This is a genomic window from Nocardioides carbamazepini (assembly GCF_024614185.1).
In the GTDB taxonomy this organism is placed as follows: domain Bacteria; phylum Actinomycetota; class Actinomycetes; order Propionibacteriales; family Nocardioidaceae; genus Nocardioides; species Nocardioides carbamazepini.
The window spans coordinates 566,811-622,037 of sequence record NZ_JAHTLF010000025.1; the positions used below are offsets into that span (position 1 = coordinate 566,811).

Annotated in this window: 63 protein-coding genes (2 of these 63 running past the window's edge); 54 read left to right on the forward strand and 9 right to left on the reverse strand. The window is 71.4% G+C overall.

Annotated elements, in window-relative coordinates; all coding sequences use genetic code 11:
• The 4 genes in view from KVF89_RS28800 to KVF89_RS28815 are tightly spaced (at most 22 nt apart) and all read right to left on the reverse strand, a layout consistent with a single transcriptional unit that may run on beyond the window.
• Positions 1–281 carry the beginning of an AAA family ATPase gene (locus KVF89_RS28800; protein WP_372497970.1) on the reverse strand. Its footprint begins 724 nt before the window's first position, so only the first 281 of its 1,005 coding nucleotides appear in the window; its start codon is at positions 279–281; its stop codon lies beyond the left edge, outside the window.
• Complete coding sequence (locus KVF89_RS28805; protein ID WP_257430571.1) at positions 278–1,435, reverse strand: DUF4350 domain-containing protein; 1,158 nt, start codon at positions 1,433–1,435, stop codon at positions 278–280. Before KVF89_RS28805 ends, KVF89_RS28800 begins: the two co-directional genes overlap by 4 nt.
• Positions 1,432–2,061, reverse strand: coding sequence for a DUF4129 domain-containing protein (locus KVF89_RS28810; protein WP_257430572.1), 630 nt, complete (start codon positions 2,059–2,061; stop codon positions 1,432–1,434). Before KVF89_RS28810 ends, KVF89_RS28805 begins: the two co-directional genes overlap by 4 nt.
• A 22-nt stretch (positions 2,062–2,083) precedes the next feature.
• Positions 2,084–3,250 carry a hypothetical protein gene (locus KVF89_RS28815; RefSeq protein ID WP_257430573.1) on the reverse strand — a complete coding sequence of 389 codons (1,167 nt, stop codon included), beginning with the start codon at positions 3,248–3,250 and terminating at the stop codon, positions 2,084–2,086.
• A gap of 393 nt (positions 3,251–3,643) precedes the next feature.
• Between KVF89_RS28815 and rpsJ the strand changes: the two genes are divergently transcribed.
• From rpsJ to KVF89_RS29015, 39 genes are all read left to right on the forward strand, one after another.
• Entirely contained in the window at positions 3,644–3,952 is a 309-nt protein-coding gene (gene rpsJ, locus KVF89_RS28820) for a 30S ribosomal protein S10 (protein ID WP_007078637.1), read from the forward strand.
• Between the two features lie 21 nt (positions 3,953–3,973).
• Complete coding sequence (rplC, locus tag KVF89_RS28825) at positions 3,974–4,624, forward strand: 50S ribosomal protein L3 (RefSeq protein WP_257430574.1); 651 nt, start codon at positions 3,974–3,976, stop codon at positions 4,622–4,624.
• 8 nt (positions 4,625–4,632) lie between these two features.
• Positions 4,633–5,259, forward strand: a complete 627-nt coding sequence (gene rplD, locus KVF89_RS28830; RefSeq protein ID WP_257430575.1) for a 50S ribosomal protein L4 — start codon at positions 4,633–4,635, stop codon at positions 5,257–5,259.
• Positions 5,259–5,564, forward strand: a complete 306-nt coding sequence (rplW, locus tag KVF89_RS28835) for a 50S ribosomal protein L23 (protein WP_257430576.1) — start codon at positions 5,259–5,261, stop codon at positions 5,562–5,564. Before rplD ends, rplW begins: the two co-directional genes overlap by 1 nt.
• A gap of 24 nt (positions 5,565–5,588) precedes the next feature.
• Entirely contained in the window at positions 5,589–6,425 is an 837-nt protein-coding gene (gene rplB, locus KVF89_RS28840; protein ID WP_257430577.1) for a 50S ribosomal protein L2, read from the forward strand.
• 12 nt (positions 6,426–6,437) lie between these two features.
• Positions 6,438–6,719, forward strand: a complete 282-nt coding sequence (gene rpsS, locus KVF89_RS28845; RefSeq protein WP_056750322.1) for a 30S ribosomal protein S19 — start codon at positions 6,438–6,440, stop codon at positions 6,717–6,719.
• On the forward strand, positions 6,716–7,135 hold the full coding sequence (gene rplV / locus KVF89_RS28850) for a 50S ribosomal protein L22 (protein WP_257430578.1): 420 nt from the start codon (positions 6,716–6,718) through the stop codon (positions 7,133–7,135). Before rpsS ends, rplV begins: the two co-directional genes overlap by 4 nt.
• Positions 7,135–7,980, forward strand: coding sequence for a 30S ribosomal protein S3 (gene rpsC / locus KVF89_RS28855; RefSeq protein ID WP_257430579.1), 846 nt, complete (start codon positions 7,135–7,137; stop codon positions 7,978–7,980). The genes rplV and rpsC overlap by 1 nt, the downstream gene beginning before the upstream one ends.
• Before the next feature lie 3 nt (positions 7,981–7,983).
• Complete coding sequence (gene rplP / locus KVF89_RS28860; RefSeq protein ID WP_257430580.1) at positions 7,984–8,403, forward strand: 50S ribosomal protein L16; 420 nt, start codon at positions 7,984–7,986, stop codon at positions 8,401–8,403.
• Entirely contained in the window at positions 8,403–8,639 is a 237-nt protein-coding gene (rpmC, locus tag KVF89_RS28865) for a 50S ribosomal protein L29 (protein ID WP_257430581.1), read from the forward strand. Before rplP ends, rpmC begins: the two co-directional genes overlap by 1 nt.
• Entirely contained in the window at positions 8,639–8,929 is a 291-nt protein-coding gene (gene rpsQ, locus KVF89_RS28870; protein WP_257430582.1) for a 30S ribosomal protein S17, read from the forward strand. The genes rpmC and rpsQ overlap by 1 nt, the downstream gene beginning before the upstream one ends.
• An 82-nt stretch (positions 8,930–9,011) precedes the next feature.
• Complete coding sequence (rplN, locus tag KVF89_RS28875; RefSeq protein ID WP_141797584.1) at positions 9,012–9,380, forward strand: 50S ribosomal protein L14; 369 nt, start codon at positions 9,012–9,014, stop codon at positions 9,378–9,380.
• Positions 9,380–9,793, forward strand: a complete 414-nt coding sequence (gene rplX, locus KVF89_RS28880) for a 50S ribosomal protein L24 (protein WP_257430586.1) — start codon at positions 9,380–9,382, stop codon at positions 9,791–9,793. The genes rplN and rplX overlap by 1 nt, the downstream gene beginning before the upstream one ends.
• Position 9,794: 1 nt before the next feature.
• Positions 9,795–10,364, forward strand: coding sequence for a 50S ribosomal protein L5 (rplE, locus tag KVF89_RS28885; protein ID WP_257430589.1), 570 nt, complete (start codon positions 9,795–9,797; stop codon positions 10,362–10,364).
• Position 10,365: 1 nt separating this feature from the next.
• Entirely contained in the window at positions 10,366–10,551 is a 186-nt protein-coding gene (locus KVF89_RS28890) for a type Z 30S ribosomal protein S14 (RefSeq protein ID WP_011757321.1), read from the forward strand.
• A 95-nt stretch (positions 10,552–10,646) separates the two neighbouring features.
• Positions 10,647–11,051, forward strand: coding sequence for a 30S ribosomal protein S8 (gene rpsH / locus KVF89_RS28895; RefSeq protein ID WP_257430601.1), 405 nt, complete (start codon positions 10,647–10,649; stop codon positions 11,049–11,051).
• Positions 11,052–11,073: 22 nt separating this feature from the next.
• The gene (gene rplF, locus KVF89_RS28900; protein WP_257430603.1) at positions 11,074–11,613 is read left to right on the forward strand and encodes a 50S ribosomal protein L6; all 540 of its coding nucleotides are present in this window, start codon (positions 11,074–11,076) and stop codon (positions 11,611–11,613) included.
• A 1-nt stretch (position 11,614) separates the two neighbouring features.
• Positions 11,615–11,998, forward strand: coding sequence for a 50S ribosomal protein L18 (rplR, locus tag KVF89_RS28905; protein WP_257430604.1), 384 nt, complete (start codon positions 11,615–11,617; stop codon positions 11,996–11,998).
• A gap of 25 nt (positions 11,999–12,023) precedes the next feature.
• Entirely contained in the window at positions 12,024–12,665 is a 642-nt protein-coding gene (gene rpsE / locus KVF89_RS28910) for a 30S ribosomal protein S5 (protein ID WP_257430605.1), read from the forward strand.
• Positions 12,665–12,853 carry a 50S ribosomal protein L30 gene (gene rpmD, locus KVF89_RS28915; RefSeq protein ID WP_136436430.1) on the forward strand — a complete coding sequence of 63 codons (189 nt, stop codon included), beginning with the start codon at positions 12,665–12,667 and terminating at the stop codon, positions 12,851–12,853. The genes rpsE and rpmD overlap by 1 nt, the downstream gene beginning before the upstream one ends.
• 2 nt (positions 12,854–12,855) lie before the next feature.
• The gene (gene rplO / locus KVF89_RS28920) at positions 12,856–13,296 is read left to right on the forward strand and encodes a 50S ribosomal protein L15 (protein WP_257430608.1); all 441 of its coding nucleotides are present in this window, start codon (positions 12,856–12,858) and stop codon (positions 13,294–13,296) included.
• A 196-nt stretch (positions 13,297–13,492) separates the two neighbouring features.
• Positions 13,493–14,806: a preprotein translocase subunit SecY gene (gene secY / locus KVF89_RS28925; protein WP_257430609.1), complete on the forward strand. Its 1,314-nt coding sequence runs from the start codon at positions 13,493–13,495 to the stop codon at positions 14,804–14,806.
• Complete coding sequence (locus KVF89_RS28930; RefSeq protein WP_257430611.1) at positions 14,803–15,378, forward strand: adenylate kinase; 576 nt, start codon at positions 14,803–14,805, stop codon at positions 15,376–15,378. The genes secY and KVF89_RS28930 overlap by 4 nt, the downstream gene beginning before the upstream one ends.
• A 148-nt stretch (positions 15,379–15,526) precedes the next feature.
• Positions 15,527–16,366, forward strand: a complete 840-nt coding sequence (gene map, locus KVF89_RS28935; RefSeq protein ID WP_257430876.1) for a type I methionyl aminopeptidase — start codon at positions 15,527–15,529, stop codon at positions 16,364–16,366.
• A gap of 220 nt (positions 16,367–16,586) precedes the next feature.
• Positions 16,587–23,471, forward strand: a complete 6,885-nt coding sequence (locus KVF89_RS28940; RefSeq protein ID WP_257430613.1) for a DUF5979 domain-containing protein — start codon at positions 16,587–16,589, stop codon at positions 23,469–23,471.
• A gap of 5 nt (positions 23,472–23,476) precedes the next feature.
• Positions 23,477–24,619, forward strand: a complete 1,143-nt coding sequence (locus KVF89_RS28945) for an isochorismate synthase (RefSeq protein WP_257430615.1) — start codon at positions 23,477–23,479, stop codon at positions 24,617–24,619.
• 202 nt (positions 24,620–24,821) lie between these two features.
• Positions 24,822–25,877 carry a TerC family protein gene (locus KVF89_RS28950; protein ID WP_257430617.1) on the forward strand — a complete coding sequence of 352 codons (1,056 nt, stop codon included), beginning with the start codon at positions 24,822–24,824 and terminating at the stop codon, positions 25,875–25,877.
• A gap of 37 nt (positions 25,878–25,914) precedes the next feature.
• Positions 25,915–28,296 (forward strand): FHA domain-containing protein, encoded by a 2,382-nt coding sequence (locus tag KVF89_RS28960; protein ID WP_273475542.1) that lies wholly within the window; start codon positions 25,915–25,917, stop codon positions 28,294–28,296.
• Positions 28,297–28,344: 48 nt separating this feature from the next.
• A complete protein-coding gene (locus KVF89_RS28965) occupies positions 28,345–29,391 on the forward strand; it encodes an LLM class flavin-dependent oxidoreductase (protein WP_257430619.1) in 1,047 nt (348 codons plus the stop codon).
• A gap of 176 nt (positions 29,392–29,567) precedes the next feature.
• Positions 29,568–29,789: a translation initiation factor IF-1 gene (gene infA / locus KVF89_RS28970; RefSeq protein WP_028656368.1), complete on the forward strand. Its 222-nt coding sequence runs from the start codon at positions 29,568–29,570 to the stop codon at positions 29,787–29,789.
• 42 nt (positions 29,790–29,831) lie between these two features.
• On the forward strand, positions 29,832–29,945 hold the full coding sequence (gene rpmJ, locus KVF89_RS28975) for a 50S ribosomal protein L36 (RefSeq protein ID WP_008361054.1): 114 nt from the start codon (positions 29,832–29,834) through the stop codon (positions 29,943–29,945).
• 285 nt (positions 29,946–30,230) lie between these two features.
• A complete protein-coding gene (gene rpsM, locus KVF89_RS28980) occupies positions 30,231–30,605 on the forward strand; it encodes a 30S ribosomal protein S13 (RefSeq protein WP_036547929.1) in 375 nt (124 codons plus the stop codon).
• Positions 30,606–30,660: 55 nt separating this feature from the next.
• On the forward strand, positions 30,661–31,062 hold the full coding sequence (gene rpsK / locus KVF89_RS28985) for a 30S ribosomal protein S11 (protein WP_038681087.1): 402 nt from the start codon (positions 30,661–30,663) through the stop codon (positions 31,060–31,062).
• 31 nt (positions 31,063–31,093) lie between these two features.
• On the forward strand, positions 31,094–31,702 hold the full coding sequence (rpsD, locus tag KVF89_RS28990) for a 30S ribosomal protein S4 (protein ID WP_257430626.1): 609 nt from the start codon (positions 31,094–31,096) through the stop codon (positions 31,700–31,702).
• A 133-nt stretch (positions 31,703–31,835) separates the two neighbouring features.
• Positions 31,836–32,858 (forward strand): DNA-directed RNA polymerase subunit alpha, encoded by a 1,023-nt coding sequence (locus KVF89_RS28995; protein WP_257430627.1) that lies wholly within the window; start codon positions 31,836–31,838, stop codon positions 32,856–32,858.
• A 310-nt stretch (positions 32,859–33,168) separates the two neighbouring features.
• Complete coding sequence (gene rplQ / locus KVF89_RS29000; protein ID WP_257430628.1) at positions 33,169–33,768, forward strand: 50S ribosomal protein L17; 600 nt, start codon at positions 33,169–33,171, stop codon at positions 33,766–33,768.
• 92 nt (positions 33,769–33,860) lie between these two features.
• Positions 33,861–34,877 carry a 4-hydroxy-3-methylbut-2-enyl diphosphate reductase gene (locus tag KVF89_RS29005; RefSeq protein ID WP_257430629.1) on the forward strand — a complete coding sequence of 339 codons (1,017 nt, stop codon included), beginning with the start codon at positions 33,861–33,863 and terminating at the stop codon, positions 34,875–34,877.
• Positions 34,877–35,494, forward strand: a complete 618-nt coding sequence (locus KVF89_RS29010; protein WP_257430630.1) for an L-threonylcarbamoyladenylate synthase — start codon at positions 34,877–34,879, stop codon at positions 35,492–35,494. The genes KVF89_RS29005 and KVF89_RS29010 overlap by 1 nt, the downstream gene beginning before the upstream one ends.
• Before the next feature lie 4 nt (positions 35,495–35,498).
• Positions 35,499–36,239, forward strand: coding sequence for a hypothetical protein (locus KVF89_RS29015; RefSeq protein WP_257430631.1), 741 nt, complete (start codon positions 35,499–35,501; stop codon positions 36,237–36,239).
• 114 nt (positions 36,240–36,353) lie between these two features.
• Here KVF89_RS29015 and KVF89_RS29020 read toward each other — a convergent pair whose 3' ends face one another.
• Both KVF89_RS29020 and KVF89_RS29025 read right to left on the reverse strand, forming a co-directional pair.
• Positions 36,354–36,785, reverse strand: a complete 432-nt coding sequence (locus tag KVF89_RS29020) for a DUF6542 domain-containing protein (protein ID WP_257430632.1) — start codon at positions 36,783–36,785, stop codon at positions 36,354–36,356.
• Between the two features lie 31 nt (positions 36,786–36,816).
• Positions 36,817–37,896, reverse strand: a complete 1,080-nt coding sequence (locus KVF89_RS29025) for an ABC transporter ATP-binding protein (RefSeq protein ID WP_257430633.1) — start codon at positions 37,894–37,896, stop codon at positions 36,817–36,819.
• A gap of 82 nt (positions 37,897–37,978) precedes the next feature.
• On the opposite strand from KVF89_RS29025, the gene KVF89_RS29030 reads away from it, so the two are divergent.
• From KVF89_RS29030 to KVF89_RS29065, 8 genes are all read left to right on the forward strand, one after another.
• Positions 37,979–39,112: an ROK family transcriptional regulator gene (locus KVF89_RS29030; protein ID WP_257430634.1), complete on the forward strand. Its 1,134-nt coding sequence runs from the start codon at positions 37,979–37,981 to the stop codon at positions 39,110–39,112.
• A gap of 29 nt (positions 39,113–39,141) precedes the next feature.
• Entirely contained in the window at positions 39,142–40,437 is a 1,296-nt protein-coding gene (locus KVF89_RS29035) for an extracellular solute-binding protein (protein WP_257430635.1), read from the forward strand.
• Positions 40,438–40,584: 147 nt separating this feature from the next.
• The gene (locus KVF89_RS29040; RefSeq protein ID WP_257430636.1) at positions 40,585–41,466 is read left to right on the forward strand and encodes a carbohydrate ABC transporter permease; all 882 of its coding nucleotides are present in this window, start codon (positions 40,585–40,587) and stop codon (positions 41,464–41,466) included.
• 5 nt (positions 41,467–41,471) lie between these two features.
• The gene (locus KVF89_RS29045) at positions 41,472–42,314 is read left to right on the forward strand and encodes a carbohydrate ABC transporter permease (RefSeq protein ID WP_257430638.1); all 843 of its coding nucleotides are present in this window, start codon (positions 41,472–41,474) and stop codon (positions 42,312–42,314) included.
• Positions 42,311–43,744 (forward strand): glycoside hydrolase family 3 N-terminal domain-containing protein, encoded by a 1,434-nt coding sequence (locus KVF89_RS29050; RefSeq protein ID WP_257430639.1) that lies wholly within the window; start codon positions 42,311–42,313, stop codon positions 43,742–43,744. Before KVF89_RS29045 ends, KVF89_RS29050 begins: the two co-directional genes overlap by 4 nt.
• Before the next feature lie 5 nt (positions 43,745–43,749).
• A complete protein-coding gene (locus KVF89_RS29055; RefSeq protein ID WP_257430640.1) occupies positions 43,750–44,640 on the forward strand; it encodes an ROK family protein in 891 nt (296 codons plus the stop codon).
• Positions 44,637–45,749, forward strand: coding sequence for an N-acetylglucosamine-6-phosphate deacetylase (gene nagA, locus KVF89_RS29060; protein WP_257430641.1), 1,113 nt, complete (start codon positions 44,637–44,639; stop codon positions 45,747–45,749). The genes KVF89_RS29055 and nagA overlap by 4 nt, the downstream gene beginning before the upstream one ends.
• Positions 45,749–46,537: a glucosamine-6-phosphate deaminase gene (locus tag KVF89_RS29065; RefSeq protein ID WP_257430642.1), complete on the forward strand. Its 789-nt coding sequence runs from the start codon at positions 45,749–45,751 to the stop codon at positions 46,535–46,537. The genes nagA and KVF89_RS29065 overlap by 1 nt, the downstream gene beginning before the upstream one ends.
• A gap of 6 nt (positions 46,538–46,543) precedes the next feature.
• Here the strand turns inward: KVF89_RS29065 and KVF89_RS29070 are convergent, their stop codons facing one another.
• On the reverse strand, positions 46,544–47,326 hold the full coding sequence (locus tag KVF89_RS29070; RefSeq protein WP_257430643.1) for an exodeoxyribonuclease III: 783 nt from the start codon (positions 47,324–47,326) through the stop codon (positions 46,544–46,546).
• A 101-nt stretch (positions 47,327–47,427) separates the two neighbouring features.
• Between KVF89_RS29070 and KVF89_RS29075 the strand changes: the two genes are divergently transcribed.
• Both KVF89_RS29075 and KVF89_RS29080 read left to right on the forward strand, forming a co-directional pair.
• Positions 47,428–47,940, forward strand: a complete 513-nt coding sequence (locus KVF89_RS29075) for a sigma-70 family RNA polymerase sigma factor (protein ID WP_257430644.1) — start codon at positions 47,428–47,430, stop codon at positions 47,938–47,940.
• A complete protein-coding gene (locus KVF89_RS29080; protein ID WP_257430645.1) occupies positions 47,937–48,629 on the forward strand; it encodes an anti-sigma factor family protein in 693 nt (230 codons plus the stop codon). Before KVF89_RS29075 ends, KVF89_RS29080 begins: the two co-directional genes overlap by 4 nt.
• On the opposite strand, the gene KVF89_RS29085 is transcribed toward KVF89_RS29080, so the two are convergent.
• Positions 48,606–48,983: a hypothetical protein gene (locus KVF89_RS29085; protein ID WP_257430646.1), complete on the reverse strand. Its 378-nt coding sequence runs from the start codon at positions 48,981–48,983 to the stop codon at positions 48,606–48,608. The genes KVF89_RS29080 and KVF89_RS29085 overlap by 24 nt on opposite strands.
• Before the next feature lie 53 nt (positions 48,984–49,036).
• Entirely contained in the window at positions 49,037–51,205 is a 2,169-nt protein-coding gene (locus KVF89_RS29090; RefSeq protein ID WP_257430647.1) for a CDP-alcohol phosphatidyltransferase family protein, read from the reverse strand.
• 96 nt (positions 51,206–51,301) lie between these two features.
• On the opposite strand from KVF89_RS29090, the gene KVF89_RS29095 reads away from it, so the two are divergent.
• The 5 genes in view from KVF89_RS29095 to KVF89_RS29115 are tightly spaced (at most 36 nt apart) and all read left to right on the forward strand, a layout consistent with a single transcriptional unit that may run on beyond the window.
• Entirely contained in the window at positions 51,302–52,303 is a 1,002-nt protein-coding gene (locus KVF89_RS29095) for a zinc-dependent alcohol dehydrogenase (RefSeq protein ID WP_257430648.1), read from the forward strand.
• Positions 52,303–52,713 (forward strand): 6-pyruvoyl trahydropterin synthase family protein, encoded by a 411-nt coding sequence (locus KVF89_RS29100; RefSeq protein ID WP_257430649.1) that lies wholly within the window; start codon positions 52,303–52,305, stop codon positions 52,711–52,713. Before KVF89_RS29095 ends, KVF89_RS29100 begins: the two co-directional genes overlap by 1 nt.
• The gene (locus KVF89_RS29105; RefSeq protein ID WP_257430650.1) at positions 52,710–53,735 is read left to right on the forward strand and encodes a glycosyltransferase family 4 protein; all 1,026 of its coding nucleotides are present in this window, start codon (positions 52,710–52,712) and stop codon (positions 53,733–53,735) included. The genes KVF89_RS29100 and KVF89_RS29105 overlap by 4 nt, the downstream gene beginning before the upstream one ends.
• Before the next feature lie 36 nt (positions 53,736–53,771).
• Positions 53,772–54,644: a lysylphosphatidylglycerol synthase domain-containing protein gene (locus tag KVF89_RS29110; RefSeq protein WP_257430878.1), complete on the forward strand. Its 873-nt coding sequence runs from the start codon at positions 53,772–53,774 to the stop codon at positions 54,642–54,644.
• On the forward strand, positions 54,617–55,227 hold the 5' portion of the coding sequence (locus tag KVF89_RS29115) for a RibD family protein (RefSeq protein WP_257430651.1). It continues 79 nt past the right edge of the window; only the first 611 of its 690 coding nucleotides appear in the window; its start codon is at positions 54,617–54,619; its stop codon lies off the right edge, out of view. The genes KVF89_RS29110 and KVF89_RS29115 overlap by 28 nt, the downstream gene beginning before the upstream one ends.

Genomic DNA, 55,227 nt, shown 5'->3' on the forward strand with positions numbered 1-55,227 from the left:
TCGCCGGGCATCAGGTCGGGGGTGAACTGCACCCGGCGGGTCCGCACGTCCAGGCTCTGCGCGAGGGTCCGCACCAGCAGCGTCTTCGCCGTGCCCGGGACGCCCTCCATCAGCACATGCCCCCCGCACAGCAGCGCGACGAGCAGCCCGGACACGGCCGCGTCCTGGCCGACCACGGCCTTCGCGACCTCCTGGCGTACGGCGAGCAGCCGCTCGCGCACGCCGGCGTCGTCCGCTGTCTCGACTCGTGTGGTCGGGGGCGGCGGGGGCATCTGGGTCATGAGCGTCGTACCTCTCTCCTCAGCTGGGCCAGGTCCTGAGCGAACCGGACCAGGTCCTGGTCGGTCGCCGGCGGCGGCGTGCGGTCGGCGTCGAGCAGCGCCGCGATGCTCTCGACGGGGGCGTCGAGCAGTCGTGCGGCCGTCTCGGCGACCACCGGGGGCGGGGCGCCGCGATCGAGCCGCAGCACTGCGGCCAGGTCGGCGCACGCCGCGCGCCGCAACGCGTGGGCGGCGTGGGCGCGGTCCCCGCTGCGGCGATACATCCGGCCCCGGCTGCGCGCGGTCTCCACCGCGCGGACGACGACGGGAAGCGGCTCGGTCGAGAGCGGGCCCAGCCGTCGGAACCGCCACAGCACCAGCGCGCTCCCGCTCAGGGCCAGCACCCACAGTCCGGGGCCGATCCAGTCGGGCAGCAGCGAGCCGATGGTGACGGCGTCGTCGCCGACGGCGTCAGCGGCGTCGGGGACGTACCAGACCAGCCGGCCGTCGTGCCCCAGCAGCCGCAGCGCCACCGCCGCGTTGTCGGCGCGGGTCACCTGGTCGTTGGTCAGCGCATCGCCGGCCCCGAACAGCACCAGCCCGTCGACGGTGCGCACCAGTGCGCCGTCCGCAATGGGGAAGCACCCCTCGCCGGCGTACGACGTCGCCTGGTCGACCGCGACGGTCAGCCCGTCGACCGCGACGCCCTCGATGCCGTCGGCGCACCGGGCCGCGACCGCGTCGTCCTCGTCGGCCGGGACGGGCACTGAGCCGAGGCCGGGGTCGATCTCCTGCAGCAGTGCGTGGCGGGGCTCGACGAGCACGACCCGGCCCGCGGCCGCCGCGTGCTCCCGGAGGCGGGCGAGGGTGCTCGGAGCGAGCTGCTCGGTGCTGGTCACCACGACCGTGGTGTCGCCGTCGACCGCGACCTCCTCGAGGGCGTCCGCCGAGCGGGCGATGCGCACCTCCACCCCCTGGTCGGCCAGCACCCGGGCCACCGCCTGGGCGCCGTCGGGGCCCGGGTTCCGGGGATCGGCCGCATCGGGGTACTGCTCGGTGCCCTGCGTGGTCCACACCGCGGCCGCGACCGCGAGGACGACCGCGAGGACGATCGCCACGCGCATCCGGACCCGGCGGGCCGGGCCGATCGCGCTCACCGGGGCGATCGGGGTCACCGGCGAGCCACCCGTCCGGCGAGAGTGTCGTCGAGGGCCAGCAGCTCGCCGGCCTGGGCGGGCGTGGCCGGCCGCTCGCCGTAGAGGACGCCGTCGAAGAGGTCCGCACCGCGCAGCACGGCGGCCCGATGCTCGGGGAAGACGGCCACGAGCGCACCGGCGAGCTCGTGCGCCGTCGCCTGCGGGACGTCCTCGATCCGTCCGCGCTCGACCTGGCGCACCGCTGCCGCCCGGAACGCGTCGACGAGGGCGGCGGCCGCGTCGCCGGCCGTCAGGGCGGCCTCGGCCCGGGTCCGCAGCTCGTCGGCGGTGACCACCTCGCCGGTGAGGGCGGGAGCGCTCGCAGCCTGCCCGGCCGCGGTCCGGCGGGCGCGGCTGACCAGGAACAGCACGGCCGCCAGGATGAGCAGCACGACCACGATCGCCGCGGCCGCGGCCAGGCCCGACGATTCCGCCGCGGTGTCGACGGCGGTGGAGATCAGCCGGTCGAGCCAGCGCGTCAGCCGGCCGACGATGTCGTCCTGGTAGTACTCCGGCCGGACCAGCTCGCGGCGCAGCTCGCGGCGCGCCTCGTCACCGCTCGGGTCGAGCGGCGGCTCGAGCGGGAGCAGGCGCGCCGCGATCATGCGGCGACCTCGCGAGGTGGCCTCATGCGGGAACGATCCCCGCCTCCCGCATCAGCTCGACGTCGAAGGCCTCCTTGCGCATGCGGAGGTCGACGTACTGCACCGACGTGACGGCCGCCAGGAAGGGGGCGACGAAGGCGTTCTGGATCACCAGGGCCACCGCCTGGGTCACGATCAGCAGCAGCGTGGCGTACTCCGGGGCGGCGATGGCCGCGATGTTGCCGGCGATGCTGACCGGGAACGTCAGCAGTCCGCCGGCGAACTGCACGATGAGCACGGTGAGCAGGGCGATGCCGAAGGTCCGCCAGAACTGGCGGGAGGTCAGTGCCCAGCCTCGGCCGATCGCCTCGAACACGCCGATCGGCTCGAGCATCAGGGCCGGCACGGGCAGGTAGTAGAAGCGGATCCACAGCCAGCAACACAGGGCGATGAACGCGGGGACCGTGATCACGCCCCAGGCGACGACCGGCAGGGGCTCGCCGCCGACGGCCACCACGACGACCACCCACAGCAGCACGTAGGCGACGAGCAGGACCAGGAAGGCCAGGTAGAGGAGGGTGGTGAGGCCGATCAGGCGCCACCGCTTGCCCCGGGTGGCGGCCCACGCCTCGCCGAGCCCGAGCCGTCGTCCGACCGCGGCCGCACGGGTCACGTGGGCGACCATCCCGGTCACGAACACGACACCGACCTGGGCGACCACCAGCGACACCAGCAGGGAGCCGTACGCCGCCAGCAGACCGAGCGCGTCGGCGGTGCTCGCGTCGGGGTCCAGCTCCCCGGAGGCGTCGACGGCAATGCCGACGGTGAGGGTGAGCACGAGGGTCACGACGATCGGGATCACCATGGCCACCGCGGTCACCAGCACCGCCGCCCCGACGGTCGCCTTCGGGTTGAACCGGATGATCCGGAACGCGGCGTCATAGATGTTGCCGAGGTTGAGCGGACGCAGGGGGAGGGCGCCGGGCTTGTGCGCCGCCCCGAGCAGGAGCCCCGGAGCCGGCCGCGGGCCCGGCGCGGAGGGATACGGCGCCCAGCCGGCCGGCCCCGGTCCCGGCTGCGGGCCGGGCGGGGGCCCGGGCGCCGTACCGGGTGCCGGGAAGGGGCCGGGCGGGTAGGTCGCCGGCGGGAGCGGGTCCGCGGGCGGCGGAGCACCCGGGGGCGGGTACTGCTGCGCGGGGCCGTCGGTCATGGGCGCAATCCTTGCATCCGGGGCCGACCCGGCACGGGCTCCCGTCCGGCGGCCGCGCAGATTTGGCGGCCCACGGGAACTCTGCCAAGATGTTCCGGTTGCCCCGGGCAGGTCGTCGGGGTGCGCGCTAGATCTTGACTACTGAATCGTGCCTCCCCAGCGGAGTGGTCGGCCCACCAGATCCACCGGGCCCGATCCGTGCCGTGCGGAGCGTGAGCGGTCGTCGAGTCTCAGCTCGTGCCGCACGCCGCTAGGCCCGAGTCAGCCGAGAAACAACAGCTCTACTTCCCCTCCCGGGAGACGTGTGTGCCCGCACCAAGTGCGACACGCCCGACCGCGGGGGTCGGAGCCCAGGACCCAGAGTCGTACGACGAGTAAGGACGAGAGAGACCTATGGCGGGACAGAAGATCCGCATCAGGCTCAAGGCCTATGACCACGAGGTGATCGACACCTCGGCGCGCAAGATCGTGGACACGGTCACCCGTACGGGTGCGAAGGTCGCCGGCCCGGTGCCGCTGCCGACCGAGAAGAACGTCTTCTGTGTCATCCGCTCGCCGCACAAGTACAAGGACTCGCGCGAGCACTTCGAGATGCGCACCCACAAGCGGCTCATCGACATCATCGATCCCACGCCGAAGACGGTCGACAGCCTCATGCGTCTCGACCTGCCGGCCGGTGTCGACATCGAGATCAAGCTCTAGGTCGGGGGAGATCGAGACATTATGACCATCGAGCGCAACGTGAAGGGCCTGCTGGGCACCAAGCTCGGCATGACCCAGCTCTGGGACGAGAACAATCGGGTCATCCCGGTGACCGTGGTCGCCGCCGGCACCAACGTCGTCACCCAGGTCCGCCAGCCCCAGCCGGACGGCTACAACGCCATCCAGATCGGCTACGGCGAGATCGAGGGCCGCAAGGTCAACAAGCCGCAGGCGGGCCACTTCGCCAAGGCCGGCACGACTCCGCGCCGCCACGTGGTCGAGATCCGCACGGCCGACGCCAGCGAGTACACCGTCGGCCAGGAGCTGGCCGTCGACACGTTCGAGGCCGGCCAGGCCATCGACGTGACCGGCACCAGCAAGGGCAAGGGCTTCGCCGGTGTCATGAAGCGCCACGGCTTCGCCGGCGTGAGCGCCTCGCACGGTGCCCACCGCAACCACCGCAAGCCGGGCTCGATCGGCGCGTGCGCCACCCCCGGCCGCGTGTTCAAGGGTCTGCGCATGGCCGGCCGGATGGGTACCGACACCGTCACCACCCAGAACGTCACCGTCCACGCCGTGGACGTCGAGAAGGGCATCGTCCTGATCAAGGGCGCCGTTCCCGGCCCCAAGGGCGGGCTCGTCGTTCTCCGCACGGCTGCGAAGAAGGGCTGAACCGAATCATGGCCAAGAACGTTTCCGTCGCCTCTGTCGACCTGCCCGCCGAGATCTTCGACGTCGAGGTCAACATCCCGCTGATCCACCAGGTCGTCGTGGCCCAGCAGGCCGCCGCGCGTCAGGGCACCCACTCCACCAAGCGTCGCGGCGAGGTCCGCGGTGGTGGCAAGAAGCCCTACAAGCAGAAGGGCACCGGCCGCGCCCGCCAGGGCTCGACCCGCGCGCCGCAGTTCGCCGGCGGTGGCGTCGTCCACGGCCCGCAGCCGCGTGACTACAGCCAGCGCACGCCCAAGAAGATGAAGGCCGCCGCCCTGCGCAGCGCCCTCTCCGACCGGGCCCGCAATGAGCGGATCCACGTGGTCGAGGGCCTCGTCTCCGGCGACAAGCCGTCGACCAAGGCCGCGCTCGCCTCGCTCTTCGAGCTGACCGACCGCCGCAAGTTCCTCGTCGTGCTCGAGCGCGCCGACAGCCTGACCTGGCTCTCGCTGCGCAACGCGCCCGAGGTGCACATCGTGGCCGTCGACCAGCTCAACACCCGCGACGTCCTCGTGAGCGACGACGTGGTGTTCAGCAAGGCCGCGTTCGACCGCCTCGTCGGTGGCAGCACTGAGCCCGCGGAGGAGAACAACTGATGAGCACCCTGCACAAGGACCACCGCGACGTCCTGATCGCGCCGGTGGTGTCGGAGAAGAGCTACAGCCTCCTCGACGCCAACAAGTACACCTTCCTGGTGCGCCCGGACGCCAACAAGACCGAGATCAAGATCGCCGTCGAGAAGATCTTCGGCGTCAAGGTCACCTCGGTGAACACGCTCAACCGTCCGGGCAAGGTCCGCCGCACCCGCAACGGCCTCGGCAAGCGCAAGGACACCAAGCGCGCCATCGTGAGCCTGGCCGACGGTCACCGCATCGACATCTTCGGAGGTCCGGTCTCCTGACCGGACCAGGTAGAGGAATCTGACATGGCTATCCGCAAGTACAAGCCGACCACCCCGGGCCGTCGTGGCTCCTCGGTGGCCGACTTCGCCGAGATCACCCGGACCACCCCCGAGAAGTCGCTGACCCGACCGCTGCCCAAGAAGGGCGGCCGCAACAACCAGGGCCGGATCACCACGCGGCACCACGGTGGCGGTCACAAGCGCGCCTACCGCATCATCGACTTCCGTCGCTACGACAAGGACGGCGTGCCGGCCAAGGTCGCGCACATCGAGTACGACCCCAACCGCACCGCGCGCATCGCGCTGCTGCACTACGCCGACGGCGAGAAGCGCTACATCGTGGCGCCGAAGGACCTGTCGCAGGGCATGCGGGTGGAGTCGGGCGTCGGCGCCGACATCAAGCCGGGCAACAACCTGCCGCTGCGCAACATCCCCGTCGGTACGACGATCCACTGTGTGGAGCTCCGTCCCGGTGGCGGCGCCAAGCTGGCCCGCTCGGCCGGCAACAGCGCGCAGCTGGTCGCCCGCGAGGGGAGCCGCGCCACGCTGCGCCTGCCCTCCGGCGAGATGCGCTACGTCGACGTGCGCTGCCGCGCCACGATCGGCGAGGTCGGCAACGCCGAGCAGTCGAACATCAACTGGGGCAAGGCCGGCCGCATGCGCTGGAAGGGCAAGCGCCCGACCGTCCGTGGTGTCGTCATGAACCCGGTCGACCACCCGCACGGTGGTGGTGAGGGCAAGACGTCCGGTGGACGTCACCCGGTCTCGCCGTGGGGCAAGCCCGAGGGCCGGACGCGCAAGCGCAAGGCCAGCGACAGCCAGATCATCCGTCGCCGCAAGTCCGGCAAGAACAAGCGCTGAAGGAACTAGACGATGCCTCGCAGCCTGAAGAAGGGCCCCTTCATCGACGGCCACCTCCTCAAGAAGGTGGACGCCGAGAACGACAAGGGCACCCACAACGTCATCAAGACCTGGTCGCGCCGGTCGATGATCATCCCGTCGATGATCGGCCACACGATCGCGGTCCACGACGGCCGCAAGCACGTGCCGGTCTTCATCTCCGACTCGATGGTCGGCCACAAGCTCGGTGAGTTCGCGCCGACCCGCACGTACCGCGGCCACGTCAAGGAAGACCGGAAGGGGCGCCGCCGATGAGCACCACCGAGCGTCACCGCACCAGCGCGCGTCGTGAGTCGCTCCTGGGCGACCAGCCCGGCGCGTTCGCGACCGCCCGTTTCGTGCGGATCACCCCGATGAAGGCGCGCCGCGTCGTCGACCTGGTCCGCGGCCTGCCCGCCGACGAGGCGCTGACCCTGCTGCAGTTCGCGCCGCAGTCGGCCTCCGAGACCGTCTCCAAGGTGCTGGCCAGCGCCGTCGCGAACGCCGCGACCACCGAGGGCCTCGCCACCGGCGACCTGGTCGTCTCGGTCGCGCGGGTCGACGAGGGTCCGACGATGAAGCGCTGGCGTCCGCGTGCGCAGGGCCGGGCCACCCGGATCAACAAGCGCACCAGCCACATCACCATCGCGGTCCAGCCGGCCGATGTCGTCGCGAAGAAGGGCAAGAAGTAATGGGTCAGAAGATCAACCCGAACGGCTTCCGCCTCGGAATCTCGACCGACCACAAGTCGCGTTGGTACGCCGACAAGCTGTACAAGGCGTACGTCGGCGAGGACGTCGCGATCCGCAAGCTGCTCAGCAAGGGCATGGAGCGGGCCGGCATCGCCAAGGTGGAGATCGAGCGCACCCGTGACCGGGTCCGCGTCGACATCCACACCGCGCGTCCGGGCATCGTCATCGGTCGCCGCGGCGCCGAGGCCGACCGGATCCGTGGCGAGCTCGAGAAGCTCACGGGCAAGCAGGTCCAGCTGAACATCCTCGAGGTCAAGAACCCCGAGATCGACGCGCAGCTGGTCGCCCAGGGTGTCGCCGAGCAGCTGTCGGGCCGCGTGCAGTTCCGCCGCGCGATGCGCAAGGCCATGCAGACCTCGATGCGCTCCGGTGCCAAGGGCATCCGGATCCAGTGCTCCGGTCGCCTCAACGGCGCCGAGATGTCGCGCACCGAGTTCTACCGCGAGGGCCGCGTCCCGCTGCACACGCTGCGTGCCGACATCGACTACGGCTTCTACGAGGCCCGCACGACCTTCGGCCGCATCGGCGTGAAGGTCTGGATCTACAAGGGCGAGGTCGCCGGCACCCGTGCCGAGCGCCAGGCCCAGGCTGCCGCCCGCGCCGGGGTCCCCGGTCGCGGTGGCCGTCCCACCCGTGGTGGCGACCGCCCGACCCGTGGGTCGCGCGGTGACCGCCCGAACCGCTCGGACCGCAACGCCGACGGTGCCGCTCCCGCGGACGCCGTCGAGGCTGCGCCGGTCGCCGAGCCGACCACCGGAACGCCGACCAATGAGACGGGGGCCTGACCCATGTTGATGCCGCGTCGCGTCAAGCACCGCAAGCAGCACCACCCGAAGCGTCGGGGTGCCGCGAAGGGTGGTACGTCGCTGGCGTTCGGTGACTTCGGTATCCAGGCGGTCGAGGGTGCCTACGTCACCAACCGCCAGATCGAGTCCGCTCGTATCGCCATGACCCGCCACATCAAGCGTGGCGGCAAGGTCTGGATCAACATCTACCCGGACCGCCCGCTGACCAAGAAGCCCGCCGAGACCCGCATGGGCTCGGGCAAGGGCTCCCCGGAGTGGTGGGTCGCCAACGTCAAGCCCGGCCGCGTCATGTTCGAGCTGTCCGGTGTGCCGGAGGACATCGCCCGTGAGGCGATGCGCCGCGCGATCCACAAGCTGCCCATGAAGGCCCGATTCATCACGCGAGAGGCTGGTGAGTTCTGATGGCGAACGTCATCCGCGCCCACGAGCTGGACGAGCTCAACGAGGTCGACCTCGAGGCCAAGCTGCGCGAGGCCAAGGAGGAGCTGTTCAACCTGCGGTTCCAGGCGGCCACCGGCCAGCTGGAGAGCCACGGCCGGCTCAGCACGGTCAAGAAGGACATCGCCCGGATCTACACCGTGGTGCGTGAGCGCGAGCTCGGCATCCGGACCGCTCCGGCAACGGACGAGGAGAACTGATGAGCACGGAGTCCAACGAGGTGGGCAACGACACCGCTCAGCGCAACGCCCGCAAGACCCGTGAGGGCCTCGTGGTCAGCGACAAGATGGACAAGACCGTGGTCGTGTCCGTCGAGGACCGCGTCAAGCACGCTCTGTACGGCAAGGTCCTGCGCCGCAACACGCGGCTCAAGGCCCACGACGAGCAGAACGACTGCGGCGTCGGCGACCGCGTCCTCATCATGGAGACCCGCCCGCTCTCGGCCACCAAGCGCTGGCGCGTGGTGGAGATCCTCGAGCGCGCCAAGTAGTCCACACGTTCGGCCAGGCTCGATCCCACCGCGGTCCTCGCGGTAGGGGCCCGAGAACCGGCACGACAACCAGGAGAAATCGATGATTCAGCAGGAGTCGCGACTCAAGGTCGCCGACAACACCGGTGCTAAGGAGATCCTTTGCATCCGCGTGCTCGGCGGCTCCGGTCGTCGCTACGCCGGGATCGGTGACGTCATCGTCGCCACTGTCAAGGACGCCATTCCCGGCGGCAACGTCAAGAAGGGCGAGGTCGTCAAGGCCGTCGTCGTGCGCACCGTCAAGGAGCGCCGCCGCCCCGACGGGTCCTACATCCGCTTCGACGAGAACGCCGCGGTGATCCTCAAGAACGACGGCGAGCCGCGCGGAACCCGCATCTTCGGCCCCGTCGGCCGTGAGCTGCGGGAGAAGAAGTTCATGAAGATCATCTCGCTCGCGCCGGAGGTGCTGTGATGGCCAGCAAGTTCATTCGCAGCAATCGCAAGAAGTCCGAGCAGAACCGGACGAAGCCTCACCTGCGGGTCAAGAAGGGCGACACCGTCAAGGTCATCGCCGGCAAGGACAAGGGCGCCGAGGGCAAGATCATCAAGGTCCTCCGTGAGGAGGAGCGGGTGATCGTCGAGGGCGTCAACCGGATCAAGAAGCACACCAAGGTCGTCGACCAGGGCTCGCGCTCCGGCAACACCGGCGGCATCATCACCACCGAGGCCCCGATCCACGTGTCCAACGTGATGCTGGTCGAGGGCGACGGCGTGACCAAGGTCGGCTACAAGCGGGTCGACGTCACCAAGCGCCGCCCTGACGGCTCGGAGTACAGCTCGACGCGCAGCGTCCGCGTCTCCCGCAAGACCGGGAAGGAGATCTGAGATGAGCGAGTCCACCATCGAGAAGGTCACCCCTCGCCTCAAGACCAGGTACCGCGAGGAGATCCTCCCGGCCATCAAGTCGGAGTTCGAGATCGCCAACGTCATGCAGGTCCCCGGTCTGGTCAAGATCGTGGTCAACATGGGTGTCGGCGAGGCAGCGCGCGACTCGAAGCTGATCGAGGGCGCGGTCCGCGACCTGACCGCGATCACCGGCCAGAAGCCGGCCGTGACCAAGGCCCGCAAGTCCATCGCCCAGTTCAAGCTGCGTGAGGGCATGCCGATCGGCACGCACGTCACGCTGCGGGGCGACCGGATGTGGGAGTTCCTGGACCGCCTGCTCTCGCTCGCGCTGCCGCGTATCCGCGACTTCCGCGGTCTCTCGCCGAAGCAGTTCGACGGCCGGGGCAACTACACGTTCGGCCTGACCGAGCAGGTCATGTTCCACGAGATCGACCAGGACAAGGTCGACCGCCAGCGGGGCATGGACATCACCATCGTCACCACGGCGACCAACGACGAGCAGGGGCGCGCGCTGCTGAAGCAGCTCGGCTTCCCGTTCAAGGAGAACTGACATGGCGAAGACTGCGCTCAAGGTCAAGGCGGCCCGCAAGCCCAAGTTCGCGGTGCGTGGCTACACCCGCTGCCAGCGGTGCGGCCGGCCCAAGGCGGTCTACCGCAAGTTCGGCCTGTGCCGGATCTGCCTGCGGGAGATGGCCCACCGCGGCGAGCTGCCCGGCGTGACCAAGTCGAGCTGGTAACACCCAACCGTTGAAGGTCCAACATGCCCCTAAGGGGGTCCACGGGGGGCTTGCCCCCCGTGCGTGTGGAAACCACAGCAGAAAGAACACATCTCATGACGATGACTGACCCGATCGCAGACATGCTCACGCGTCTGCGCAACGCCAACCAGGCGTACCACGACGCGGTGACCATGCCGTACAGCAAGCTCAAGGAGGGCGTCGCGGCGATCCTCAAGCAGGAGGGCTACATCACCTCCTTCGAGGTCGCCGACAACGAGAACGGCGTCGGCAAGCTGCTGACCGTCACCCTCAAGTACGGCCGCAACCGTGAGCGCTCGCTCGCCGGTGTGCGCCGCATCAGCAAGCCCGGTCTGCGGGTGTACGCCAAGCACACCGGCCTGCCGAAGGTCCTCGGTGGCCTGGGCGTGGCGATCATCTCGACCAGCCAGGGTCTGCTGACCGACCGCCAGGCCAACCAGAAGGGCGTGGGTGGGGAAGTCCTCGCCTACGTCTGGTGACAAGGGAAGGAGAGAGAAGAACATGTCGCGCATCGGCAAGCTCCCCGTCCCCGTCCCCTCGGGCGTCGACGTCCAGATCGACGGCGCCACCGTCACGGTGAAGGGTCCCAAGGGCACCCTGAGCCACACCGTGGTCGCTCCGATCACCGTCGAGAAGGGCGAGGGCGTCCTGGACGTCAAGCGTCCCGACGACGAGCGGATCTCGAAGGCCTATCACGGCCTGTCCCGCACCCTGATCAACAACATGGTCGTGGGCGTGACCGAGGGCTACGAGAAGAAGCTCGAGATCGTGGGCGTGGGCTACCGCGTCCTGCCCAAGGGGCCGACCCAGCTGGAGTTCCAGCTCGGCTACTCCCACCCGATCATCTTCGACGCCCCGGACGGGATCACCTTCACGGTGGACGGCCCGACCAAGGTGGGTGTCGTCGGCATCGACAAGCAGCTGGTCGGCGAGGTCGCCGCCAACATCCGCAAGCTTCGCAAGCCCGAGCCCTACAAGGGCAAGGGTGTCCGGTACGCCGGCGAGCATGTCCGTCGCAAGGTCGGAAAGGCTGGTAAGTGACATGGCGATCACTCTCAAGTACCAGCGGAGGCTGTCCGCTCGCGCGAGCTCGCGCGCGCGTCGACAGATCCGCGGTCGCAAGAAGATCTCCGGGACGGCCGAGCGTCCGCGCCTGGTCATCACGCGATCGAGCAAGCACATCACCGCCCAGGTCGTCGACGACCTGGTCGGGAAGACCCTGGTGTCGGCCTCGACCCTCGAGGGCGACCTGCGCGCCCTGGACGGCGACAAGACCGCCAAGGCCAAGAAGGTCGGCGAGCTCGTCGCCGCCCGTGCCAAGGAGCAGGGCGTGGAGTCGGTTGTCTTCGACCGCGCCGGCAACAAGTATCACGGTCGCATCGCGGCCCTGGCGGACGGCGCCCGCGAGGGCGGCCTGACCTTCTGACCGCGAACAGGACTGAGGAGAAATCATGAGCGGACCCCAGCGCGGACAGCGTTCGGGCGGCGACCGTGGTGGCCGTGGCGGCCGCGACGGTGGTCGTGGCGCCGAGAAGAGCCAGTACGTCGAGCGGGTCGTTGCCATCAACCGGGTCGCCAAGGTCGTGAAGGGTGGTCGTCGCTTCAGCTTCACCGCCCTCGTGATCGTGGGTGACGGCGACGGTCTGGTGGGCGTCGGCTACGGCAAGGCCAAGGAAGTCCCGGCGGCGATCGCCAAGGGCGTCGAGGAGGCGAAGAAGAACTTCTTCCGCGTCCCGCGCGTCCAGGGCACGATCCCGCACCCGGTGCAGGGTGAGAAGGCCGCAGGTGTCGTCTTCCTGCGTCCGGCCGCCCCCGGTACCGGTGTCATCGCCGGTGGCCCGGTGCGCGCCGTCCTGGAGTGCGCCGGCATCCACGACGTGCTCAGCAAGTCGCTGGGCTCGTCGAACCAGATCAACATCGTGCACGCGACCGTCGCGGCGCTCCAGATGCTGGAGCAGCCGGAGTCGGTGGCGGCGCGTCGTGGTCTGCCCGTCGAGCACGTCGCCCCGGCGGCGCTGCTCAAGGCCAAGGCCGAGGGCGAGGCCGCCGCGGCGGCTGCCAAGGCCTCCTCGCCTGCGGCGGTGACGGCCTGATGGCACAGCTGAAGGTCCAGCAGACCAAGTCGAAGATCGGCACGAAGGCCAACCAGCGCGAGACCCTGCGCAGCCTGGGCCTCAAGCGGATCGGCGACGTCGTGATCAAGGAGGACCGTCCCGAGATCCGGGGCATGGTCCACACCGTCCGTCACCTGGTGACGGTCGAGGTCGTCGGAGGCGAGTGACAATGACGCTCAAGCTGCACCACCTGCGCCCCGCGCCGGGCGCCAAGACCGCCAAGACCCGCGTGGGTCGTGGTGAGGGCTCCAAGGGCAAGACCGCCGGTCGTGGTACGAAGGGCACCAAGGCCCGCTACCAGGTCCCGGTCGCGTTCGAGGGTGGCCAGATGCCGCTGCACATGCGGCTCCCGAAGCTCAAGGGCTTCAGGAACCCGTTCAAGGTGACCTTCCAGGTCGTCAACCTCGACAAGATCAGCGCGCTGTTCCCCGACGGTGGCGATGTCACCCCGGAGACGCTGGTCGCGAAGGGCGCGGTCCGCAAGGGCCAGCCGGTCAAGGTGCTCGGGCAGGGTGACCTGACGGTCAAGGTCGCGGTGAGCGCGGATGCGTTCTCGGCCTCGGCCAAGGAGAAGATCGAGGGCGCCGGCGGGACCATCACGGTTCTGTGACGACGCCGCGAGGGGCGCGTCGGTCCTGGAGGAGATCCAGGCCTGGCGACGCCCCTCGTTCGTCTCCCCGGGCAGTTCGCAGAACGGTTCGTCGGTCGGTTCGCCCGGCTTCCTCGGCGTACCGGACCGGCGGCTGTGTGCCCCCTGTTAGGCTTCCCCGCGGCCACAAGGCCAGCGATGAGAGAAGAGGACCCGCGTGCTCACCGCGTTCGTGAACGCCTTCCGGACCCCGGACCTGCGGCGCAAGCTGCTGTTCGTCCTGTTGATCATCGTCGTCTTCAGGGCCGGGTCCCAGATCCCGGCACCTGGCGTGCATGTCTCCAACGTGGAGAAGTGCATCAAGGTGGTCGAGGAGGGCAGCAACGCCAGTCTCTACAGCCTGGTGAACCTGTTCTCCGGCGGAGCGCTCCTCCAGCTGACGATCTTCGCGCTCGGCATCATGCCGTACATCACCGCGAGCATCATCCTGCAGCTGCTCGTCGTCGTGATCCCGCGGCTCGAGGCCCTCAAGAAGGAGGGCCAGGCCGGCCAGACGAAGATCACGCAGTACACGCGCTACCTCACCCTGGGCCTCGCGGTCCTGCAGGCGACCGGCATCGTCGCGCTCGCGCGCACCGGCAACCTGCTGCAGGGCTGTGACAGCACGCAGTTCCCCTTGCTGCATTCCAACAACACCGAGACGTTCCTGGTCCTGGTCGTGACCATGACGGCCGGCACCGCGGTGATCATGTGGCTCGGTGAGCTGATCACCGAGCGCGGCATCGGCAACGGCATGTCGATCCTGATCTTCTGCCAGGTCGTCGCGACCTTCCCGGCCTCGCTGTGGCAGGTCAAGATCAGCCAGGGCTGGTGGACCTTCGGCATCGTGGTCGTGATCGGCCTGGTGCTCGTGGCAGCCGTCATCTTCATCGAACAGGCACAGCGCCGGATCCCGGTGCAGTACGCCCGCCGCATGGTCGGGCGCAAGATGTTCGGCGGCAGCTCGACCTACATCCCGCTGAAGGTCAACCAGGCCGGCATCATCCCGGTCATCTTCGCCTCGTCGCTGCTCTACCTGCCGGCGATGGCGGTCCAGTTCAACCAGGAGAACCCGAACCAGCTCATCCGGTGGGTCAACGAGTACCTCGTCGACCAGGGCCACCCGGTGCACATGGCGGCGTACTTCCTGCTGATCATCTTCTTCACCTACTTCTACGTGTCGATCACCTTCAACCCGCAAGAGGTGGCCGACAACATGAAGAAGTACGGCGGCTTCATCCCCGGGATCCGGGCGGGCAAGCCGACCCAGGACTATCTGTCCTACGTCCTGTCCCGCATCACGTTGCCGGGCGCTCTCTACCTGGGTCTGATCTCGCTCGTACCGCTGATCGCGTTCGTGTTGATCAATGCCAACCAGAACTTCCCGTTCGGTGGCACGTCCATCCTGATCATGGTCGGCGTCGCCCTCGACACCGTGAAGCAGATCGAGAGCCAGCTCCAGCAGCGCAACTACGAAGGATTCCTGCGTTGAGGCTTCTGATCATGGGCCCGCCGGGTGCCGGCAAAGGCACCCAGGCGAAGGCGGTCGCCGACCACTTCGGCGTCCCGGCCATCTCCACCGGAGACATCTTCCGGGCGAACGTCGGGGAGGGCACCCCGCTCGGCATCGAGGCCAAGCGCTACATGGACGCCGGTGAGTACGTCCCCGACGAGGTCACCAACAACATGGTCCGCGACCGGATCGCCGAGCCGGATGCCAAGACGGGCTTCCTGCTCGACGGCTACCCGCGCACCCTGGCCCAGGTCACCGAGCTCGACGACATGGTCGAGGCGACCGGGCACCGGATCGACGCGGTGCTCTGCCTGACGGTCGACAGCGAGGCCCTGATCAGCCGGCTGCTGAAGCGCGCCGAGATCGAGGGTCGCGCCGACGACAACGAGGAGGTGATCCGACGCCGCCAGGAGGTGTACGTCGAGGAGACCGAGCCGCTGATCGCGGTGTACGCCGAGCGCGGCCTGGTCGTCTCCGTCGACGGCATGGGCGAGATCGCCGACGTGCAGCAGCGGATCTTCGACGCGCTCGACTCCCTCCCCGAGAGCTGACTGCTTTGAATTGCCCGAGCGTGTCGCAGACGGGCCTCGCCGCCCGGACCTCGCAAGCTCGGCCCGCGGCCTTCGGCCCGTGCGGCTTCGCCGCCGTGCGCCACGCTGCCGGGCGCTGCGCCGCCTGGGAGACGAGGACGGCCTGACGGTGTTCTTCGGCCAGCACCGGATCGAGATCAAGACCCCGGAGCAGGTGCGTTCGATGCGTGCGGCCGGTCTCGTCGTCGGCCGCACGCTCGCGCGGCTGCGTGAGGCGGTCCGTCCCGGCATCTCGACCGCCGAGCTCGACGCCCTCGCCGAGGAGAGCATCCGGGACGAGGGCTGTGTCCCGTCGTTCCTCGGCTACGGCGAGCCACCGTTCCCCGCGAGCATCTGCGCCTCGGTCAACGACGAGGTCGTGCACGGCATCCCGCGCGATCGAGTCCTCGCGGAGGGCGACGTGATCTCGATCGACTGCGGCGCGATCGCGTTCGACGACGCCGGCCAGGGCTGGCACGGCGACGCGGCGACGACCGTCGCGGTGGGCACGGTGCGCGACGAGGTCGCCGAGCTGATGCGGGTCACCGAGGAGGCGCTGTGGCGCGGCCTGGCGGCGGCCCGGAGCGGCGCGCGGGTGGGTGACATCTCGCACGCGGTCGCGTCGTACGTCCACGACCAGGGGGACTACGGCATCGTCGACGGCTACACCGGCCACGGCATCGGCACCGCCATGCACATGGAGCCCGACGTGCCCAACGAGGGCCGGCCGGGCCGGGGGCCCCGGCTGCGCGAGGGGATCGCGCTGGCCGTCGAGCCGATGATCACCCTCGGCGACCACGCCACCGACGTCGCGGCCGACGACTGGACGGTGGTCACCACCGACGGCAGCTGGGCGGCGCACTACGAGCACACCTTCGCGCTGACCGCGAGCGGCGTGTGGGTGCTCACTGCCGAGGACGGCGGCCGCTCCCGCCTGGAGACGCTCGGCGCGTCGTACGGCGGCGACTGAGCACCGGGTTCAGCGGGCTGAATCCGCCCACCCACCCGGGGGAGAATCCGGGGGATATCTGGTGAGACCTACGTAACGTTCGGGCCAAAGCGTCGTTGTCCTCTGATTCTCCCACGTACCGTCTCTTCCGGGACAAACGGAGGGACACACCGTGGGAGAGGTACGCCCGCTTCATGGCGGGAGCATGCGTCGTTGGGTTGTGGGAGGCCTGGCGATGCTCATGACGATGTTGAGCGCGCTGATGGCGGTGCCGCCGTCGTCGGCGGCGCCGGACTCGCTGCAGATCGACAAGACGGTCGATGCGGCGGCCCCGATCCCGGGGCAGACGTTCACGTACCTGATCCAGGTGCGCTGCTCGGAGGACGACTGTCTCGACACGAAGGTGGTCGACGAGCTGCCGGCCGAGCTGGCGGGCTTCCCGATCCAGAACGTCACCTTCAGCCCGAACCCGCAGACGGTGCCGCGGACGATCACCTGGCAGCCCGGCGGCACCTCGACGCCGCCGGCCACCGTGACCGCCGGCACCTCGCTGACCGTCGACCTGGCGCAGCAGACCGACGGCCCCGTGGGCATCGGGCTGCAGGCCGGGACGACGTACACCATCTCGATCTCGCTGAAGGTGCCTGACGACTACCCGCCTGGCACCAGCCCGGAGATCGTCAACACCGCGCGGGTGACGGCGTCCAACGCCGACCCCAAGACGAGCGACGCCGCGATCACGATCGAGTCGCCGACCCGGATGAGCGTCGAGGTCGACAAGACCTGGACTCCGGGCAACCAGCCCTTCGAGCCGGGCGCAGCCTCGACGATCGGTCTCGACGTGCGCAACAACAGCAACGTCGCGGTCGACCGGCTCACCATCCAGGAGCCGAAGAACGCGCCCAACGGTGCGGCCGCCCTCGACGCCAGCAACCCGTTCACCATCACCGACTTCGCCGGCTTCGACGGCGTCAGCGTGCCCGGCGGCTGCGACACCGTGCGGGTCGACGCCTACGTCCGCAGCGGCGGCACCTGGTCGTGGGTGGAGGGTGCCGACGCCCCCGCCGCCGACCCGCTGAGCCTTCCGGCCGGCGTGACCGCGGCCGAGGTGGGTGGCATCCGGGTGACCTGCACGGGCACCATCCCGCCCGGCCAGCAGGTCTCCCTCGACCTCGACCTCGAGCAGCGAGCCACGCACCGCAACGACGACGGTGACCTGTCGACCGCGGAGCACCGGGTCGACAACACCGCCACCGGCAGCGCGCACCTCGCGGGCCGGCCGACCGCGACCGAGGACGACTCGGCGTCGTACGTCGTCCGCCCGGCGATCCCGTCGGTCGAGGCGAACAAGAACATCTCGCCGGACAGCATCACCGCGGGACAGGACGCACCGGCGACGATCGCCGGGACCAACGGCGGCGTACCCGTCACGAGCCTGACGGTCGCGGATCTCGACTTCTTCACCGACGAGGTGACCTTCGGCGGCTTCGACGGCCCGCTGGCCTGGCCGGCCGCCGCGACCGGGGCGACGCTGACCTACCACCTGCTGGCCGGCGGCACCGAGCCGCAGTCGGTGGGCGTCGGCGACGTGCCGACCGCTCCGAGCGGCAGGATCTCCGGCTTCGAGATCACCTGGACCGGGCCGATCGCGGCCGACGAGACCGGTGGCGCGAGCTTCACGATCCAGACCACCGAGGACGCCACCGGTGGCGCCGCAGAGGTGACGCTGACCAACAAGGTCGATGTCGAGGTCGAGGCGTCGAACGGCCTCACCGACAGCGACACCGACACCGACACGCTGCGCGTCGTCGACCCGGCGATCACCGCCACCTTGGACAAGCAGGTGCGGCCGGGATCGCCCGTCGCGCCCGGACAGTCCGTGATCGCCTCACTGAGCGCCAACGTGGTCGCCCACGGCGACGGTGCGCTCGTCCACGACATCGTGGTCGAGGACGTCGTCGGCACGGGCAACGCCGAGTTCTGGGACGCCTTCGACCTGGTCTCGATCGCGCCGACCCAGGTACCGGCCGGAACCACACTGACCGTCGAGGTGCAAGACACCGACGGCACGTGGCACGAGCTGGTCGTGCACGGCCCCCAGCCCGGGGCGACGGTGCTGCGACTCGACGCCGCCGCGACCTCGGCCGCCCTGGGCCTGCTCGGTCTCGACCGCGACGACGTCCAGGGCATCCGGTTCTCGTTCCACGACGACACCGGGTTCCCCACGGACACCACGCTCACCCCCAACCTCGAGTTCGAGGCCCGCGGCGACCTGCGCGGTGGCGGCGCCATCACGCCGGGGCCGGACACCCCGACGCCGTACGTCAACGCGGCGACCGTCACCGCCGACGGCGAGTCGGCGGGCGGCAACGGACTGCACGACGACGACGGCGACGAGGGCACGGGCACGGTCGTCACCGACGACGATGGCCCCGGCCCGGGCGTCGAGATCCACAAGCAGTGGGCGGAGTCGGCGGTCGACGCGCAGTCCGGTGACCGCGCGACGACCCACCTCGACTGGAACGTGAGCAAGGGCCTCTCGCCCGTGCGGATCAGCGACGGTGCGGCCGACCCGGCCACCACGCCCGTCGCGCAGACCGTGTACGACGCCTTCGACCTGCTCCGGATCGACCCGGTCGGCACGTCGGGCACGCCGTACACGACCGGCTGGTACCTCCGCTACGACACCGTCACCGAGGTCGCCCTCCACGACGGCAGCGGATGGGTCGTCGTGCCGGCTCCCGACGGGACCTGGCGCGCGGCCGGCGGCGGCTTCAAGGGCTATGAGCTGACCCCCGCCCAGCGGGCGTCGACCACCGGCGTGCGGATCGTGGTCGAGGAGACCGCGGACGACACGGACCGGCGCGAGGCGGCCCAGGAGGCCGGTACCGGGTTCGACCCGTTCGCCCCGGCACCCGGCACAGGCGTGGGCGCCGGCAGCACCGACCGCCGGTTCTCGCTCGGTTGGCAGGTCCGGGACAAGGCCCGCTCCGACGGGGCGTTCGTCGTCGCCGACCGCGACTACAACACGGCCGACGAGGGCATCGTCGAGAACGACACCGAGCTGCGCGGGACGCCGCTCGGAGGAGGGACGGCGGTCACCGACACCGGGGCCGACACCATCCAGATCCTCGACCCCGAGCCCGTCGTCGAGGTCGCCAAGACGGTGTCCCCGGCCGGCCCGGTGCACGTGCCCCCGGTCGGCACCGCCGCAGGGGACTACCCGACGGCCACCTGGACGATCAGCGGTCACAACGGGTCGACCGCGCGGGCGTCGTACGTCCGGCTGACCGACCCCGCGACGTGCACCGACACGACCCTGGCGGACTGCCAGAGCAGTGCCGACCAGGTCGGTGCGAGCGCGTCGCCGTTCGACCTGGGTGCCGACCACCTCGGCAGTGCTTCGCGGCCCAACCCGATGGAGCGCTTCGACATCACCGGCATCACCATCGCCGCGTCGAAGCCGGGTCAGATCGACCCGGCGGCCACCGTCGTGTGGCTGCTGCGCTACGACGAGGGCGCCGAGACCTACTCCTCGGAGCAGTCGACGATGGCCGCGGTCAACGCGGGCGTGAGCAACCCCGAGACGATCGTCGGCATCAGCGTGAGCTTCCAGCACACCGACCCGGCCACGTCCGGCGGCACGATCACCCAGGACAACGACCTGACGATCACGCTGGCGACCCGGTTGCGCCCGACGCTGCGGAGCACCGGCGCCGACCTGGTATTGCGGGCGGGCGACACGTTCGACGTCGTCAACCGGGTGTTCGCGCAGTCCTACGACCCCGTCGCGGGCACCGGCGTGAAGACCGGTGACGTCGCGGACGCGACCCTGGTGCTGACCGGAGGCCTGGTCAACATCACGCCGACGAAGACGATCACGCCGAGCCTGATCAACCAGCCCTCGCCCGACGTTCCGGTGACGGTGACGCTCGGCGCGAACCAGGGTTCCAACCCGCGCAGCACGCTCTCGCCGCAGCGCGTCGTGATCGAGGACCAGGCCGAGTCGCCCGACTTCTGGAACACCTTCCGGTTCACCGGGCTCGGCACGGTCAGCCTGCCGGCCGGCGCCGACCGCGTCCAGGTCGACGTGTACGACGGACAGCAATGGGTCACCGGTACGCCGGCCGCCACGGCCGCGCTTCCCGCCGGCGTCGCGAACGCCGACGTCCAGGGCATCCGGTTCACGTTCACCCGAGCCGACGGCAAGCTGTTCTCGGCGACGGTCCCGGCACCCAACTGGACCGCCGGCGCCGCCTTCACGGCGCAGCTGCGTGAGACCTACCGCGACTCCGGCGATCCGGTGCTCTTCGACGGTGACGTCGAGAACACCCAGACGTCGCAGTCGACCCGGCCGGACGCGAACGACTCCGAGGCCAAGGCCGCGGGCGCGCGGATCGAGCTCTCCCCGGGAACCCGGGAGATCGCGGTCCGCAAGCTGACCAACGACGGCAACCGGACCGCATCGGTCGGCGACCTGGTGCCCTTCGACCTGGTGTTCGAGAACACCGGGACGGGCTACCTCACGCTCACCGACCTGAAGGACACGCTACCACCGCAGCTGGTCTACACCGGCTCGTCGGCCCCGCAGTTCACCGCCGACCCGGCGGGCACGCTGTCCGACCAGGTCACGGTGACCCCCGAGTCGGGTGGGTCGGTGCTCCGGTTCACCTGGCCCGCGGACGGCGGGCAGATGCGGCCGGGCGAGGTGTTCAGGATCCGGCTGGAGCTCGAGCTGCAGCCCGGCCTGAGCACCGGGCAGGTCGCCACCAACACGATGGTGGTGACGACCGAGGAGACGCTGAGCGGCTGCCGCAACCGGGTCGCCGGTGGGCCGCTGACCGCTGACTGGGGTCAGGACCCGCGCACCTGCGGGACCACCGACTACGTCGGCACCGTCCCCGGGCCCAACCTCTACACGGTCAAGGGGGTGCGCGGCTCACTGCCGGGCGCCTTCGTGCCGGGCAACCCGGCCGCGACCTGCTCGCCGACCTTGAACGTCACCGGCGGGGCCTACTACCGCTCGCCGTGCGTGGCCAACAGCCAGGTCGACGGCACCGACGACTGGGTGCTGCACAGCATGAACGCCGGCACGGTCGACATCGACGAGATGACGGTCTTCGACCAGCTCCCGGTGCGCGGTGACAAGCAGCTGGTCTCCGGCAACGACCGGGGCTCGGCGTACCGGCCCCAGGTCGTGGCCGACTCGCTGCAGGTCTCGGCACCCGCCGGGACGACGCAGCGGATCGAGGTCACCACCAGCACCGGCGTCTGCGTCGGCACCTGGTCGGGCCTGGCCACGCAGCCGGTCTGCGAGCAGAACGGCGAGACCTGGACCGAGGCCGACGCCGGTACGGACTGGTCGCAGGTGACCGGTCTGCGCGTGCGGCTGGACTTCCGGAGCACCGCGGCGGGTGCCCTGCGCGCCGGCCAGGGTGTCGACGTGACGTTCTCGACCCACAACGTGCTCGCCTCCGACGCGGATCCGACCGGCGTGGACCGCACCGTTCCGGCCGAGGACCTGATCGCGTGGAACCAGCACGGCATCAAGTTCAAGTACGCCGGTATCAACGCCTTCCGGCAGATCGCGCCGAACCGGGTCGGCGTGCACCTGCGCACCGGTGCCGCCGAGATCCGCAAGGAGATCACCGGGCCCGCCGCGGCGTACGCGCCGGACCTGATCCGGGTCGCCGTGGCCTGCGAGGCCGGCGGCGTGCCGCTCGACCTCGGAGCGGACGCCGTCGTCGACCTGCGCCGGTCCGGTGACTGGCTCCGGGAGATCGCCGGGGTGCCGATCAGCGCGAACGGCAGCTCGTGCACCTTCACCGAGCAGGGCCCGGTCGGGGAGTGGGGCGAGACCTCGCGGTCCGGCACCCCGGTGACGGTGGACATCGACGACCCGGACACCGTGCCGACCGCGACGATCACCAACGACTACCGGTTCACGGGGCTGTCGGTGACCAAGCGGGTGCAGACCACGGCGACCGGCACCACCTTCGGGCCGTTCACCTTCACGCTGCGCTGTGAGTCGATCACGGGCCAGGACGTCACCTTCGACGCCGCCGGCACGACCGAGCTGGAGTTCACCCTCGAGGACGGCGAGACGTTCACCGCGCCGGCCGACCGGATCCCGGTGGGGGCTGCCTGCGAGGTCAAGGAGACCGACCGGTTCTTCGCCGACCAGATCGTCGTCACCGGTGACAATGTCATCGACAACGGCGACGGCTCGGCGACGGTCACCCCGGGCACGGACCCGGCGGAGGTCGAGATCACCAACGGCTACGACGCCGGGACCGTGACGCTGGAGAAGAAGGTGGACGGCGACGGCGCCGCCCGCTACGGCACCGGGACCTTCACCTTCCAGCTGACGTGCACCTACCGCGGGCAGACGCCGTACGACGACACGATCCGGCTCGCCGCCGGCGCGTCCCGCACGGTGGGCCCGTTCGCCATCGGCACGTCCTGCGCGGCCAAGGAGACCGGCACGGGAGGTGCGACGACGAGCGTGCTGACGCCGGCCGACGGTGTCGTCCAGGTGCCGGCGCCCGCGCAGCACGCCGAGACCAGCCGGGTGTCGCTGACCGCGACCAACACCTTCCGGCTGACCTCGCTCGACGTGACCAAGGAGGTCGTCGGCGACGACACCGCCGACGGTGCGAAGGGTCCGTTCCGGGTCGCGCTGGCCTGCACCTGGCTGGTCGACGGCCAGCGGGTCGCGCTCGACGTGCCGGGTGGTGCGGAGCGCGTGCTCGCGAAGGGCAACGGCTACCGGGCGTCCTACCAGGAGCTGCCGTCGAGTGCGTCCTGCACCCTGAGGGAGACCAAGGACGGCGGTGCGGCGTCGACGTCGATGACCGCGACGGTCGCGGGCCAGGTCACGAAGGCGCGCAAGGCGACGATCCCCGTCGACCTCACGCCGACCGGTGGACCGGGCGAGGCCTCGGTGCGCGTCGTCAACAGGTTCGACGCGGTCGCCGCCGGCGGCGAGGAGCGGGGCGGAGCCGGACTGCCGAACGCCGGTGCGGCGTACCGGCCCTGGCAGCTCGTCCTCGGCGCGCTGCTGGTGCTGGCCGGACTGCTGAGCGTGCTCCGCAGCCGGCGTCGCCCGGGGCGTCATCTAGGCTGAGAGGCATGGCGCGGGATCCGATCACCCCCGCGGCGCTCGCTGCTCGCCCGATGCTCTTCGCGTCGGGCGAGCAGGCGTACGTCGCCCGTGCGGTGCGTCGCACCCGGACGACGCCGGACGGCGCCGACCCGGCCTGGGCCGACGACGTCGTCGCCGACCTCGGGGCGGGGGAGCGGGCCCTGTGCGCGCTGTCCTTCGCGGCCGGCGCGCCCGGCCTCGCCCATCTGGTCGTCGGCTCCGAGCATGCCCTGCAGCGGCCGGACCGGGACGAGTCGATCGAGCGGACCTACGACGTCACCGAGTTCCCGACCCCGGACGAGTACGCCGCGATGGTGGTCGTCGCGCTGGAGCGGATCGCCGACGGCGACCTCCACAAGGTGGTGCTGGGCCGCTGCCTCGACGTCGTTAGCGACCCGCCCCTGGTGCCCGCCGAGATCATCGACCGGCTGCTGACCACGAGGCCGGGGCGCTATGTGTTCAGCGTCCCGCTGGTGCCCGGCACGGACGGGGTGGCACCCGACGACGGGGCGATCCTGGTCGGCGCCAGCCCGGAGCTGCTCGTGCGCCGTGAGGGCGCCGAGATCTCGTGTACCCCGCTGGCCGGGTCCGTGCCCCGCTCCGACGACCCCGACGAGGACGCCCGGCGGGCAGGGGAGCTGCAGCGGTCGGCCAAGGACCTCGCCGAGCACGCCTTCGTCGTGGAGGCGATCGTGCACGCGCTCAAGGAGGTCTGCGTCGAGATCGAGTACCCCGCGACGCCGGACCTGCTCTCGACCGACACGGTGTGGCACCTGGCCACCCCGATCCACGCCCGGCTGGCCGACCCGGTCGACGGGCCGAGCGCCCTGCGGCTGGCCCAGCTGCTGCACCCGACCCCGGCGGTGGGCGGCGTACCGACCGCGGCCGCCAACGCCGTCATCGCCGACCTCGAGGGCGACCTCCGTGACTGGTTCGCCGGCTGCGTGGGCTGGGTCGACCGCCACGGCGACGGCGAGTTCGCGATCACCATCCGCGCGGCGGTGATGGACGGCCCGCGACTGCGGCTGTTCGCGGGCGCCGGGATCGTCGCCGGCTCCGATCCCGCCTCCGAGGTCCGCGAGACGGGCGCCAAGCTCGCCACCATGGCCCGCGTCACCGGCCTGCCGTGACCGCCTGATTGGACCCCCGCGCGCCGGGCGTGCGAGGATTCCGCGCACCAGGGGGGAGTACTCCTTCGCTGCGGGCTCGTCATCACGAGCGGTCGAAGTCGCCCGCTCCGGTCCCGTAGGCTGCAAACGGCGCCTCAAGCGTCGGCAGCGGAAGAGACCTCGGGCGATCTGTCGACGCATCCGCCCCTGAAGGGACACCTCTATGGACGTGACCACGCTGGAATGGACGATCACCATCGCGGTGACCGTCGGAGTCCTCCTCTTCGATGTCTTCGTGATCGCACGCGATCCCCACGAGCCGTCGATGAAGGAGTGCGCCATCGCGCTCTCCGTCTATGTCGGCGCCGCGGTGGCCTTCGGCGTCTTCATCCTCCTCCACCACGGGCACGACTACGGCATCGAGTTCTACACCGGCTGGCTGACGGAGTACTCGCTGTCGATCGACAACCTCTTCGTCTTCATCATCTTGATGTCGGCGCTCAAGGTGCCCCGGAAGTACCAGCAGGAGGCGCTGCTCGTCGGCATCGTCCTGGCGCTGGTGTTCCGCGGCATCTTCATCGCTCTCGGCTACGCCCTGATCGAGAACTTCAGCTGGATCTTCTACGCCTTCGGCGCCTTCCTCGTCTACACCGCCGTCAAGCTGGTGAAGTCCTACGGCAGCCACGAGGACGAGCACCCCGAGGACAACGCGGTCGTCGCCTTCACCCGGCGCCGGATGCGCGTCGGCGACAGCTGGCACGGCCTCAAGCTCTGGTACCACGAGAACGGCGTCCGCTTCGTCTCGCCGATGCTCATCGTGATCATCGCGCTGGGCGTCACCGACATCCTCTTCGCTCTCGACTCCATCCCGGCGATCTTCGGCATCACGCAGGAGCCCTACCTCGTCTTCACGGCGAACGTGTTCGCGCTGATGGGCCTGCGCCAGCTGTACTTCCTGCTCGGCGGCCTGCTGCAGAAGCTGGTCTACCTCTCGCTGGGCCTGGCGTTCATCCTCGCGTTCATCGGCGTCAAGCTGGTGCTGCACGCCCTCCACGAGAACGAGCTGTCCTTCATCAACGGCGGTGAGCACGTCAAGGTCTGGGACATCCCGTCGCTGTTCAGCCTCGGCGTGATCATCGTGACCCTGATCGTCACCGCGGTCGCCAGCCTCTGGAAGACCTCGCGCGACAGCGGCGGAGACGACCACGTCCCGGACCACGCGGTCGCTCCGCGCGACACCGCGGACGTCGACGACACCGCGGGTCCGGACTGGCGCTGACCTGCCGGGCCGGCGGCCCGACACTAGGGTGTCGGTCGTGGATCGACTCCAGGTGCAGTGGGCCGGCGGGACCCGGACCTTCGCCGGGCCGCGGGTCGTGGTCGGGCGCGAGCTCGACTGCGACGTCCCGGTCACCGACACCCGGGCGTCGCGGCGCCACGCCTACCTGCAGGTCGAGGACGGCGGCTGGGTCGTGGTCGACGCGAGCAGCAACGGCACCTTCGTCTCCGGCCGGCGCATCACCCGGCTGCAGCTGACCGGCGCACCGGTCAGCCTGCACCTCGGCGGCCCGGCCGGCGAGCCGGTCGTCGTGAGCATCGTGCCGGCGACCTCGCGGCCCGTGCCGGCGGCGCCGGAGCCTGCGCCGCCGGGTGAGTTCTGGACGAACCTGCCACCGCCGCAGGTTCCCGCGAACGACGGGCCGGCCGATGCCTGGCGCCCGGCCGGCGTACTCCCTCCGGGGCAGCTGCCGCACGGCCACTCCGTCGTCCTGCCCCAGCAGGTCCGCGCGGGTGGCGCGCTGACCATCGGCCGCGACCAGGGCAACGACATCGTGCTCGCCGACCCGCTGGTCAGCCGCCGCCACGCGCGGCTGGAGCCCGCGACACCGGCCACCCCGGCGGTGCTGCACGACCTCGGGTCTTTCAACGGCACCTTCGTCGACGGCCAGCGGGTGCAGGGCGCCGCCCGGCTCGCCGTCGGGGCCGAGGTCATCGTCGGCAACCAGACCTTCCGCTGGGACGGCCACCAGCTGATCGCCTCGGCGACCGTCCACGAGTTCACCCTGTACGCCGACGGGCTGACCCAGGTCGTCGGCGGCGGCAAGCGGCTGATCGAGAACATCTCGTTCCGGCTCGAGCCGCGCAGCCTCACCGCGGTCATCGGCCCCTCGGGTGCGGGCAAGTCCACGCTGCTCGGCGCGCTCACCGGCCTCAGGCCGGCCAGCCACGGCCGGGTGATCTGGCAGGGGCACGACCTCTACCAGCACTACGACCAGCTGCGCTTCCAGATCGGACTGGTGCCGCAGCAGGACATCCTGCACCCGCAGCTGAAGGTCCGGCAGGGCCTGCGGTTCGCCGCGCAGCTCCGGCTGCCGCCCGACACGACGGCGCAGGAGTGGGACCACCGGGTACAGACGGTCGCGCAGCAGATGCAGCTCACCGAACGCCTCGACAACCGGATCGGCACCCAGCTGTCCGGCGGCCAGCGCAAACGGGTCTCCATCGCCACCGAGCTGCTCACCGCGCCGCCGCTGCTCTTCCTCGACGAGCCCACCTCCGGGCTGGACCCGGGTCTCGACCTCGAGGTCATGCGACAGCTGCGCAGCCTCGCCGACGACGGCCGCGTCGTCATGGTCGTCACCCACTCGGTGCTCGCGCTCGACGTCTGTGACAACGTGCTCGTGCTCGCCCCGGGCGGGCGGATCGCCTACTTCGGCCCGCCCGCCGGGGTCCTGGCCCACTTCGGGGTGACCACCTACCCGGAGGTCTTCGACCTGCTCGACGAGCCCGACCTGTGGCAGCGGATCCCCCCGCAGCAGCACGCCGTCGACACCTCGGCGCTACCGCGGCAGTCGCACGGCGGCGGCGTACCCGCTCCGCCGCGGCAGTCCGTGTCGCGGCAGCTGGGCACCCTGGTGCGGCGCAACCTGGCCGTGGTGTTCGCCGATCGACTGCTGCTGGGGATGCTCGTCCTGCTCCCGCTGATCCTCGGCGGCCTGAGCCGCGTCGTGCCCGGCACCGCCGGCATCTCGATCGCCGAGGCCGGCGGCCGGGGCGGTGAGGCGCAGCAGCGCCTCACGGTGCTGATCGTCGCCGCCTGCCTGATGGGCACGGCGCTGGCCATCCGCGAGCTGGTGGGGGAGCGGCCGATCTTCCGACGGGAGTACGCCGTCGGCCTCTCGCCCGGCATCTACTTCACGAGCAAGGTGCTCGTCCTCGGCACCGCGGCGTTCGGCCAGGGTCTGGTCGTCACGTTCCTCGCGACCGTCGGCCTGCCCGGTGCTGACGGGTCGGCGGGCACGCTCCGCGTGGTGCTGGCGATCGCGGTCCTGTCCGCGGTGATGGTCGTCATCGGCCTCGCGCTCTCCGCTCTGGTGACGAGCGCCGAGCAGACGATGCCCGCCCTGGTCGGGCTGGTGATGCTGCAGCTGGTCCTCTCGGGTGCGCTCTTCGAGATCGCCGGCCGGGCGCTGCTCGAGCAGCTCGCCTGGCTCTCCCCGTCGCGCTGGGGGTATGCCGCCTCGGCCTCGGCGATCCAGCTCGTGGACCGCTTCGAGGGAACCGACCAGGCGGACTGGATCGCGCAGAGCGGCGCCGGGCACTACCTGATGGACCTGACCGTCCTCGTCCTGCTCGGCGCCGCGGCGTTCGGGATCGGCCTGCTGCTGGTGCGGCGCAGCGCCACCTCCGACGACTGACGGCGCCGCTCGGGAATGTCCGGGCCGGTGATCGCCTTGGAACTGGCGATGTCTCTCACGCTCTCCGTCCTCGACCTCGTCCCCGTCCGCAGCGACCAGTCCACGGGCGACGCGCTCGCGGCGACCCTGGATCTGGCCCGGACCGCCGACGGGCTCGGCTACCGCCGCTTCTGGCTCGCCGAGCACCACAACATGCCGGCGGTCGCGGCGACCAACCCGCCGGTCGTGATCGGCCTGGTCGCCTCGGCCACCGAGCGGATCCGGGTCGGGTCCGGGGGAGTGATGCTGCCCAACCACGCGCCGCTGGTCGTGGCCGAGCAGTTCGCGCTGCTCGAGGCGGCCTTCCCGGGGCGCATCGACCTCGGCATCGGCCGGGCCCCGGGCTCCGACCCGGTCACCAGCTGGGCGCTGCGCCACGGCGCCGGCGGCGTGAGCGACGAGGGGGTCACGCGCTTCCCCGAGTACGTCGACAACGTGCTCGCCATGATGGAGCCGGCCGGTGTCGGGCTGGCCCTGCGGGGCTCCCAGCACGTGCTCAGGGCCACGCCGGCCGCGACCTCGGTCCCGCAGATCTGGCTGCTCGGCTCCTCCGACTACTCGGCCCGGCTCGCCGCGGAGAAGGGCATGCCCTACGTCTTCGCCCACCACTTCTCCGGCTCCGGCACCGCCGAGGCGCTCGAGCTCTACCGCTCGACCTTCCAGCCCTCTCCCCAGCTGGCCGAGCCGCGCACCTTCCTCACTGTCAACGCCTCGGTCGCCGAGACCGCCGGCGAGGCGGAGCGCCTCGCCCTGCCCCAGCTGCTCCAGATGCTCGCGCTGCGCACCGGCCAGCCACTGATCGCCCAGCGCACCGTCGAGGATGCCGAGACGATCGTCGAGGCCGGGCTGCCCGCGGGCCACGACAGCCTGGTCGACGCGATGCGCCGGCGCTGGGTGATCGGAGACGCCGCGGCCGCGCGCGCCGAGCTGGCGGACCTCGCGGCGTCGTACGGCGTCGACGAGGTGATGGTCAACCCGGTCGGCGGCGCCTTCCGCGGCACCGACCCGCGGACCTCCCCCGCGCGGGCGAGGACCCTGGAGCTCCTGGCGGGCTGAGTCGCCTGCCTCGGCGATTTAGAGTTCGTTGACGCCAGCACATAGACTGGCGTGTCGGTCCAACGTGGGTTCTGTGTGTGGTGCACGGCCCACGAGGTCCACTCGGTTGCTCACGGGCAGCGGAGAGGTTCCCGGGCCACCGGTAGGACATCGTATTCCCGAGCAGATTGTGAGACATGGCGAAGAAAGAGGGCGTCATCGAGATGGAGGGCTCCGTCGTGGAGGCCCTCCCGAACGCCATGTTCCGAGTCGAGCTGAGCAACGGCCACAAGGTCCTCGCTCACATCAGCGGCAAGATGCGGCAGCACTACATCCGGATCCTCCCCGAGGACCGTGTGGTGGTGGAGCTCTCGCCGTACGACCTGTCCCGCGGACGGATTGTCTACCGCTATAAGTGAGCCGCCGGCTCACTTCTCCGCCACTAGCTAGAAAGGGCTGACATGAAGGTCAACCCGAGCGTGAAGAAGATCTGTGACAAGTGCAAGGTGATCCGTCGCCACGGCCGCGTCATGGTGATCTGCGAGAACCCGCGCCACAAGCAGCGGCAAGGTTAGTTTGGCCGAGCGTGTCGCCTGTCGAAGGCTGCGCACGGACCCTTCGGGCCCATGCTTGCCTCCGACGCGCTTCGCGCGGGCGCCACGCTGCCGGCCTGGACCAGGATGATCTCGGGTGCAACCCGGAGATGGCTTGGTCCGGACAACTGAATAACTCACAACGTGATCGCTTAGGCCCCAGGGCCGAATCACCTCCGGAGCGGATGGCCGGAGCTGGGCACAACGAGTACGACCGCCCGGACGCATCACGACCACACCACCGTGACTGTTCGAAAGGAAGCCACCATGGCACGCCTCGTCGGAGTCGACCTGCCGCGCGACAAGCGCATCGAGGTCGCACTCACCTACATCTACGGCATCGGCCGTACCCGCGCCCAGCAGCTGCTGGAGGCCACCGGCGTCAGCCCGGACCTCCGCGTCCACGAGCTGGGTGACGAGGAGCTGGTCAAGCTCCGCGACGAGATCGAAGCGAACTTCAAGATCGAGGGTGACCTCCGTCGCGAGGTCCAGGCCGACATCCGTCGCAAGATCGAGATCGGCAGCTACCAGGGTCGCCGTCACCGCATGGGCCTTCCGGTCCGCGGCCAGCGCACCAAGACCAACGCTCGTACCCGCAAGGGCCCGAAGCGCACGGTTGCCGGCAAGAAGAAGGCCAAGTGATCTGAGCCTCCGGCTCGACACTGCCTCACGACCAGCTTTCTCAAGGAGATAACGCATGCCTCCCAAGGCTCGCGCGGGCGCCAAGAAGGTGCGCCGCAAGGAGAAGAAGAACGTCGCTCAGGGCGAGGCCCACATCAAGAGCACGTTCAACAACACGATCGTCACGATCACGGACCCCACCGGTGCGGTGATCTCGTGGGCCTCTGCCGGCACCGTCGGCTTCAAGGGCTCCCGCAAGTCCACCCCGTACGCCGCTCAGATGGCCGCCGAGGCCGCTGGCCGTCGGGCGATGGAGCACGGCATGAAGAAGATCGACGTCTTCGTCAAGGGCCCGGGTTCGGGCCGCGAGACGGCGATCCGCTCGCTGGGTGCTATCGGCCTCGAGGTCGGGACCATCCAGGACGTGACCCCCGCCCCGCACAACGGCTGCCGCCCGCCGAAGCGCCGGCGCGTCTGACCGGCGACGAGAGACTTAGAGGAGAACCGACATGGCCCGTTACACCGGACCCCTGACCAAGAAGTCGCGCCGGCTCGGCGTCGACCTCGTCGGCGGCGACGCCGCCTTCGAGAAGCGCCCCTATCCTCCCGGCCAGCACGGCCGCGCGCGGATCAAGGAGAGCGAGTACCGCAACCAGCTGCAGGAGAAGCAGAAGGCGCGCTACACCTACGGCGTGCTGGAGAAGCAGTTCCACAAGTACTACGTGGAGGCTGCCCGTCGCCAGGGCAAGACCGGCGACAACCTCGTCCAGCTCCTGGAGTGCCGCCTCGACAACGTGGTCTACCGCGCCGGCTTCGCCCGGACGCGTCGCCACGCCCGCCAACTGGTGACCCACGGTCACTTCCTGGTCAACGGCAAGAAGGTCGACATCCCGTCGTTCCAGGTGACCCAGTACGACATCATCGACGTGCGCGAGAAGTCGCTCGAGATGACCCCCTTCATCGTGGCTCGCGAGACCCACGGCGAGCGGATCGTCCCGGCCTGGCTCGAGGCGCTCCCGTCGCGGATGCGTGTGCTGGTGCACCAGCTGCCCGTGCGTGAGCAGATCGACCTGCCGATCCAGGAGCAGCTCATCGTGGAGTACTACTCCAAGAAGTGACCACTGGGGGCTTCGCCCCAGACCCCCCAAGGTCTGGGCGAGCCCCCAGCGTTACTTCACCCGCTCATCTCTTCTCCATCCGCACCACGTCTGGGTCCTCATATAGCGGTCGGCCCGGAAAGGAACGAAAAAAGTGCTCATCGCACAGCGCCCCACCCTGTCGGAGGAGACCGTCGACCAGTTCCGGTCGCGCTTCGTCATCGAGCCGCTCGAGCCCGGCTTCGGCTACACGCTCGGCAACTCGCTGCGTCGTACCCTCCTCTCCTCGATCCCCGGTGCCTCGGTCACGAGCATCAAGATCGACGGCGTCCTCCACGAGTTCTCGACCCTCGAGGGCGTCAAGGAAGACGTCACCGAGATCATCCTCAACCTCAAGGGCCTCGTCGTCTCCTCCGAGCACGACGAGCCGGTCACCATGTACCTGCGCAAGTCGGGCGCCGGTGACGTGACGGGTGCCGACATCGCGCCGCCGGCCGGCGTCGAGGTCCACAACCCCGACCTGAAGATCGCCACCCTCTCCGACAACGGCAAGCTCGAGCTCGAGCTCGTCGTCGAGCGGGGCCGCGGCTACGTCTCGGCCGTCCAGAACAAGGGCGCCGACAACGAGATCGGCCGGATCCCGGTCGACTCGATCTACAGCCCGGTCCTCAAGGTGACCTACAAGGTCGAGGCCACCCGTGTCGAGCAGCGCACCGACTTCGACAAGCTCGTCATCGACGTCGAGACCAAGCCGTCCATCCTGCCCCGCGACGCCATCGCGTCGGCCGGAAAGACGCTGGTCGAGCTCTTCGGCCTGGCCCGTGAGCTCAACGTCGAGGCCGAGGGCATCGACATCGGCCCCTCGCCCGTCGACGAGCAGCTCGCCGCCGACCTCGCCCTCCCGGTCGAGGACCTGCAGCTGACCGTGCGGTCCTACAACTGCCTCAAGCGCGAGGGCATCCACACCGTGGGTGAGCTCATCAGCCGCTCGGAGCAGGACCTGCTGGACATCCGCAACTTCGGTGCGAAGTCCATCGACGAGGTCAAGGCCAAGCTGCACGAGATGGGTCTGTCCCTCAAGGACAGCGCCCCGGGCTTCGACCCGTCGGCCGCCCTGGCCAACTACTCGGACGACGAGGACGACGACGAGTCGTTCATCGAGTCCGAGGAGTTCTGAGTCTGATGGTGTGAGGGTGTCGCACAGTCGACGAGGTCCGCACGGGCGCTCGCTGCGCTCGGCCCGCGGGCCCTCGTCGACGCAGCTTCGCCGCGGGCGACACCCTCACACCGCGGTTGTCCTTCGTAGGACCACCGTCGGTCTGGCGGCAACACAGCCCAACAGTCGTGTGCCGTAGAAGCAGAACCGTAGTAGCAGAACCCAGCTGCACCGCCGGGACGGATCCGTCCCGGTCCCAGATTCCGGTACCTGACACGGCCGGACCCAGCACCCGGTACCTCGTACGGCCGGGCAGGAAAGCGAGAACGCAATGCCCAAGCCCAAGAAGGGCCCCCGCCTCGGCGGCAGCGCCGCGCACCAGCGCCTCATCCTGTCGAACCTGGCCACCGCGCTCTTCGAGCACGGCCGGATCACGACCACCGAGGCCAAGGCGCGCACCCTGCGCCCGTACGCCGAGAAGCTGATCACCAAGGCGAAGAAGGCCCACGCCGGCGAGAACCCGCTGCACCAGCGCCGCGAGGTCCTCAAGGTCATCCGCGACAAGGGTGTCGTGCACACCCTGTTCCAGGACATCGCGCCGACCTTCTCCGAGCGTCCCGGTGGCTACACCCGGATCACCAAGATCGGCAACCGTGCGGGCGACAACGCCCCCATGGCCGTGATCGAGCTGGTGACCGAGGCGTACGCCCCGTCCGCCCCCCAGGCCGCGCCGGCCGCTGCTCCGGCTCCGGCTCCGGCCGAGGAGGCTCCGGAGGTCGAGGCCACCGAGGCCGAGGCCCCCGAGGTCGAGGAGACCGACGCCGCTGAGGCTGAGGCGCCCGAGGCCGAGGCGCCCGAGGCCGAGGTTGCCGAGGAGGCTCCCGCCGAGGAGTCCGCCGAGGAGTCCGCCGAGGACACCGACAAGGCCTGAGCCAACGCTCGTCTGCGCCGGCCCGTCACCCGTGAGGGTGGCGGGCCGTCGTGCTTTTCGAGTGCCCCGGCGCCGTCCGTAGACTGGGCTTCATGACGATCGACCTGGGAACGCCACGCCTGCTCGAGGACGTCGAGCGCGAGGTCCTGCTCGCCGCCCCGCGCGGCTACTGCGCCGGCGTGGACCGGGCGGTCGTGACGGTCGAGCAGGCCCTGGACCTCTATGGGTCCCCGGTCTACGTGCGCAAGCAGATCGTCCACAACAAGCACGTCGTGGCCAACCTCGAGTCCCGCGGCGCGATCTTCGTCGAGGAGCTCGACGAGGTGCCGGTCGGCGCCACGGTCGTCTTCTCCGCCCACGGCGTCTCGCCGGCGGTCGTGAACGAAGCCGCCGAGCGTGACCTGAAGACCATCGACGCCACGTGCCCACTGGTGACGAAGGTGCACCGAGAGGCGGTCCGCTTCGCGGCCGACGGCTACACCATCCTGCTCATCGGTCACGCCGGTCACGAGGAGGTCGAGGGCACGGCGGGCGAGGCGCCCGACCAGACCGTCCTGGTGGAGCACCCCGACGACGTCGCCAAGCTCGAGTTCCCGCCCGACGCCAAGCTGGCCTGGCTGTCGCAGACCACGCTGAGCGTCGACGAGACCATGGAGACGGTGCGGCGGCTGCGCGCGAAGTTCCCGCAGCTCGAGGACCCGCCCAGCGACGACATCTGCTACGCCACCCAGAACCGCCAGGTCGCGGTCAAGGAGATCGGCGCGGCCGCCGACCTGGTGATCGTCGTCGGCTCGGCCAACTCCTCCAACTCGGTGCGCCTCGTCGAGGTGGCCATCGAGGCCGGCGCCAAGGCGTCGTACCGCATCGACGACGTGTCCGAGCTGGACGAGTCCTGGCTCGACGGCGCCGCGACCGTCAGCGTGACCTCGGGCGCGTCGGTCCCCGACCACCTCGTCACCGAGGTCCTGGCCTATCTCGCCGAGCGTGACTATCCCGATGCCCGGGCCGTCCAGACGGCCGAGGAGACGCTCGCCTTCTCCCTGCCCAAGGAGCTGCACCGCGACCTCAAGGCCGCCGGGCGTAGCACCAAGACCGCAGTCCGGCTCTGATGGCCCGCTACCTCGACATCCATCCGGACAACCCGCAGCCGCGGGTGCTGCAGCAGATCGTCGACGCGCTGCAGGACGACGCGCTGATCGCCTATCCGACCGACTCCGGCTACGCCCTCGGCTGCCGGGTCGGCAACCGCGACGGACGCGACCGGATCCTGCGCATCCGGGGCCTCGACGACAAGCACCACTTCACCCTGGTGTGCCGTGACTTCTCGCAGCTCGGCCAGCTGGTCCACGTCGACAACGCCGCCTTCCGGGCGATCCGCTCCGCGACCCCGGGGCCCTACACCTTCATCCTGCCGGCGATGCCGGAGGTGCCGCGGCGCCTGCTGCACCCCAAGAAGCGCACGGTCGGGGTCCGGATCCCCGACCACACGTTCGTGCAGGCACTCCTCGCGGAGCTCGGCGAGCCGCTCCTGACCTCGACCCTGATCCTGCCGGGGGAGACCGAGCCACGCACGATGGGCTGGGAGATCAAGGAGGATCTCGACCACGACGTCGACATCGTCGTCGAGGCGGGGGAGACCCCGGCCGAGCCCACCACCGTGGTCGACTGGTCCGACGGTGCGCCCGAGGTGATCCGCCGTGGCGCGGGGGACCCCGACCGCTTCTAGCACCGTGTCCGTCATCGAAGGGAATCTCGTGAAGTACGTCGTTGCCGCCGTCTTGTCCCTCGCCCTCGTCATCGGCCCCGCGGCCGGTGTCTCCTCCGCCGAGGCGACCGCCGAGCGGCACAGTGCCGGCTCGGACCGGACCAAGGTGCTCAAGACGGCCAAGGCGGTCCGCGCGTACCGGAAGGCGACCGGCGCCGCCCCGGACGACGGCTATGCCAACGCCGCCCTGGTCACGTCACCGAAGGTCGGCTACCAGCGGGTCGGCGTGAAGCAGTTCTGCGTCTACACGAACGCAGCCCGGAGCCTGAGCGGCAAGAAGGCCGCCTGGTTCTACGACTCGAAGCGCAAGCGGGCCTTCCGGGCCAGCCGCAACGCGCTCCTGGGCTCGCACTCCGTGTGCGGCAAGGCCGCCCGCACCCGGCAGCAGCAGGTGGTGCAGATCCGGGTCGATCTTGCCGTGGCCGACGTGCTGATCGCCGCCGGCGTGGTCCGGTCGGTCGCGGCCGGCGGTCCTTACCCCACCGGCGCGGGCGACATCGACCTGCTGCACTTCGAGAAGACCTACGGCGTGAAGTTCGCCAAGGGCAACCGGATCCACGGGTACGGCACGAGCGGCTACGGCGCGTCCTTCGATATCTGCATCGCGCACCGAACCGGCCCCTGGGCGCTGTACCGATCCACCACCGGCACGGTCGAGACGGGGACGAAGAAGGCCCGCTGCGGGTCGCACGTCGGCACCATGTGACATCCCGGTGTGACCTGCCCCGCGCTGTAACTACCTGTTCTTGCCTCTGCCGTACCGGTCTACGGGTCAGGTACTGGCAAGAACAGGTAGTTACAGCTCCGCGGGTCCGCAGGATCAGCCGCGGTGACGCTCCACGAAGGAGCGCCGCAGCGCCAGCAGGCCCAGGCACGCGGCGTACCCGAACGCCAGGGGGATCCCGTGCCGGGACAGACCGGCGATGGTCGCCTGGGCCAGCCCGTCGTCCGGGCGCGCGATGCTGCCCGGGTCGCTGAGCGCGAGCATCAGGACGACGAGTGCCATCCCCAGTGGCGGCAGGACGCCGACGACGAAGAAGTCCTGGGGCCGGACGGCGAGCGCGGCTCCGACGCAGATCGTCACGAACGCCAGGTCGAAGAACAGCCCGAGGCGCTCGGAGAGCAGCAGGTCGAGCACCGTCGCCGTCAGGAGCAGCGCGATCGCGAGGGAGGCCACCTCCCGGCCGGGACGGCGGCCTTCCTCCCACAGGGTGGTGGTCGGGCCAGGGCGCTGGCGCACCGCACTGCTCACTCCTCCACGCTAGGCCATCCCCTCGACGGATTCAGGGACTCAGCCGGCGGCCGCTGGCCGTGTCGAAGACGTGGGCGGCGCCCTCGGGCACCGCGACGTGCAGGACGTCGTCCGGGCCGACGTGCCCCCGCGCGGGGAGTCGCACCGCCACGGTGACGGTGCGGTCGCCGAGCTCGGCGGTGCCGTGGGCGAAGCCGTCCGAGCCGAGCTCCTCGACGAGGTTGACCCGGACCGGTACGCCGGCGCCGGGTGCGACCAGCGACCAGGACTCCGGCCGCACGCCGAGGGTGACCTCCGGAGTGAGGCAGGCGCGGGTGCCGGGGTCGACCGGGACGGGGTGCCCGCCGAGCGTGATCCCGTCGCTGCCGACCTCGGCGGCCAGCAGGTTCATCTGCGGTGATCCGATGAAGCCGGCGACGAACAGGTTGGCGGGGCGGTCGTAGAGCGCCAGGGGCGTGTCGATCTGCTGGATCTCGCCGGCGTTCATGACCGCGACCCGGTCGCCCATGGTCATCGCCTCGACCTGGTCGTGGGTGACGTAGACGGTCGTGACGCCGAGCTCGCGCTGCAGCCGGGCGATGTCGCTGCGGGTCTGCACGCGCATCTTCGCGTCGAGGTTGGACAGCGGCTCGTCCATGCAGAAGACCTGGGGGGAGCGGACGATCGCGCGGCCCATCGCGACGCGCTGCCGCTGGCCCCCTGAGAGCTGCTTCGGCTTGCGCTCGAGCAGGTCGGTGAGGCCGAGCAGGGCGGCGGCGTCGGCGACCCGGCGCTCCCGCTCCGCGCCGTCCACCTTGGCGATCTTGAGCGCGAAGCCGAGGTTCTCGCGCACCGACTTGTGCGGGTAGAGCGCATAGCTCTGGAAGACCATCGCGATGTCCCGGTCCTTGGGGGCGAGCCGGGTGACGTCGCGGTCGCCGATCAGGATCCGCCCGGCGTCGACCTCCTCGAGGCCCGCGAGCATGCGTAGGGTCGTGGTCTTGCCGCAGCCCGAGGGGCCGACCAGGACGAGGAACTCGCCGTCCTCGACGACGAGGTCGATCCCGGGGACGGCGGGGGCGTCCGCACCGGCGTACCACCGCTGCGCGCCCTCGAAGGTGATGCTGGCCATCGCTGCTCCTTGAGAGATCCGTGTGACCTGGATCGCATTCTGCCCTTGCGAGGGTATATGTAAGTGTGCTGAACTAACAAACATGTCCTGGCGCAGCCCGACCACTCGCTCGCCCCGTGAGCGGATCAAGCTCGACCGTGCCGACTCCCGTCGTCACCACCGCTCCATGCTGCTCCAGGAGCTGTTCGCCGCCGGCCCCGCCAGCCGCGCCGACCTCGCCCGCAGCAGCGGTCTGACCCGGGTCACCGTCTCCGACCTCGTCGCCGAGCTGCTCGTGGAGGGCCTGGTCGAGGAGCTGGGCACGCCCATCGAGAGCCGCGTCGGCAAGCCCCCGACCCTCGTCGGGCTGGTGGCCGACGCCAAGCATGTGGTCGCGATCGACCTGTCCGTCGACGACCAGGTCGCCGGGGCGGTGCTGACCCTCGAGGGACGGGTCGTGCTGCGCGACGCCCGGCCGCGCGAGGGCCGCATCGGAGCCGATGCGGTCACCTTGGTGCGAGAGTTCGCGGCGGACCTGATCGCCCGCAGCAGCCGTCCGCTGCTCGGGGTCGCCGTGGCGACGCCGGGCGTGGTCACACCCGACGGCGTCGTCCTCGACGCGCCCAACCTCGGCTGGCACGACCTGCACCTCGCCGACGGCCTCGCCGACGCACTCGACCTTCCGGTCTACGTCGCCAACGACGCGAACACCGCGGTGATGGGGGAGTTCGTGTTCGGCAGCCGGGGCGAGGGCGGCCTGTTGCTGCTCCGGCTCAGCACCGGTGTCGGCGCCGGCATCGTGATCGGCGGCGCGCTCCTGCACGGACAGGGCGGGGCCGCCGGGGAGATCGGCCATGTGCAGGTCGACCCCGACGGCCCCCTGTGCGGCTGCGGCCGGCCGGGCTGTCTGGAGACCTACCTGGCCGTCCCGCGGCTGCGCCGCGAGCTGGCCGAGGCGCCCGCCGGCCTGGCCGACGCGGTGCTGGCCGACGCGGGCGACCGGCTCGGCCAGGCGCTGGCACCGGTCGTCGCCACGCTCAACCTCGGCGAGGTGGTGCTCAGTGGACCAGCCGACCTGGTCGAGCCGCTGGCCCGCATCGCCGAGCAGGCGGTCCGGGACCGGGTGATGCCGGTGTCGGTCCAGCAGTTCGTCGTCCGTACGTCGTCCCTGGGCGACGACGGCGTACTCGCCGGAGCCACGGGCGTCGTGCTCGCCGGCGAGCTGGGGGTGTCCTGACCGTGAGGAAGACCGAAGGGAAGCAAGCGGTGCGATTCAACAAGACACAGGCGCTCAGGGGGGTGGCCGTCGTGGCGGTCACCGCCCTGCTGGGCGTGACCAGTGCATGCGGATCCGACGACGGTGACGGCGGCGGGTCGAACGGAGGCTCGGGCAAGGCCGAGATCGTCGTGTGGCTCAACGGCGCCGACACGCCGGACGACGCGCGCGCCTGGCTCAAGGAGACCTTCGAGGACGAGCACCCCGGCTCCACGCTGAAGATCGAGCAGCAGGAGTGGGAGGGACTCGTCGAGCGGCTGACCACCGCCCTGACCTCGGCCGACCAGACCCCCGACGTGGTCGAGGTCGGCAACACCCAGGCGGCGACGTTCACCACCGTCGGCGCGTTCAGCGACCTGACGGACGACCTCGACAGCCTCGGTGGCGACGACCTGCTGCCCGGCTTCGTCGAGGCGGGCTCGGTCGACGACAAGACCTTCGCGGTGCCCTACTACGCCGGGTCGACGTATGTCTTCTACCGCAAGGACCTGTTCGAGAAGGCCGGCATCACGGAGGTCCCGGCCACCATGGCCGACTTCGTCGCGGCGGCGAAGAAGCTCAAGCAGGACAGCGGGCAGGCCGACTTCTCCGGCTACTGGCTGCCGGGCAAGGACTGGCGCGACGGCGCCGCGTTCCTGTGGGACGCGGGCGGCGACTTCGCCGCGCCCGACGGCGACGGCTGGCAGGCGACGCTGTCCTCGGCGGAGTCGATCAAGGGACTCGAGACCTTCCAGGACCTCTACACCTCGGCCTCCGGCGCACCCGCCGACGCCAACGAGTCCGATCCGGTCACGCCCTTCTGCGCCGGCAAGATCGGCATGATGTCCCGCCCGGGCTGGGTCTACGGCATGCTCACCGACGAGGAGAGCGGCTGCCCCGAGCTCGCCGAGCAGGTCGGCGTCTTCGCCCTCCCGGGCAGCGACGGCGAGCCCGCGCCGGTGCTCCTCGGCGGCTCGAACATCGCGATCTCGGCGAAGTCGCCCCACCAGGATCTCGCGCGTGCCGCCGTCGAGCTGATGCTGAGTGAGGACTACCAGACCATCCTCGCCGAGGCCGGCCTCACCCCGGCCAAGCAGTCCTACGCGAGCAAGCTCGGCGACGACGAGTTCGCCCAGGCCACCATCGAGGCGGCGTCGAACGCCAAGCTGACCCCGCCGGCGGCCAGCTGGGCCACCGTCGAGGGCAAGTTCGTGCTCGAGGACCTCTACAGCCGGATCGCGCAGGGCGGCGATGTGAAGAAGCTTGCCGCGGAGGCCGACGAGCAGATCAACTCTGAGCTGAACTGACTGGATTTGCCCGAGCGTGTCGCATCCGGTGCGCGCCGCCGAGCCTGAGTCGCACAGCAGAGCATCTTGTGCGCTAGGCCCCCGGCGCGCACCGGGCGGCTTCGCCGCCGTGCGCCACGCTGCCGGGCTGAGAGACGGGAGGGTCTGATGGGTCGCCGTAGCCTGCCGCTGGGCCTGGTGCTGCCCGCGATCGCGCTGCTCGCGCTGGCCCTCGGCTATCCACTGGTGCGGCAGGTGGTGCTGTCGCTGCAGGAGTTCGGGCTCGCCCAGCAGTTCGGGCAGCCGCCGGAGTGGATCGGCCTCGGGAACTACCGCGACCTGCTGACCGACCGCGAGCTGTGGGTCGTCGTGCTCCGCACGGTGGCGTTCTGCTTCGTCAACGCCGGCCTCACCTTCGGGATCGGGCTGGCGCTGGCGCTGCTGATGGCGCGGATGAGCCGGCCGGTGCGGATGCTCGCCCAGTGCGGCCTGCTCCTCGCCTGGGCGATGCCGGTCGTCGCGGCGATGACGGTGTGGCAGTTCCTCTTCGACACCGAGTACGGCGTCGTGAACTGGCTGTTGACCAGGGCGGGCGGTGACTTCACCGGGCACGGCTGGCTGCTCGACCCGTGGTCCTTCTTCCTCGTGGCGACGATCGTCGTGGTCTGGATGAGCGTCCCGTTCGTCGTGTTCACGCTCTATGCCGCGCTCACGCAGGTGCCCGAGGACGTGATGGAGGCGGCCGAGATCGACGGTGCCGGGACCTGGCAGCGGTTCGTCCACGTCGTGCTGCCGGCGATCCGGCCGGTGCTGCTCGTGGTGATCCTGCTCCAGGTGATCTGGGACCTGCGGGTGTTCACCCAGATCTACACGCTCCAGAAGGCCGGTGGCGTCAGCAACGACACCAACCTGCTCGGCACCTATATCTACACGCTCGGCATCAAGGGCGGTGACTTCGGCACGGCGGCGGCGGCCGCGATGTTCATGCTGGCGCTGACGATCGTGCTGACCGCGCCGTACGTCCGGCTGATGATCAAGCAGGAGGACTGAGCGCCATGGCCCGTCGTACCCCCACCGCCGTCCGGATCGGCGCCGACCTGATCGGGATCCTGGTCCTCCTGGGCTGTGTGTTCCCGGTCTACTGGATGGTGAGCCGGTCCTTCCTGCCACGCAACGAGATCAAGGGCGAGGACCCGGTCCTGTTCCCGTGGAGCGGGACCCTGGACAACTACCGCAGGATCCTCGGCGACGACGACTTCGCGGACGCGATGGTCACCAGCCTCAGCGTCACGCTGCTGACCGTCGGGGTGGCGATCCTGTTCGCGTTCCTGGCGGCGGTCGCCGTCAGCAGGTTCCGGTTCCGCGGCCGGCGTACCTTCATCCTCACCCTGCTGCTGATCCAGATGATCCCGGCGGAGGCGCTGTTCATCAGCCAGTACAAGATGCTCGACGGGATGGGGCTGCTCAACTCCGTCATCGGCCTGACCCTCGTGTACGTCGCCGGTGTGCTCCCGTTCACCGTGTGGACCCTGCGCGGGTTCGTCGACGGTGTCCCGCGCGAGCTCGAGGAGGCGGCGATGATGGACGGCTGCTCCCGGACCCAGGCGTTCTTCCGGGTCACGCTGCCGCTGCTGGCTCCCGGCCTCGTGGCGACCGGTGTGTTCGGGTTCATCCAGGCGTGGAACGAGTTCACGCTCGCCGTCGTCGTGATGACGGACCCGGCGAAGGAGACCCTGCCCGTATGGCTGGTGGCCTTCACCGACGCCCGCAGCCGCGGGGTCGACTGGGGCGCGATCATGGCGTCCTCGACGCTGATCACGATCCCGGTGATCGTCTTCTTCCTCATCGTCCAGCGCCGGATGGTGTCGGGCCTGACCGCGGGCGCGGTGAAGGGATGAGCGCCGCCGAGGCCGCGGCCGAGGTCGCGGAGCTGGCATTGCGGGTCCAGCTGGCGTCCTTCGCGGGACCCACGCTGCCCGGGGAATGGGGCGTCCTGCTGGCGGAGGGACTGGGCGGGATCTGCCTGTTCGGCTCCAACCTGACCGGCTCGCCGGCGGATGCGGCGGCGCTGGTGGCGTCGGTCCGCGAGGTGCGGCCGGACGTGCTGGTGGCGACCGACGAGGAGGGCGGCGACGTCACCCGGCTGCACCCACGGGAGGCCAGCCCGGTGCCGGGGGCGGCGGTGCTCGGTGCGGTCGACGCGGTCTCCCTGACCCGGCAGGTCGGTGCGGCGGTGGGTGTCGAGCTCGCGTCGGTCGGGGTCGACCTCGATCTCGGCCCGGTCGCCGACATCAACGGCAACCCCGACAACCCGGTCATCGGTACCCGTAGCTTCGGCGCGGATCCGGCCCTCGTCGCCCGGCACGTCGCCGCCTGGGTGGAGGGACTGCAGTCGACCGGCGTGGCGGCCTGCGTCAAGCACTTCCCGGGCCACGGCGACACGGCGGAGGACAGCCACCTGACGCTGCCGGTGCTCTCCGCGTCGGCAGCGGTGGTGCGTGGCCGCGAGCTGGCGCCCTTCGCAGCCGCCGTCGCGGCGGGTGCGGCGTCGGTGATGACCTCGCACATCCTGGTGCCGGCGGTGGATCCCTCCTGGCCGGCGACGTTGTCGGCCCCGGTCCTGAGGCTGCTGTGGTCCGAGCTCGGGTACGACGGCGCGATCGTCAGCGATGCCCTCGACATGGCGGGAGCCTCCGCCTCGCGGGGTATCCCGGAGGCGGCGGTGCTCGCCCTGGTCGCCGGGTGCGACCTGCTCTGCATCGGCCCCGACAAGGAGGCCTCCGTGGTGCGTGAGATCCAGGCCGCGATCGTGGGCGCCGTCTCCTCGGGCCGTCTTCCCGTCGCGCGGCTGGCCGATGCCGCGGCGCGGGTGAGCCGGATCCGGCGAGATGTCGGGGACGTACGTCCGAGGGGCCGGGAAGGTACGCCCGAGGTGACGGTCCTGGTCGCGGCCGCGCGGCAGGTGTGCATCGTCGAAGGGCCGCTGCCCGACCTGTCGGGGGCCCGCGTCGTCCGGGTGGAGACCGAGGCGAACATCGCGGTCGGGCCCGGACGCTGGGGCCTGGCCTCCGACCTCGTCGTGGTGGGTGGCGAACCGCTGCCCGCCGGACCCGTCGTCGTCCAGGTCCGGGACGCGCACCGGCGACCGGAGGTGGCCACCGCGCTCGCCGCGCACCCGGGCCCGCTGGTGGTCGTCGAATGGGGCTGGCCCGGCCCTCGGACGGGGTGGGAGGCCGCGCCGCACGCGCGGATCTGCACCCGGGGCAACGGACAGCCGTCGATCACGGCGGTGGCGGAGCTGTTGGGAGAGGCGGGACTGCACAGGTGAGCGGCGTGCTCGTGGGACTCGACATCGGGGCCACCAAGATCCTCGGCGTCGTGACGTCGGCCGAGGGCGAGGTGCTCGCGTCCGTACGCGTCCCGAGCCCGGCCGGCGGCGACCAGGTCGTGACCGCGGCGGCGGACGTCGTCGAGAGGCTGCGTGCGTCGGCGCGCTCGGGCGTCGGGGTCGTCGGCGTCGGCATCCCCGGGCTGGTCGACACCTCCCGGGGGACGGTGCGCCACGCGGTCAACCTGGGCGTGGCCGACGGGTACCCGTTCAGCGAGCGGCTCGGCGCCGCGACCGGTGCGCGGATCGTGCTCGACAACGATGCCAACGCCGCCGCGCTCGGGGCGGCGGCGCTGCTGGGCGAGCGCGACCTCGGGTACCTCAGCCTGGGCACCGGTCTCGCGGCCGCCCTCGTGCTCGACGGCCGGCTGCGCCGCGGGTCCGGCAATGCAGCCGGGGAGATCGGCCACATCCCCGTCGACCCGGCCGGCCCGCGCTGCGAGTGCGGTCAGGTCGGCTGCCTGGAGACGGTCGCCTCGGGCTCGGCGGTCGCGGCGCTCTGGCCGGGGAACGGGCAGCCCGCGGCGCAGGCGCTGTTCGACGCCGCGGCGGCGGGCTCGGCCGATGCCGCGGCCGTGCGGGACCGGTTCGCGGCGCGGGTCGCGGACGCGGTGCGCCTGGTCGCGCTGACCGTCGACCCGACGGTCGTCGTCCTCGGTGGTGGCGTCGCCCAGGTCGGGGAGCGGCTCCGGGTCGCGGTCGCGCACGCGCTGGCCGAGCAGGCGGCGACCTCGCCGTTCCTGCGCTCGCTGGACCTGCCCGGCCGGCTGCGGCTGGCGCCGCTCGACCGCCCCGTCGCCGCGCTCGGCGCCGCACTGCTGGGGCGGGCGCCGTGAGCTCGCTGCGGGTGGTCGGCGGCTCCGTCGACGTGACGATCGTGGACGGGCTCGTCGCCAGCGTCGCGAGCGGCGCCGTCGACGCACCGGTGTACGACGCGAGCGGGCTGCACGTCCTGCCCGGGCTCGTCGACCTCCAGGTCAACGGCGCTGCCGGGATCGACCTGACCCTCGGGCCGGAGCGGCTGTGGGAGGTGGCGGCGGCGCTGCCGAGGCACGGAGTGACGGCGTTCCTGCCGACGATCATCACGTCGTCACCCACGGCCCGGTCGACGGCGCTGACGGTCCTGGCGGCCGGGCCTCCTGCCGGCTGGGCGGGTGCCCGGCCGCTCGGCCTGCACGTCGAGGGGCCGATGATCGCGCCCGCACGCAAAGGCGCCCACCCGGCGTCCTGGCTGGTTCCGCCGTCCGCCGAGGTGGTCGCGGACTGGTCGCGGGAGGCCGGTGTGGCGATGGTGACGATCGCGCCCGAGCTGCGGGGAGCCCTGGACGTCATCGCGACGCTGGTGGATCGGGGGGTGGTGGTCGCGGTCGGCCACACCGAGGCCAGCGCCGAGCAGGTGGCCGCCGCCGTCGACCGAGGTGCCCGCGCGGTCACCCATCTCGGCAACGCGATGCCCGCGCTCGCCGGTCGTGAGCCCGGGGCGGTGGGTGCGGCGCTGGCCGACCCGCGGCTGGTGGCCGGCGTGATCGCGGACGGGCATCACCTGCATCCCACGACCCTCGCCGCCTATGCCCGCGCGCTCGGTCCCGACCGACTGCTCGCCGTGACGGACTGCACCGCCGCACTCGGCATGCCGGACGGCCCGGCCCGGCTGGGGGACCAGCGGGTCGTCGTACGGGAGGGGACGGTGCGGCTCGAGGACGGCACCCTCGCCGGGTCGGCCGCCTCGTTGCCGGAGTGCCTGCGGGTGTTGCGGTCGGCGACCGGCTGGTCGCTCGCCGACGTCGTCGGCTGCTGCACGTCGGTCGCCGCGGACCTGGTCGGCGACCCGTCCCGCGGGCGCCTCGTCGAGGGTGCGCGCGGTGACCTGACCCTCGTCGACGACGAGCTGCGGGTGGTGGCCACCGTCGTCGGCGGTCGCCTGCTGCACGGAGGTGAGCGCTGATGGAGGTCGTTCCCCTGGCCGATGCCACGGAGGTGGCGGACCGCGGCGCGGACGTGGTCGAGGCCCTGGTGCGCTCGCGCGGGCAGTCCGCCGTGCTCGGGCTGGCGACCGGGTCGACCCCGCTGCCGACGTACCGGGAGCTGATCCGTCGTCACGAGGCCGGCTCCGGGCCGTCGTACGACGGAGTGCGGTGCTTCACGCTCGACGAGTACGTCGGCCTGGCGGCCGATCACCCCGAGAGCTACCGCGCCACCATCGCCCGCGAGCTCACCGACCCGCTCGGGATCCCCGCTGACCGGGTGCACGGCCCCGACCCGGCCCCGGACGGACTGGCGACGGCGGGGGAGCGCTACGAGGAGGCCCTGGTCGCGGCCGGCGGGGTCGACGTCCAGATCCTCGGGATCGGGGCCGACGGCCACCTCGCCTTCAACGAGCCCGGCTCGTCGCTGGCCTCGCTGACCCGGCTCAAGACGCTGACCGAGGAGACGCGCCGCGACAACGCGCGCTTCTTCGACTCGATCGACGACGTGCCGCGGCACGTGCTCACCCAGGGCCTCGGCACCATCCTGCGCGCCCGGCACCTGGTACTGCTCGCCACCGGAGCCGGCAAGGCGGCCGCGCTGGCGGCCGCCGTCGAGGGTCCGCTCTCCGCGTCCTGCCCGGCGTCGGTGCTCCAGCTGCACCCGCACGTCACCGTGCTGGCCGACGCCGCCGCTGCCGAGAAGCTGGCGCGGCGGGACCACTACCGCGAGGTCTACGACGCCAAGCCGCCCTGGCAGGGGTTGTAGCTCGGCTCAGTCGGCGAGGTCGACGACCACCGGCGCGTGGTCGGACGGCGCGCCGGCGAACACCGCGGGGTCCCGCTCCTCGCGGTCGATGAAGGCGCCGGTGACCCGCTCGGCGAACGAGGGCGACCCGAGCACGAAGTCGATCTTCAGCCCGCGGTCGCGCTCGAAGCGCTGCCGGTAGTAGTCCCAGTAGGTGTAGGACGGCGCGTGGGCGCGGGTGACCTCCGCCCAGCCGCCGTCGAGGAACGACTGGAAGACGGCCCGCTCGGCAGGGGTCACGTGGGTGGAGCTCTTGAACTGCGCCATGTCGAAGACGTCGTCGTCGGTGGGGCAGATGTTCCAGTCGCCGACGAGCGCGGTCGGGACGTCCAGCCACTCCGATGCGGCATCCCGCAGCCGGGAGAGCCAGTCCAGCTTGTAGACGTAGTGCGGGTCGTCGGGCTTGCGCCCGTTGGGGACGTACAGGCTCCAGATCCGCAGCCCACCGCAGGTGGCGCCGAGGGCGCGGGCCTCCACCTCCAGTGCCTCGCCGAAGCCGGGCTGGTCGGGGAAGCCGACGGTGACGTCCTCGAGGCCGACCCGGCTGATCAGGGCCACGCCGTTCCACTGGTTGAGTCCGTGCGCCGCGACCTCGTAGCCCCGCGCCTGCAGGCCCATCAGCGGCAGCTGCTCCTCACGGGCCTTGGTCTCCTGGACGGCGAGCACGTCGATGTCGTGCCGGTCGAGGAAGGCTTCGACGCGGTCGATCCGCGTGCGCAGGGAGTTGACGTTCCAGGTGGCCAGTCGCACCGGGCAACCCTAGTCTGCAGAGACGGACCGCGTACCGCCGGCGCGGTCAGTGCGTTGAACCGCCGGCCGCGCGATGACGTATCCCCGTCCGGGAGGTGTGGATGACCCAGGACCCGGCGACGATCATGCAGGCGCTGCACGACGACCATGCGTCGGCGCTGTGGGGCTTCTGCCTGCACCTGACCGGCAACGACCGGGCGCGTGCCGAGGACGTCGCGCAGGAGACGATGCTGCGGGCGTGGCGCAACGCCGCCGTCCTGACCGAGTCCCGCGGGTCGGTCCGCTCGTGGCTGTTCACGGTCGCCCGCAACATCGTGATCGACGAGTGGCGCACCCGGCGCGGGCACCGGGAGTTCGCGACCGCGGAGCCGCCGCCGGGCGAGGTCGCCGACGACGGCACCGACGAGCTCCTGCTGTCGTGGGTCGTCGCCGACGCGCTGAGCCAGCTGTCGACCGATCACCGGGCCGTGCTCGTCGAGTGCTACTACCGGGGCCGATCGGTGGCAGAGGCCGCCCGCCGCCTGGGGATCCCCGAAGGAACGGTGAAGTCCCGCACCCACTACGCGCTGCGGGCGCTGCGGCTGGCCCTCGAGGAGCGGGGGGTGGTGTCATGAACGGGATCGGGACGAGCTGCGGGTTCGCCCACCTGGACGGGGTCTACGTCCTGGGGGCGCTGGCGGCGGGCGAGCGGGCGGAGTACGAGCGGCACCTGCCGGGCTGTGCCGCGTGCTCCCGGGCCCTGCGGGACCTGGCCGGGATCCCCGGCCTGCTGGGCCGGCTGCCCGCGGATGCGGCGGAACAGCCGCCGGAGCCGGAGCCGGTTCCCACGACCCTGCTCACGGCGATGGTCGCGGAGGCACGACGGTCGCGGGGGCGGCGCCGCGCGGCGACGGTGTCGGTGGTCGCGGCGGCCGTGGTCCTGCTCGTCCTCGTGCTGGCCGGCATCGGCGCCTCCCTGCGTGACGACGACCCGCCGAGCGCCGCGCCTGCCGGGAGCATCGCTGCCCCGCAGCGGATGGAGAGCCCGGAGACCCCGTCCACGGGCTGGGTGTCGCTCACCGCGCGGCGGTGGGGCACCCGGATCGACCTGACCTGCACCTACGAGGGCGGTCTCGCCGGCCCGACGACGTACGTGCTCGTCGTGCGGTCGGTCGACGGGCGGACGCAGGAGGTCGGGTCCTGGCGGTCCACACGCGGCCAGGAGGTGCGCGTCACGATGGCGACCTCGCTGCCGGCCGACGAGATCGTGTCCGTCGAGGTGCGGACGGAGTCGGGCTACTCAGTCCTCCGCCTTGCGGAGTGAGGCGAACCGGCCCTCCGCGTACGCCGCCGCCACCGCGGCGAGGACCGCGGCGACCTCGGAGAGCGCGGCCACCCACGCGTACCAGCTGTCCCACGTCGTGTGGATGCCGAACAGGCCCCCGGTCGTGGCGATCACGAACGCGACGAGCGTGGTGGCGCCGAGCCCGGCGAGCAGGAGCAGCGGCACCCAGCTCCGCCAGGCCACGACGAGGACCGCGATCACCGCGCCCGCGACCACGTTCACGACGAACAGCGCGCCGACCGTGCCCTGGTCACGCACGCCGTCGAACCACAGGTACAGGTGGACCGCCGCGGTCACCACGGCCGCCAGCGCACCGATCACACGCATGCCCATCGCCCACTCCGATCGCTCGTTCGAGGAGAACACGGTCGGGGACTGCGGTCGGTTCAGTCCGCCCGCCCGTACGCCGTCAGCAGCCGGTCGCGGAAGGCGTCCATCCGCCACACGGGCGCGTCCGGTCCGGGACGGATGCCGGGCTGCCAGCCCCAGCCGTCGGTCCGCCGGATCACGTCCGGGTCCTGCGCGAGCACCGTGATCGGTACGTCGCGACCGGGGTCCTCACCGCTCACGAACGAGTGCGGCTGGTGGTCGCCGACGATGATGACAACGCGGTCGGGGTCCGGGTAGGTGGTGAGGAACGAGAGCAGCGTGCGCCAGGTGTACCGCACCGCCGCGGCGTAGTTGCGCTGCGCGGTGTCCGGCTGTCGGTCTCCGTCGACGGCCTGCCCGCCCTGCTCCGGCATGCCCGAGAACACCGTGCCGTCGCCGACCTCGGGCCACGGCACCGGGTCGGGCAGCGGCGCCCACGGGTGGTGGCTGGAGACCAGGTCCACCTCGGCGAACACCGGCCGGCGCTCACCGGGCGTGAGCTCGGCGCGGCGGAGGTGGTCGAGGGTGTACTGGTCCGGCATCGACGCGTACCCGAACCTCGGTCCCCGGTAGCCGACGTCGCGGGAGTCGTAGAGCCGGTCGAAGCCGTAGTACGCCGCACCCTCGGGCCAGTCCCGGGTGTTGGCCGGCACGGAGAGGACGGTGCGCCAGCCCGCCGCTCCGAACGCACCCGTCAGGCTGAGCCGGTCGCTGTCGAGCAGCTGGCCGTAGCGGCGCTCGCTGTCGGCCCACACGCCCGACTGCAGGGTCGCGTGCGCGAGCCAGCTGCCGGCCCCGAAGGTCGGTGAGGTGAGGAAGGCGCTGCGGGCGTCGTAGCCGGCGGCGTCCAGCTGCTGGTCACCCTGCGCCAGGAGATCGACGATCGACGTGGCGAACCAGCTGCCCTCGAGCGCCACCCGGCCGTAGCTCTCGAACCAGACCAGCAGCACGTCCTTGCCGCGCAATCCGGCGAGCAGCTGGTCGCCGGGCGTCGCGGCGAACGTGTCGGCCTCGATCGCCCGCGCGAAGACGGCGGTGTCGCGGTGGTCGCTGCGCACCTGCTCGACGGTGTCGACCACCAGCCCGGCCGAGCTCGCGGCGGCGACCCGGTCGACCGGACCGCCGAGCACCGCGCAGACCGCCCACACGGTGCCGAGCGCGGCCACCGTGCGCCACGTCGCGCGCCGGTTCTCGGACGCGGCGTGGGCGACCCGGAGGGCGGCCGCGGTCAGGACGGCTGCCAGACCGGCCGCCACCGCCACCGCGCCCAGGGCGAGCAGGACGGCCGGCACCGCGCCGTGGGTGTCGCGGACGACCTCGTACCCCTTGGGCAGGTAGGACCAGTCGCCGAGCACGTGGAACGGCCGGTCCAGGTAGACGTCGAAGCCGCGCCCCAGCCCGCGCAGCACGGCGAGCGCCGTGACCGTCAGGCCGAGCGCGACGGCGAGCAACCGCCGCCCGCGGGCGGACAGCAGGACCGCCACGCCCGCCAGTACGACGCCCTCCACCGGGATCCGGGCGATGTCGGCGACGTCGGTCCCGTCGGCCACCCGCGGCGGGGCGAGCGCGATCCAGAGGGCGACGACCGCGCCGGCGGTCACCAGCCACGCCGGTGGACGGCGGACGGGCGCGGGGTCGTGCCGGTGCCGCCACTGCCACCCGACGTCGTGCCCGAAGGACTCCACGAGCAGCAGCAGGGCGACCCCGGCGCTCGCGCGAGCAACGGGGTCCGGCAGCAGGGTGGATGCCACGACCGTCAGGACGACGCCCTGGACGGCCGCGACGACCTTGGCCCAGTACCGCGGCGGGGTCGGGCGCCGCAGCCACGGCAGCGCCCATCCCGCCCCGACGTAGGCGTAGCGCATCGCGCCGATCGCCAGCACCCACCAACCGATCTGCGGCGCCACGTGGACGCTGAGCACGGCGATCAGGAAGGCGTCGGTCTCCATGTCGAAGCGGGCTCCGAACGCGCTCGCCGTCCCGGTCCGCCGGGCGACGTACCCGTCGACGGCGTCGAGCAGCAGTGCCACCGTGCCGAGGCCGACCAGGACTGCGGTGAGCCGACCACTCAGCGGCTCGACCAGGCCGCGGACGGTCAGGGCCGTGACACCGCAGGCGAGCACCGCGCGCACCGCCGTCACCCGGTCCGCCGGGCCCGGCCGGATGCCGAGGTGAACCCGATCCATCGCGCCTCCGTGTCTGTCGTTGCGAGGCTAGGTTGTCCCTACTGCTACGACGAGCGCAGGACGCCGGTTCAACGGACGAACGGGAAGGAGTCCGCGGTGGTCGACGAGGCCCGGGCGTACTGGATCACCGAGCCGGGGCGGAGCGAGATCCGTCCGGTCCCGCTGCCCGAGCCGCGCGCCGGCGAGGTACTGGTCCGGGCGCTGCGCTCGGGGATCAGCCGCGGCACCGAGTCGCTGGTCTTCGCCGGGCGGGTGCCGCGCAGCCAGTACGCCGCGATGCGGGCGCCGTTCCAGGAGGGAGACTTCCCCGGGCCGGTGAAGTACGGCTACCTCAGCGTCGGTGTCGTGGAGCGCGGGCCGGCCGAGCTGACGGGACGCACCGTCTTCTGCCTGCACCCCCACCAGACGGCGTACGTCGTGCCGGCGACCGCCGTGGTCCCGGTGCCCGACGACGTGCCGGCGGAGCGCGCCGTGCTGGCGGGCACCGTCGAGACCGCTGTCAACGCACTCTGGGACGCACCGCCGCTGGTCGGGGACCGCATCACCGTGGTCGGCGCCGGACTGGTCGGCTGCTGCGTCGCGCGGCTGGCGGCGGGGGTGCCCGGGACGGAGGTGACGCTCGTCGACGTCGATCCGGGTCGCGCTGAGGTCGCGGCCGCGCTGGGCGCCGGCTTCGCCGGTCCGGATGCCGAGCCGGCCCGCAGTGACCTGGTCGTGCACACCAGCGCGACCGAGACCGGGCTGCGCCACGCCCTCGAGCTGGCGGCGCCGGAGGGCACCGTCCTCGACCTGTCCTGGTACGGCGACCGGCCGGTCAGCCTGCCGCTGGGGGAGGCCTTCCACTCCTCGCGGCTCACCCTGCGCAGCAGCCAGGTGGGGGCGGTCGCCCCTGCCCGACGGGACGCGCGCAGTCACCGCGCCCGGCTGGCGCTGGCGCTCGCGCTGCTCCGCGACCCCGCCTTCGACGCCCTGCTCACCGGCTGCTCGCCGTTGCGCGAACTGCCCACGGTGATGGCGCGGATCGCCTCCGGCTCGATGCCGGGACTGTGCCACTCCATCGACTACGCCATCGACTACGCCAGCAGCCAGGAGGCCTGATGTTCCGGGTGACCGTCCGCGACCACATCATGATCGCCCACAGCCTGCGGGGCGAGGTGTTCGGCCCGGCGCAGCGCCTGCACGGCGCGACGTACGTCATCGACGCGACGTTCGCCGGGCCCGATCTCGACGCCGACGGGATCCTCGTGGACATCGGTCGCGCCACCGAGGTGGTGCGCGAGGTGCTCGGTCGCCTGCACTACCGCAACCTCGACGAGGAGGGGGACGGCGAGGCCGGGCTCGCCGGGCAGAACAGCTCCACCGAGGTGCTCGCCCGCTGGGTCGCCGACCGGCTGGCGGAGCGGGCCCGTGGCGGCGACCTGGGCCCCGGCGGCCGGGCGCTCACGGGGATCGAGGTGACGCTGCACGAGTCGCACATCGCGCGGGCCGGCTACGAGCGGGCGCTGTGACGGTCCACTTCCTGGTGCCCGACGGCATCGACGACCCGCGGCACCCGAGCGGCGGCAACGTCTACGACCGCCGACTGGGGGCCGCGCTCGCCGACCTCGGCGTGCCGGTGCACGAGCATCGGGTCGGCGCTGCCGGTCCGGGCCCGCTCCTGGCACGCCTGCCCGAGGGCGCCGTGGTCCTGGTCGACGGACTGATCGCCTCGACGACGGACGTCCTCGTCGCCGAGAGCTGCCGGCTCCGGGTCGCGGTCCTCCTGCACATGCCGGGCTCCGGTCCTGCCGAGCCCGTGGTGCTCCGTGCGGTCCACGCCGTCGTGACGACCAGCGCGTGGGCCCGTCGGTGGGTCCTCGAGCGGCAGGTTCCGGCCGACCGGGTGCAGGTCGCCGTGCCAGGCGCCGACCGGGGTCCGGTCGTCACCGGCTCGGCCGACGGCACGAGGTTGCTCTGCGTCGGACCGGTGACCCCAGCCAAGGGGTACGACGACCTGCTCACCGCCCTCGCGGAGGTCCGTGACCTCGCGTGGCGCTGCCGGTGCGTGGGCGCGCTCGACCTGACGCCGTCGTACGTCGGTCGGCTCCGCGAGCGCGCCCGCGGGCTCGACCTGGCCGACCGGGTCGAGCTGGTCGGCCCACTCCCGCCGGCCCGGCTCGACGCGGTGCGGGCGGTGACCGACCTGGTCGTGGCGCCCTCGCGCCGCGAGTCGTACGGGATGGCGCTCGCCGAGGGCCTGGCCCGGGGCCTGCCGGCGATCGCGACCGACGTCGGTGGTCACCCCGAGGCACTGGGGCCGGCGGCCGGCGGTTCGTTGCCGGGGACGCTCGTCCCCGTCGGCGACCCGACCGCGTTCGCGCGGGCGCTGCGGGAGTGGCTGGGCGACGCCGTCCTGCGCGACCGGTGGCGTCGCGCGGCCGCGACCCGCCGTCAGGGCCTGGGGGGCTGGGGTCGGACCGCGACCGAGGTGGCCCACGTGCTGAACCGGATCGCGCCCGGACCCGTAGTCCCGGTCGTCGGGAGGAGGTAGGCCATCGACAGGACGACGCTCTGGGCGGGGCTCCGGCTGCTCGCGGCCGCCGCGATCCTGGCGGTCCTCGCTGCCCGGCTGGGCGCCGAGCCCTTCCTCGACGGGCTGCGCCACACCGACCCCCGCGGGCTCGCGGCCGCGGTGGTCGTCACCGCGGTGACGACGGCCTGCGGTGCGCGCCGGTGGAGCCTGGTCGCGCACGGGCTCGGCGTCGGCATCCCGTTCCGGGCGGCGTACCGGACCTGCTACCGCGCCCACCTCCTCAACGCGACGCTTCCCGGCGGTGTGCTGGGAGACCTGCATCGCGGCTACCGGCACGGTCGGGACTCCGCGGCCCTCGGCCGCGGTCTGCGGTCGGTGGCCTGGGACCGGGGGAGCGGCCAGGTGGTCCAGGCCGCGCTGACGGTCGCCGCCGTACCGCTGCTGCCCGGTGGGCTCCGGGGTTGGGCCGCGGGTGTGCTCGCCGTGGTCCTGGCACTCGCCGCGGTCGTCGTCCTGGTGGGTCGGCGTGAGGCGGCCGCGGCTCTCGGCGGCGTGTGGCCCCAGGTGCTGCTGCTCTCGGCGGTCGCGGCGAGCGGCCATGTGGTCGTCTTCATGATCGCCGCCCGTACGGCCGGGCTGAGCCTGTCCGCACCGCGGCTGCTGGCCCTGGCACTCCTGGTCCTGCTGGCCTCGGCGATCCCGGTCAGCATCGCCGGCTGGGGGCCGCGGGAGGGCGCCGCCGCCTGGGCCTTCGGCGCCGCCGGTCTCGGCGCGGCCACCGGCGTCGAGGTGGCGGTCGTCTACGGCGTCATGTCGCTGGTCGCGACGCTTCCGGGCATCCTGGTACTGCGTGCCCCGCGGGCGTCGTCCGCGGTCCGGACGGCGAAGGGAGGCCCCGTATGGGCGAGCGGCCCTACGTCCTCCTGAGCTGCAGCGTCTCGCTCGACGGCTACCTCGACAGCGCGGGCGAGGGGCGGCTGCTGCTGTCCAACGACGCCGACTTCGACCGGGTCGACGAGGTGCGTGCCGGCTGCGACGCGATCCTGGTGGGCGCTGCGACGGTGCGCAACGACGACCCGAGGCTGCAGATCCGCTCCGAGGAGCGCCGTCGGCACCGGGTCGCGGCGGGCCGCCCGGTCGGCCCGGTCAAGGTGACGCTGACCTCGCGCGGCGACCTCAGTCCCGACGCCCGGTTCTTCACCCTCGGCGACGGGGAGAAGCTCGTCTACTGCCCCGACGCGACCGGTGCCGAGCTCGAGAGCCGCGTCGGCTCGCTCGCCAAGGTCGTCGCGCTCGGTGCGGAGGTGCGGATGGGGGAGGTGGTCGCCGACCTCGGCTCGCGGGGGGTGCGCCGGCTGATGGTGGAGGGTGGCGGGTCCGTCCACACGCAGTTCCTGACCGCGGGCATCGCCGACGAGCTGCACCTGGTGGTGGCGCCGTTCTTCGTCGGGGACTCCCGCGCCCGCCGTTTCGTGGGCGACGGCGGGTTCCCGTGGTGTGCCGAGCGCCG

Excerpts from the sequence above, each read along its gene's own strand:
- rpmD (WP_136436430.1), top strand. The coding sequence starts at position 12,665 with ATGGCACAGCTGAAGGTCCAGCAGACCAAGTCGAAGATCGGCACGAAG.
- rplW (WP_257430576.1), top strand. The coding sequence starts at position 5,259 with ATGAGCACCCTGCACAAGGACCACCGCGACGTCCTGATCGCGCCGGTG.
- rplR (WP_257430604.1), top strand. The coding sequence starts at position 11,615 with ATGGCGATCACTCTCAAGTACCAGCGGAGGCTGTCCGCTCGCGCGAGC.
- KVF89_RS29065 (WP_257430642.1), top strand. The coding sequence starts at position 45,749 with ATGGAGGTCGTTCCCCTGGCCGATGCCACGGAGGTGGCGGACCGCGGC.
- rplP (WP_257430580.1), top strand. The coding sequence starts at position 7,984 with ATGTTGATGCCGCGTCGCGTCAAGCACCGCAAGCAGCACCACCCGAAG.
- KVF89_RS28810 (WP_257430572.1), bottom strand. The coding sequence starts at position 2,061 with ATGATCGCGGCGCGCCTGCTCCCGCTCGAGCCGCCGCTCGACCCGAGC.
- rpsJ (WP_007078637.1), top strand. The coding sequence starts at position 3,644 with ATGGCGGGACAGAAGATCCGCATCAGGCTCAAGGCCTATGACCACGAG.
- KVF89_RS28890 (WP_011757321.1), top strand. The coding sequence starts at position 10,366 with ATGGCGAAGACTGCGCTCAAGGTCAAGGCGGCCCGCAAGCCCAAGTTC.
- rpmC (WP_257430581.1), top strand. The coding sequence starts at position 8,403 with ATGGCGAACGTCATCCGCGCCCACGAGCTGGACGAGCTCAACGAGGTC.
- rpsM (WP_036547929.1), top strand. The coding sequence starts at position 30,231 with ATGGCACGCCTCGTCGGAGTCGACCTGCCGCGCGACAAGCGCATCGAG.
- KVF89_RS29050 (WP_257430639.1), top strand. The coding sequence starts at position 42,311 with ATGAGCGCCGCCGAGGCCGCGGCCGAGGTCGCGGAGCTGGCATTGCGG.
- rplX (WP_257430586.1), top strand. The coding sequence starts at position 9,380 with ATGGCCAGCAAGTTCATTCGCAGCAATCGCAAGAAGTCCGAGCAGAAC.
- KVF89_RS29030 (WP_257430634.1), top strand. The coding sequence starts at position 37,979 with ATGTCCTGGCGCAGCCCGACCACTCGCTCGCCCCGTGAGCGGATCAAG.
- KVF89_RS29025 (WP_257430633.1), bottom strand. The coding sequence starts at position 37,896 with ATGGCCAGCATCACCTTCGAGGGCGCGCAGCGGTGGTACGCCGGTGCG.
- rplO (WP_257430608.1), top strand. The coding sequence starts at position 12,856 with ATGACGCTCAAGCTGCACCACCTGCGCCCCGCGCCGGGCGCCAAGACC.
- rpsS (WP_056750322.1), top strand. The coding sequence starts at position 6,438 with ATGCCTCGCAGCCTGAAGAAGGGCCCCTTCATCGACGGCCACCTCCTC.
- rpsQ (WP_257430582.1), top strand. The coding sequence starts at position 8,639 with ATGAGCACGGAGTCCAACGAGGTGGGCAACGACACCGCTCAGCGCAAC.
- rplE (WP_257430589.1), top strand. The coding sequence starts at position 9,795 with ATGAGCGAGTCCACCATCGAGAAGGTCACCCCTCGCCTCAAGACCAGG.
- KVF89_RS29100 (WP_257430649.1), top strand. The coding sequence starts at position 52,303 with ATGTTCCGGGTGACCGTCCGCGACCACATCATGATCGCCCACAGCCTG.
- KVF89_RS29090 (WP_257430647.1), bottom strand. The coding sequence starts at position 51,205 with ATGGATCGGGTTCACCTCGGCATCCGGCCGGGCCCGGCGGACCGGGTG.
- rpmJ (WP_008361054.1), top strand. The coding sequence starts at position 29,832 with ATGAAGGTCAACCCGAGCGTGAAGAAGATCTGTGACAAGTGCAAGGTG.
- infA (WP_028656368.1), top strand. The coding sequence starts at position 29,568 with ATGGCGAAGAAAGAGGGCGTCATCGAGATGGAGGGCTCCGTCGTGGAG.
- rpsK (WP_038681087.1), top strand. The coding sequence starts at position 30,661 with ATGCCTCCCAAGGCTCGCGCGGGCGCCAAGAAGGTGCGCCGCAAGGAG.
- KVF89_RS29005 (WP_257430629.1), top strand. The coding sequence starts at position 33,861 with ATGACGATCGACCTGGGAACGCCACGCCTGCTCGAGGACGTCGAGCGC.
- rplN (WP_141797584.1), top strand. The coding sequence starts at position 9,012 with ATGATTCAGCAGGAGTCGCGACTCAAGGTCGCCGACAACACCGGTGCT.
- KVF89_RS29085 (WP_257430646.1), bottom strand. The coding sequence starts at position 48,983 with ATGGGCATGCGTGTGATCGGTGCGCTGGCGGCCGTGGTGACCGCGGCG.
- KVF89_RS29010 (WP_257430630.1), top strand. The coding sequence starts at position 34,877 with ATGGCCCGCTACCTCGACATCCATCCGGACAACCCGCAGCCGCGGGTG.
- rplB (WP_257430577.1), top strand. The coding sequence starts at position 5,589 with ATGGCTATCCGCAAGTACAAGCCGACCACCCCGGGCCGTCGTGGCTCC.
- KVF89_RS29045 (WP_257430638.1), top strand. The coding sequence starts at position 41,472 with ATGGCCCGTCGTACCCCCACCGCCGTCCGGATCGGCGCCGACCTGATC.
- KVF89_RS28965 (WP_257430619.1), top strand. The coding sequence starts at position 28,345 with ATGTCTCTCACGCTCTCCGTCCTCGACCTCGTCCCCGTCCGCAGCGAC.
- rplD (WP_257430575.1), top strand. The coding sequence starts at position 4,633 with ATGGCCAAGAACGTTTCCGTCGCCTCTGTCGACCTGCCCGCCGAGATC.
- rpsE (WP_257430605.1), top strand. The coding sequence starts at position 12,024 with ATGAGCGGACCCCAGCGCGGACAGCGTTCGGGCGGCGACCGTGGTGGC.
- KVF89_RS29040 (WP_257430636.1), top strand. The coding sequence starts at position 40,585 with ATGGGTCGCCGTAGCCTGCCGCTGGGCCTGGTGCTGCCCGCGATCGCG.
- rpsD (WP_257430626.1), top strand. The coding sequence starts at position 31,094 with ATGGCCCGTTACACCGGACCCCTGACCAAGAAGTCGCGCCGGCTCGGC.
- rplC (WP_257430574.1), top strand. The coding sequence starts at position 3,974 with ATGACCATCGAGCGCAACGTGAAGGGCCTGCTGGGCACCAAGCTCGGC.
- KVF89_RS28945 (WP_257430615.1), top strand. The coding sequence starts at position 23,477 with ATGGCGCGGGATCCGATCACCCCCGCGGCGCTCGCTGCTCGCCCGATG.
- KVF89_RS28815 (WP_257430573.1), bottom strand. The coding sequence starts at position 3,250 with ATGACCGACGGCCCCGCGCAGCAGTACCCGCCCCCGGGTGCTCCGCCG.
- KVF89_RS28940 (WP_257430613.1), top strand. The coding sequence starts at position 16,587 with ATGACGATGTTGAGCGCGCTGATGGCGGTGCCGCCGTCGTCGGCGGCG.
- rpsH (WP_257430601.1), top strand. The coding sequence starts at position 10,647 with ATGACGATGACTGACCCGATCGCAGACATGCTCACGCGTCTGCGCAAC.
- KVF89_RS29080 (WP_257430645.1), top strand. The coding sequence starts at position 47,937 with ATGAACGGGATCGGGACGAGCTGCGGGTTCGCCCACCTGGACGGGGTC.
- rplQ (WP_257430628.1), top strand. The coding sequence starts at position 33,169 with ATGCCCAAGCCCAAGAAGGGCCCCCGCCTCGGCGGCAGCGCCGCGCAC.
- KVF89_RS28950 (WP_257430617.1), top strand. The coding sequence starts at position 24,822 with ATGGACGTGACCACGCTGGAATGGACGATCACCATCGCGGTGACCGTC.
- rplF (WP_257430603.1), top strand. The coding sequence starts at position 11,074 with ATGTCGCGCATCGGCAAGCTCCCCGTCCCCGTCCCCTCGGGCGTCGAC.
- KVF89_RS29075 (WP_257430644.1), top strand. The coding sequence starts at position 47,428 with ATGACCCAGGACCCGGCGACGATCATGCAGGCGCTGCACGACGACCAT.
- rpsC (WP_257430579.1), top strand. The coding sequence starts at position 7,135 with ATGGGTCAGAAGATCAACCCGAACGGCTTCCGCCTCGGAATCTCGACC.
- rplV (WP_257430578.1), top strand. The coding sequence starts at position 6,716 with ATGAGCACCACCGAGCGTCACCGCACCAGCGCGCGTCGTGAGTCGCTC.